52 protein-coding genes (1 of these 52 cut by a window edge) are annotated in these 57,079 nt (G+C 64.4%); 18 read left to right on the forward strand and 34 right to left on the reverse strand.

Features of this window, described 5'->3' with window-relative positions:
• On the forward strand, window positions 1–165 hold a 165-nt coding region (locus G455_RS23960; RefSeq protein ID WP_035366676.1), incomplete at its 5' end, for a transposase.
• Window positions 166–285: 120 nt separating this feature from the next.
• Here G455_RS23960 and G455_RS0112230 read toward each other — a convergent pair.
• The 13 genes from G455_RS0112230 to G455_RS0112290 all read right to left on the reverse strand — a co-directional run bounded on the left by G455_RS0112230 (window position 286) and on the right by G455_RS0112290 (window position 12,413).
• Window positions 286–1,593: a P-loop NTPase family protein gene (locus G455_RS0112230; RefSeq protein WP_028093974.1), complete on the reverse strand. Its 1,308-nt coding sequence runs from the start codon at window positions 1,591–1,593 to the stop codon at window positions 286–288.
• Window positions 1,594–1,698: 105 nt separating this feature from the next.
• Window positions 1,699–2,193: a prepilin peptidase gene (locus tag G455_RS0112235; RefSeq protein ID WP_028093975.1), complete on the reverse strand. Its 495-nt coding sequence runs from the start codon at window positions 2,191–2,193 to the stop codon at window positions 1,699–1,701.
• A gap of 4 nt (window positions 2,194–2,197) precedes the next feature.
• Window positions 2,198–3,049 carry a tetratricopeptide repeat protein gene (locus G455_RS0112240; protein WP_028093976.1) on the reverse strand — a complete coding sequence of 284 codons (852 nt, stop codon included), beginning with the start codon at window positions 3,047–3,049 and terminating at the stop codon, window positions 2,198–2,200.
• A gap of 31 nt (window positions 3,050–3,080) precedes the next feature.
• A complete protein-coding gene (locus tag G455_RS0112245; protein ID WP_051312433.1) occupies window positions 3,081–3,659 on the reverse strand; it encodes a tetratricopeptide repeat protein in 579 nt (192 codons plus the stop codon).
• Window positions 3,660–3,663: 4 nt separating this feature from the next.
• On the reverse strand, window positions 3,664–4,644 hold the full coding sequence (locus G455_RS0112250) for a type II secretion system F family protein (RefSeq protein WP_028093978.1): 981 nt from the start codon (window positions 4,642–4,644) through the stop codon (window positions 3,664–3,666).
• 5 nt (window positions 4,645–4,649) lie between these two features.
• Window positions 4,650–5,618, reverse strand: a complete 969-nt coding sequence (locus tag G455_RS0112255; protein ID WP_028093979.1) for a type II secretion system F family protein — start codon at window positions 5,616–5,618, stop codon at window positions 4,650–4,652.
• A complete protein-coding gene (locus tag G455_RS0112260) occupies window positions 5,618–7,096 on the reverse strand; it encodes a CpaF family protein (protein WP_028093980.1) in 1,479 nt (492 codons plus the stop codon). The genes G455_RS0112255 and G455_RS0112260 overlap by 1 nt, the downstream gene beginning before the upstream one ends.
• Before the next feature lie 20 nt (window positions 7,097–7,116).
• On the reverse strand, window positions 7,117–8,361 hold the full coding sequence (locus G455_RS0112265; protein WP_028093981.1) for an AAA family ATPase: 1,245 nt from the start codon (window positions 8,359–8,361) through the stop codon (window positions 7,117–7,119).
• A gap of 205 nt (window positions 8,362–8,566) precedes the next feature.
• Window positions 8,567–9,220 carry an OmpA family protein gene (locus tag G455_RS0112270; RefSeq protein ID WP_028093982.1) on the reverse strand — a complete coding sequence of 218 codons (654 nt, stop codon included), beginning with the start codon at window positions 9,218–9,220 and terminating at the stop codon, window positions 8,567–8,569.
• Window positions 9,221–9,236: 16 nt separating this feature from the next.
• On the reverse strand, window positions 9,237–10,673 hold the full coding sequence (locus tag G455_RS0112275; protein WP_051312435.1) for a type II and III secretion system protein family protein: 1,437 nt from the start codon (window positions 10,671–10,673) through the stop codon (window positions 9,237–9,239).
• Between the two features lie 163 nt (window positions 10,674–10,836).
• Window positions 10,837–11,700, reverse strand: a complete 864-nt coding sequence (gene cpaB, locus G455_RS0112280; RefSeq protein WP_028093984.1) for a Flp pilus assembly protein CpaB — start codon at window positions 11,698–11,700, stop codon at window positions 10,837–10,839.
• A 128-nt stretch (window positions 11,701–11,828) separates the two neighbouring features.
• Window positions 11,829–12,011, reverse strand: a complete 183-nt coding sequence (locus tag G455_RS0112285) for a hypothetical protein (RefSeq protein WP_028093985.1) — start codon at window positions 12,009–12,011, stop codon at window positions 11,829–11,831.
• Between the two features lie 198 nt (window positions 12,012–12,209).
• Window positions 12,210–12,413: a hypothetical protein gene (locus G455_RS0112290; RefSeq protein ID WP_028093986.1), complete on the reverse strand. Its 204-nt coding sequence runs from the start codon at window positions 12,411–12,413 to the stop codon at window positions 12,210–12,212.
• A 366-nt stretch (window positions 12,414–12,779) separates the two neighbouring features.
• Here G455_RS0112290 and G455_RS0112295 point away from each other — a divergent pair, with 366 nt between their 5' ends.
• Entirely contained in the window at window positions 12,780–13,631 is an 852-nt protein-coding gene (locus G455_RS0112295) for a lytic transglycosylase domain-containing protein (protein WP_035366677.1), read from the forward strand.
• 133 nt (window positions 13,632–13,764) lie between these two features.
• Here the strand turns inward: G455_RS0112295 and G455_RS0112300 are convergent, their stop codons facing one another.
• The 5 genes from G455_RS0112300 to tldD form a co-directional block, all read right to left on the reverse strand.
• Window positions 13,765–14,391 (reverse strand): 3-oxoacid CoA-transferase subunit B, encoded by a 627-nt coding sequence (locus G455_RS0112300; protein WP_028093988.1) that lies wholly within the window; start codon window positions 14,389–14,391, stop codon window positions 13,765–13,767.
• 2 nt (window positions 14,392–14,393) lie between these two features.
• Window positions 14,394–15,098 (reverse strand): CoA transferase subunit A, encoded by a 705-nt coding sequence (locus G455_RS0112305; RefSeq protein ID WP_028093989.1) that lies wholly within the window; start codon window positions 15,096–15,098, stop codon window positions 14,394–14,396.
• A 188-nt stretch (window positions 15,099–15,286) separates the two neighbouring features.
• Entirely contained in the window at window positions 15,287–17,911 is a 2,625-nt protein-coding gene (gene topA / locus G455_RS0112310; protein ID WP_028093990.1) for a type I DNA topoisomerase, read from the reverse strand.
• 340 nt (window positions 17,912–18,251) lie between these two features.
• Entirely contained in the window at window positions 18,252–19,385 is a 1,134-nt protein-coding gene (gene dprA / locus G455_RS0112315) for a DNA-processing protein DprA (protein WP_028093991.1), read from the reverse strand.
• Between the two features lie 242 nt (window positions 19,386–19,627).
• On the reverse strand, window positions 19,628–21,049 hold the full coding sequence (tldD, locus tag G455_RS0112320; RefSeq protein ID WP_028093992.1) for a metalloprotease TldD: 1,422 nt from the start codon (window positions 21,047–21,049) through the stop codon (window positions 19,628–19,630).
• 176 nt (window positions 21,050–21,225) lie between these two features.
• Here tldD and coxB point away from each other — a divergent pair, with 176 nt between their 5' ends.
• The 10 genes from coxB to G455_RS0112370 all read left to right on the forward strand — a co-directional run bounded on the left by coxB (window position 21,226) and on the right by G455_RS0112370 (window position 30,399).
• A complete protein-coding gene (gene coxB / locus G455_RS0112325) occupies window positions 21,226–22,116 on the forward strand; it encodes a cytochrome c oxidase subunit II (protein WP_028093993.1) in 891 nt (296 codons plus the stop codon).
• A gap of 55 nt (window positions 22,117–22,171) precedes the next feature.
• Window positions 22,172–23,116: a heme o synthase gene (cyoE, locus tag G455_RS0112330; RefSeq protein WP_028093994.1), complete on the forward strand. Its 945-nt coding sequence runs from the start codon at window positions 22,172–22,174 to the stop codon at window positions 23,114–23,116.
• The gene (locus G455_RS26695) at window positions 23,113–23,289 is read left to right on the forward strand and encodes a hypothetical protein (protein ID WP_035366678.1); all 177 of its coding nucleotides are present in this window, start codon (window positions 23,113–23,115) and stop codon (window positions 23,287–23,289) included. Before cyoE ends, G455_RS26695 begins: the two co-directional genes overlap by 4 nt.
• A 36-nt stretch (window positions 23,290–23,325) precedes the next feature.
• Window positions 23,326–23,907, forward strand: coding sequence for a cytochrome c oxidase assembly protein (locus G455_RS0112340; protein ID WP_028093995.1), 582 nt, complete (start codon window positions 23,326–23,328; stop codon window positions 23,905–23,907).
• A gap of 22 nt (window positions 23,908–23,929) precedes the next feature.
• The gene (locus G455_RS0112345; protein ID WP_028093996.1) at window positions 23,930–24,745 is read left to right on the forward strand and encodes a cytochrome c oxidase subunit 3; all 816 of its coding nucleotides are present in this window, start codon (window positions 23,930–23,932) and stop codon (window positions 24,743–24,745) included.
• A 97-nt stretch (window positions 24,746–24,842) separates the two neighbouring features.
• Window positions 24,843–25,523, forward strand: coding sequence for an SURF1 family protein (locus G455_RS0112350; protein ID WP_028093997.1), 681 nt, complete (start codon window positions 24,843–24,845; stop codon window positions 25,521–25,523).
• Window positions 25,520–26,908: a threonine synthase gene (thrC, locus tag G455_RS0112355; protein WP_028093998.1), complete on the forward strand. Its 1,389-nt coding sequence runs from the start codon at window positions 25,520–25,522 to the stop codon at window positions 26,906–26,908. Before G455_RS0112350 ends, thrC begins: the two co-directional genes overlap by 4 nt.
• Window positions 26,905–28,167, forward strand: coding sequence for a M16 family metallopeptidase (locus tag G455_RS0112360; protein ID WP_028093999.1), 1,263 nt, complete (start codon window positions 26,905–26,907; stop codon window positions 28,165–28,167). Before thrC ends, G455_RS0112360 begins: the two co-directional genes overlap by 4 nt.
• A 19-nt stretch (window positions 28,168–28,186) precedes the next feature.
• Window positions 28,187–28,783 (forward strand): GNAT family N-acetyltransferase, encoded by a 597-nt coding sequence (locus G455_RS0112365; protein WP_028094000.1) that lies wholly within the window; start codon window positions 28,187–28,189, stop codon window positions 28,781–28,783.
• 200 nt (window positions 28,784–28,983) lie between these two features.
• Complete coding sequence (locus G455_RS0112370; RefSeq protein WP_028094001.1) at window positions 28,984–30,399, forward strand: FAD-binding oxidoreductase; 1,416 nt, start codon at window positions 28,984–28,986, stop codon at window positions 30,397–30,399.
• 66 nt (window positions 30,400–30,465) lie between these two features.
• Here G455_RS0112370 and G455_RS0112375 read toward each other — a convergent pair whose 3' ends face one another.
• The gene (locus G455_RS0112375; RefSeq protein WP_028094002.1) at window positions 30,466–32,502 is read right to left on the reverse strand and encodes an NADH:flavin oxidoreductase; all 2,037 of its coding nucleotides are present in this window, start codon (window positions 32,500–32,502) and stop codon (window positions 30,466–30,468) included.
• Between the two features lie 297 nt (window positions 32,503–32,799).
• Between G455_RS0112375 and G455_RS23970 the strand changes: the two genes are divergently transcribed.
• Window positions 32,800–34,455, forward strand: coding sequence for an ArnT family glycosyltransferase (locus tag G455_RS23970; protein ID WP_161629391.1), 1,656 nt, complete (start codon window positions 32,800–32,802; stop codon window positions 34,453–34,455).
• Here the strand turns inward: G455_RS23970 and G455_RS25605 are convergent.
• The 6 genes from G455_RS25605 to lptF form a co-directional block, all read right to left on the reverse strand.
• Window positions 34,440–35,114 (reverse strand): phosphatase PAP2 family protein, encoded by a 675-nt coding sequence (locus tag G455_RS25605; RefSeq protein WP_051312439.1) that lies wholly within the window; start codon window positions 35,112–35,114, stop codon window positions 34,440–34,442. The genes G455_RS23970 and G455_RS25605 overlap by 16 nt on opposite strands.
• Before the next feature lies 1 nt (window position 35,115).
• The gene (locus G455_RS23980; protein WP_051312441.1) at window positions 35,116–35,964 is read right to left on the reverse strand and encodes a phosphatase PAP2 family protein; all 849 of its coding nucleotides are present in this window, start codon (window positions 35,962–35,964) and stop codon (window positions 35,116–35,118) included.
• On the reverse strand, window positions 35,964–37,424 hold the full coding sequence (locus tag G455_RS0112395) for an ArnT family glycosyltransferase (protein WP_028094003.1): 1,461 nt from the start codon (window positions 37,422–37,424) through the stop codon (window positions 35,964–35,966). Before G455_RS0112395 ends, G455_RS23980 begins: the two co-directional genes overlap by 1 nt.
• Entirely contained in the window at window positions 37,390–37,707 is a 318-nt protein-coding gene (locus G455_RS0112400) for a lipid-A-disaccharide synthase N-terminal domain-containing protein (RefSeq protein ID WP_028094004.1), read from the reverse strand. Before G455_RS0112400 ends, G455_RS0112395 begins: the two co-directional genes overlap by 35 nt.
• Window positions 37,704–38,447 carry a glycosyltransferase family 2 protein gene (locus tag G455_RS0112405; RefSeq protein WP_035366679.1) on the reverse strand — a complete coding sequence of 248 codons (744 nt, stop codon included), beginning with the start codon at window positions 38,445–38,447 and terminating at the stop codon, window positions 37,704–37,706. The genes G455_RS0112400 and G455_RS0112405 overlap by 4 nt, the downstream gene beginning before the upstream one ends.
• A gap of 215 nt (window positions 38,448–38,662) precedes the next feature.
• Entirely contained in the window at window positions 38,663–39,805 is a 1,143-nt protein-coding gene (lptF, locus tag G455_RS0112410; protein WP_028094006.1) for an LPS export ABC transporter permease LptF, read from the reverse strand.
• A gap of 164 nt (window positions 39,806–39,969) precedes the next feature.
• Here lptF and G455_RS0112415 point away from each other — a divergent pair, with 164 nt between their 5' ends.
• Window positions 39,970–41,565, forward strand: coding sequence for a GMC family oxidoreductase (locus tag G455_RS0112415; protein ID WP_028094007.1), 1,596 nt, complete (start codon window positions 39,970–39,972; stop codon window positions 41,563–41,565).
• Here G455_RS0112415 and G455_RS0112420 read toward each other — a convergent pair.
• From G455_RS0112420 to G455_RS0112450, 7 genes are all read right to left on the reverse strand, one after another.
• A complete protein-coding gene (locus tag G455_RS0112420) occupies window positions 41,562–42,437 on the reverse strand; it encodes an EamA family transporter (protein WP_028094008.1) in 876 nt (291 codons plus the stop codon). The two genes, G455_RS0112415 and G455_RS0112420, sit on opposite strands and share 4 nt — an antisense overlap.
• A 49-nt stretch (window positions 42,438–42,486) precedes the next feature.
• Entirely contained in the window at window positions 42,487–43,119 is a 633-nt protein-coding gene (wrbA, locus tag G455_RS0112425) for an NAD(P)H:quinone oxidoreductase (protein WP_028094009.1), read from the reverse strand.
• 95 nt (window positions 43,120–43,214) lie between these two features.
• On the reverse strand, window positions 43,215–44,117 hold the full coding sequence (locus G455_RS0112430; protein ID WP_028094010.1) for a LysR family transcriptional regulator: 903 nt from the start codon (window positions 44,115–44,117) through the stop codon (window positions 43,215–43,217).
• A gap of 66 nt (window positions 44,118–44,183) precedes the next feature.
• Complete coding sequence (locus G455_RS0112435; RefSeq protein WP_028094011.1) at window positions 44,184–45,038, reverse strand: FAS1-like dehydratase domain-containing protein; 855 nt, start codon at window positions 45,036–45,038, stop codon at window positions 44,184–44,186.
• A 60-nt stretch (window positions 45,039–45,098) separates the two neighbouring features.
• The gene (gene arsJ / locus G455_RS0112440) at window positions 45,099–46,358 is read right to left on the reverse strand and encodes an organoarsenical effux MFS transporter ArsJ (RefSeq protein WP_028094012.1); all 1,260 of its coding nucleotides are present in this window, start codon (window positions 46,356–46,358) and stop codon (window positions 45,099–45,101) included.
• A complete protein-coding gene (locus G455_RS0112445) occupies window positions 46,355–47,353 on the reverse strand; it encodes an ArsJ-associated glyceraldehyde-3-phosphate dehydrogenase (protein ID WP_028094013.1) in 999 nt (332 codons plus the stop codon). Before G455_RS0112445 ends, arsJ begins: the two co-directional genes overlap by 4 nt.
• Complete coding sequence (locus G455_RS0112450; protein ID WP_028094014.1) at window positions 47,350–48,192, reverse strand: arsenate reductase/protein-tyrosine-phosphatase family protein; 843 nt, start codon at window positions 48,190–48,192, stop codon at window positions 47,350–47,352. The genes G455_RS0112445 and G455_RS0112450 overlap by 4 nt, the downstream gene beginning before the upstream one ends.
• 102 nt (window positions 48,193–48,294) lie before the next feature.
• On the opposite strand from G455_RS0112450, the gene G455_RS0112455 reads away from it, so the two are divergent.
• Window positions 48,295–49,110: a fructosamine kinase family protein gene (locus G455_RS0112455; protein ID WP_035366681.1), complete on the forward strand. Its 816-nt coding sequence runs from the start codon at window positions 48,295–48,297 to the stop codon at window positions 49,108–49,110.
• A gap of 156 nt (window positions 49,111–49,266) precedes the next feature.
• On the opposite strand, the gene G455_RS0112460 is transcribed toward G455_RS0112455, so the two are convergent.
• Window positions 49,267–49,464, reverse strand: a complete 198-nt coding sequence (locus G455_RS0112460; protein WP_028094016.1) for a heavy-metal-associated domain-containing protein — start codon at window positions 49,462–49,464, stop codon at window positions 49,267–49,269.
• A gap of 161 nt (window positions 49,465–49,625) precedes the next feature.
• Here G455_RS0112460 and G455_RS23985 point away from each other — a divergent pair, with 161 nt between their 5' ends.
• Window positions 49,626–52,136, forward strand: coding sequence for a heavy metal translocating P-type ATPase (locus G455_RS23985; protein ID WP_035366683.1), 2,511 nt, complete (start codon window positions 49,626–49,628; stop codon window positions 52,134–52,136).
• A gap of 10 nt (window positions 52,137–52,146) precedes the next feature.
• A complete protein-coding gene (gene cueR / locus G455_RS0112470; protein ID WP_028094017.1) occupies window positions 52,147–52,554 on the forward strand; it encodes a Cu(I)-responsive transcriptional regulator in 408 nt (135 codons plus the stop codon).
• 69 nt (window positions 52,555–52,623) lie between these two features.
• Here cueR and G455_RS0112475 read toward each other — a convergent pair whose 3' ends face one another.
• Window positions 52,624–54,966 carry a Tex family protein gene (locus tag G455_RS0112475; protein WP_028094018.1) on the reverse strand — a complete coding sequence of 781 codons (2,343 nt, stop codon included), beginning with the start codon at window positions 54,964–54,966 and terminating at the stop codon, window positions 52,624–52,626.
• 342 nt (window positions 54,967–55,308) lie between these two features.
• Here G455_RS0112475 and G455_RS0112480 point away from each other — a divergent pair, with 342 nt between their 5' ends.
• On the forward strand, window positions 55,309–57,079 hold the 5' portion of the coding sequence (locus tag G455_RS0112480) for an NADP-dependent isocitrate dehydrogenase (RefSeq protein ID WP_028094019.1). The gene runs 443 nt beyond the window's last position; the window shows 1,771 of its 2,214 coding nt (coding positions 1–1,771); it begins with the start codon at window positions 55,309–55,311; the stop codon falls past the right edge of the window.

Raw genomic sequence — 57,079 nt, forward strand, 5'->3', positions numbered from 1 at the left:
TCCCAGCGGCGCCGCAAGAAGATAGAGGAACCGTTCGGCTGGGCCAAGACCGTCGGCGGCATGTCCCAGACCGTTCACCGCGGGCTCGATAGGGTCTGCGCCCAGTTCACGATGACGATGGCGGCCTGCAACCTCGCGAGGCTACCGAAACTCCTGACGGCCTGACGGAGAAGGCAACTCTGACCCGCGACCACCGCCGATGCCGATGCCGATGCCGAAGAAAACCGACTTCAAATCGTGGCGGCAGGAATAACGTCCTTCAAGGCCGACTTCTTCAGCAGCCTGTTAATGGGCGATTTCGGTCTCGCGCACGAAAAGGTTGTCCCATGCGCGGTCGATCAGGTCGGGGGTCATCTGATAGGGAAGGCCCTCGAAGTCGCAGATCGCGATCATCTGGTCGATCAGGAAGGCCGGCTGATAATTGGCATAGACGTTGTCGATCTGCGGATATTTCTCTTTCAGCAGATAGATCAGCGCCCGCTCGTCCAGGGGCATGCCTTTCTTGCGCGCGATCAGGGCGAAGATCTTGAGGAAATCCTGCTGGCTGGGGCCGTCGATCAGGATCTTGAAGAAAATCCGCCTGAGCGCCGCTTTGTCGAAGATCTCGTTCGGGTGGAAGTTGGTCGAGAAGATCACCAGCGTGTCGAAGGGCACCTCGAACTTCTCGCCCGATTGCAGGCCCAGGATGTCCTTGCTCTCCTCCAGCGGCACGATCCAGCGGTTGATCAGCGCCTGCGGCGGCTCTGCCTGGCGACCGAGATCGTCGACGATGAAGATGCCCCCGGTCGATTTCATCTGCAGGGGGGCCTGATAGGTGCGGGCGGTGGAATTATAGACCAGATCGAGCATCGACAATGACAGCTCGCCCCCCGTGACCACGGTGGGGCGTTCGCATTTGACATAGCGGGCATCGAACCGGCGGGGCCGGCGCAAGCGGCTTGCATCCTCCGGTTCGGATATGACTTCGGTGTGGATGATCGGGTCGAAAAGGGTGATCACCTGGCCGGAATATTCGATTGCCCGGGGGACGAAGATATGATCCCCCAACGCCTTCCGGATGCCATTCGAGATTGCGGATTTGCCGTTTCCGGGGGGGCCGTACATCAGGATCGACCGACCGGCGCTGACCGCTGGCCCCAGATGGTCAAGCAGGCTGTCGGGCAGGATCAGATCGCCCATCGCCTGGGTCAGCTGGGCCCGGGTCACCTGGATATTGCGGATCGACTGGCGCTTGACCTGCTGATCATAGATCTTCAGCGGCACCGGCATGGCGCCGAAATATTCTGACTGTGCCAGTGCGTCGAGCGCGCGGGCCTTGCCGGCATCGGTCAGTTGATAACCCATCTCGTTGCTCTGGGTGGGGCCGAGCGTACCGGTCGCCTCAAGCAGGCGCTGGTCGCGGGCGAGGTCGATCAGCTCCTGGGTGATTTGCACCGGCAGGCACAGTGCTTGGGCGGTTTCGGTGGCGGTTTCGGTCGTCTTGCGGAACATCGTTTTCAGCAGGATGTCCCGCATCATCACCATCGGCAATTGCATCTCAGCCAGAGATCGGGGAGAGGGCGGAGCAAGGTCGGGCGCGGACGACATGTTCATGGGGCAGGCCTAGGACTTACGGAATGGGCCTTGCAGCCCCGGATCGGGCCGAGACTGCCCGGGCAATGTGGCAGCAGCGGGGCAAAGCCGGGGCAGGGATATGCCTCAGGCGCCGAATGCTGCGCCCAGGATCAGGTAAAGGCCAAGGGTGGTGCCCAGTGACAGGCCCATGGGGAATTTCCTGCCCGAAGACCAGCTTTTCCAATCGGGGGCGATGCGGCGCAGTGGGGTGTATTTCACCAGCCGGTGGGTGGCGAAGGCAGCCAGAAGATTGGCGGAGAAGAGCACCAGCAACAGCCGCAGGTCATCCGGCGCGATGAAGGGGGCGGCGGCGGCGGCGAATTTGGCGTCGCCCGCGCCCATTCCCCCGGCCGAGGCCAGCACGAAGCCCACCACCAGAACCCCCAGCATCTGCAAAAGCCGCATGCCATAGACCGGCAGCGGCAGGGCGATCAACCCGACCAGCAGGAAGATGACGGCCAGTGCAACCACCGCCTGATTGGTGATCCGCATCTGGCTGAGATCCGTGAAACAGACATAAAAGCAGATCGGCAGGACGAAGGGCAGAAACCAGAGCGCCGCCATGCTGTCGATGGCCATGGGGTCAGGCTGCTTCCAGCGCGCGCAGCGATCGCACGGCTTCTTCGAAATACTGCGGGTGGGTGTCGATGGCCTCGCGCAGCAGGGTCTTGCCGGTGGTCACATCGCCCTGTTTCACCGCCGAGAGCGCCATGGTGTAAAGAAGTTGCGCCCGTTCGGTCTGGTCCATGGGGATCACCGGCAGCGAATAATTGTGTTGCGCGCCACGCGCCAGAACCAGGTTGTTCTTCGAGGTGAACAGCGTCGGATCCTGGCGGATCGCATCGGCGAACAGCCGCTCTGCCCCGGTGTAATCGCCGCGCGTCAGCTTGGAAAAGCCCCAGTTGTTCATCACCCCGGCGGGTGTCGTCGTCATGCCGACGGCAATTTCATAGAAACTATCTGCACGCTTCCAATCGCGGTTGGCGTCCGCCACCATCGCCTCGAGCCGGTAGCGTTTGAAGCTTTCATGGGTCGGCGGCACGTTGTCGAGCGTCTTTTTCGCCCGCGCCCAGTCACCCACACGGATCAGCGCATCGGCATAATCAACCTTGTCGTCGGCAGTGGCTCCGGGCATGGCGACGACCTTGCCCCATTCCGCCGCGCCTTCGGTACTGCGCTTGGCGCGGATTAGCGATTTCGCCAGCCCGCGTTGCAGGTCGATCCGGTCGGGGGTCTGCTTCAGGGCGCGGACGAAATAATCCACGGCCTCGTTCGGATCGGCGACGGTCAGCATCACCTCGTTCAGGTTGCTGGCGTCGACGACGTTGACCTCTTGAAAAGCCCGTTCGACAGTTTCCTTGCCACTGTCGGCGCAGCCGGCCAAAGTCAGGCCGGTTACCATCAGGCCCACCGGAAACAGGAAACGCTGGCGCATGATCTGCGTCCTTATACTGCTCTCGCCTCGGTCATGGTGTCGTGCGGATCAGGTATTCACTGCTGCCGCGCCGCACCAATTTATAATCTTGATTATGAACGTCGATACTAACAGAATTTTCCGATTTTGCGAGGGCCAAGCGCAGATTGTCCCGGATCGCGTCACTTTCGCCATTGTCGAGCGCATAGGCCCTGCGGAACACCTCGGTCGCTTCGGCGGTCTTGCCGCGCTCCATCAGCAGCACGCCCAGATTGTTCCAGGCCTCGGGCCAGTCGGGGGCCTCCTTGACGGCTCGGCGCAGCATCTGTTCGGCCTGGCCCAGCCGGCCGAGGCCCAGATTGGCGGTGCCGAGGCCGGTCAGAATTTCGGTGCTCATCCCGTCGTCGAGTGCGGCCCGGGTGAAGGCATTCATCGCCAGCTCGTATTGCCCGGCGGCCATCAGGCGATGGGCGGTCTCGATCTCGTTCGTGTCGGGTTGGCGGTAATCGACACCTGGGGCATAGGGGCCGGTCGCCGGATGCGGGCTGCATGCGGTTATCGCCGCAAGCGCGGCAATCGCCAAGATCGCTGTGCACGGCGCGATCAGCCGCACCACCCTGGCCGCCGGCATCGTGTCAGTTGCTCATATTGCCCAAATTCATGATGCCCTTGACCGAAGGGCCGACCAGGATGATCAGCAGCGGCGGCACCGTCAGCATCATTGTGGCAAGCGTCATCTTGGTTGGCAACTTGTTTGCCGCCTCTTCCGCCCGCATCACGCGCTTGTCCCGCATTTCACCGGCATAGACGCGCAGCGCCTCGGCGATCGAGGTCCCGAAGGTGGCCGACTGGATCATCACCGTTACGAAGGAGGAGACGTCAGGAACCCCGCAACGGGTGCCCATGTCGCGCAGTACCCTGTCCTTGTCCTTGCCTGCCTTGATCTCATAGGCGACGATTTCGAACTCTGCGGCCAGCGCGGGATAGGAGGCCATCAGCTCCCTGGCGACCCGCACGATGGACTGGTCCAGCGACTGGCCGGCCTCGACGCAGACCAGCATCATGTCGAGCGAATCCGGAAAGCCGGCGGCGATCTCTTCCTTGCGCTCGGCGACCCGGCGGGTGATCCAGTACTTCGGCAGCAGATAACCCACCGCGCCGGGGCCGATCACATACATCACCAGTTGCTGGCTGGTCAGTCCGGCGGCGCCGGTCTCCAAACTCAGCACATAGAGAAACCCCAGGAGCAGCCCCAGCATGCCCAGGGCGAACTGGGCGAAATGGAAGAAGCGCACTGCATCCTTGGATTGATAGCCGGCCTGCCGCATCTTGAGCTGCATTGCCGAGAGTTCCTCGGCGTCTTTCGGTTCGAGAAAGGTGGCGAAACGCTCCAGTTTCACGTTGCGGCCCCGCTGGCGCAGCTGTTCCTTCTTGGGCGCAGAGGGGGTCTTCATCTGGCTGCGCTGGAGCTTTTTCAGCGGGTCTTCGGGCTGGTTCATCAGCAGCGCCACAGTCAGCAGAATCAGAAAGATCCCGAGGCCGCCCATCGCGATCAGCGGCCCGAAGGGGCCAAGCTGGCTGGTCAGGATATCGTTGATCGTATCGAGAAAGCCCATGGCGTTCACACCTTGATATTGGTCAGCACCCGCATGACGATCAGGTTCAGCCCCAGCAGGATGCCGACGACGAAACAGGCCGGCACGAACAGCGGGTGGTCGATCACCCCATCATAGTAATCAGGGCTTCTGATCAGGATCAGCATCAGGCAGACCAGCGGAAAGGCCGACAGGAACTTGCCCGACCATTGCGCCTCGGCAGTGATGGCCTTGACGCGGCGGAACAGGCGAAAGCGGGCGCGGATCACCTTGGCAAGCCCGGCCAGAACCTCGGCCAGATTGCCGCCAGATTGCTGCTGGATCGTCACAGCCACGGCGAGAAAACGCAAATCCTGCATGTCGAGCCGTTCGGCCATATCCTTGAGCGCCTCGCCCAGGTCACGGCCATAGGCGGCCTCGTCGGCGATGATACCGAATTCGGTGGCCAGCGGATCGTCGACCTCTTTCGCGACGATCTGGATCGCCGAGGAGAACGGGTGCCCCACCTTGAGCGACCGCACCATCAGTTCGATCGCATCGGGAAGCTGTTCCTCGATCATCCCCATGCGTGTCTTGGCCTTGTGGGTGATCCAGAAATAGACGCCGCCGACGCCGATCGCCACCGAGGCGATCAGCCGGATCGCCGGGCTGGTGCCGGTGCCGATGGCCAGCCCGATATAGGCGAAAACCGCCAGCCCGGCCATCAGCAGGACAAGCTGGCGCGGGGTGAAGGCGATCGCGGCCTTCTGCGCCTGGTCGGCGAGAAGGGAATAGACCGGGATCGACTGCGATTTCATATGCTGGTGCATTTCCTTGCGGAGCTGCTCCAGCACCTGTTCGCGTCCGGCGCCTTTCTCCAGCATTTCCAGTCGCCGGTTCATCCGGTTGTTCAGGCTGATCGAGCGTCCGAAGGTGACCAGATACAGCCCCTCGACCAGCACCACCACGGCGATGAAGATCAGAACATAGATGAGCGCTTCGATACCGAATTGCATCACTGCATCTCCATCGTGACGGGATCGTAGATCGAGGCCGGCAGGTCATAGCCCCACATCCGGAAACGTTCTGAATAATGGCTGCGCACGCCGGTGCCGGTGAAATGGCCGACGATCTTGTGATCGGGGGACAGGCCCACCCGCTGATAGCGGAAGATCTCCTGCATCGAGATCACATCACCTTCCATCCCGGTGATCTCGGTGATCGAGACCATACGGCGCGATCCGTCCTGCAGGCGGCTGATCTGCACGATCAGATTGACGGCGCTGGCGATCTGGCTGCGCAGCGCCTTGATCGGCATTTCGATCCCCGCCATGGCGATCATGTTTTCCAGCCGGCTGACCGCGTCACGGGCACTGTTGGCGTGGATCGTGGTCATCGACCCGTCGTGGCCGGTGTTCATGGCCTGCAACATGTCGATGACCTCTTCGCCCCGGGTTTCGCCGACGATGATCCGGTCGGGCCGCATCCTGAGCGCGTTTTTCAGGCAATCGCGCGCGGTCACTTCGCCCTTGCCCTCGACATTGGGGGGACGGCTTTCCATCCGACCGACATGAACCTGCTGCAATTGCAGTTCCGCGGTGTCCTCGATGGTCAGGATGCGTTCGGAATTGTCGATGAAAGAGGACAGGGCGTTGAGCGTCGTGGTCTTGCCCGAACCTGTCCCGCCCGAGACGATGATGTTCAGCCGGGTGGCGACGGCGGCCTGAAGATAGGCGGCCATTTCCTCGGAAAAGGCGCCGAAGTCGACCAGCTCGTCGATACTGAGCTTGTCTTTCTTGAACTTGCGGATCGACACCAGGGACCCGTCGACCGCGATCGGGGGCACCATGGCGTTGAACCGGGAGCCGTCGCTGAGGCGGGCATCGACGTAGGGTGTCGATTCATCGACCCGCCGCCCGACGGCCGAGACGATCTTGTCGATGATCCTGAGCAGATGGCGTTCGTCTTTGAAGGTCACGTCGCTGAGCTGCAGCTTGCCATTGCGTTCGACAAAGACCTGGTGCGGGCCGTTGACCAGAATGTCGTTGACGGAATCGTCCTGCAGCAGGGTTTCCAGCGGCCCCAGGCCGGTGACCTCGTCATAAAGTTCCTTGTTGAGGGTCTGACGGTCCTCGCGGTTCAGGACGATGTTCCGTTCGGTCAGGAATTCGACCGAGATTGCGCTGATCTCATTGCGCAGCTCGGTTTCCGAGGCGTGTTCGAGCGCGGCGAGATTGAGATTGTCCAGAAGCGCGCGGTGCAGCTCCAGCTTGATCTCTCCCAGGCGTTCTTTGCGCTTGCGGTCACGGTCCGGCGGGGTGGCCTTGGCAGCGGCCGCGGGCATCGGCTTGCGCAGCCGGATATGGGACTGGGGCGACGGCTGTGGCGTGGTGGCATCCGCCGAAGGTTGGGGCAGGGGCTTTTTCACCCGGTGCCCTCCCGCGCCAGGCAGTTTTGCGGCGCCGTCAGCGGGCTTCTTGAATTTGGAAAACATTGCCATTGCCCCTCCGCGGTTCAGGCTGCTGCGGCTTCGTCGCGGCCGAGATTGTGCAGCGACTGGGCGAGTTTGGCGATTTCCTTGCGCAGGGGATTCTTGCTGCAAGAGGCTGACATCGGCAGGCCGTGATCACAGGCCTGAACGACCGCCTTGCCGCCATCGGGCAATTGCAGGTCGATGGAGATGCCCAGCGAATCGGCCAGCCGCTTGACCCGGCTCTTGCCGGTCAGATCGGCGAATTTCGGGGCCCGGTTCAGCACGAACCGCAGCTTGTTGAAGGGCAGATCCTCGGACTGATAGGCGCGTTTCAGGCGCAGGGTGTTCTGTGCAGACCGCATGTCGAGCTCGATCATCGCGAAATAGACATGCGCTGCCTGCAGCGTGGTTTCCGACCATTGCAGCAAGGTCTTGGGCAGGTCGATCACCACGAAATCGAAATGCTTGCGCGCCATGTCGATGATCCGCTGGACGTCCTCCGGGTCGATCAGATCCATCGGCACCATATCAGCCGGCGCGGTCAGCACATGCAGCTTTTCCTCGAAATGCAGCAAGGCCTGGCTGAACATGTCGTCGTCGAGCGCCTGGGTATCGGACAACAGGTCGAAGACGATCTCTCGCCGTGGCAGATCCAGATAGGTCGAAACCGACCCATATTGCAGATCGAGATCAATCAGGCACACACCGGGGGCCTCTTTGCCGCCGGTATTGGCCAGTTCCCAAGCGAGGTTAACGGCCAGAGTGGTGGCGCCGGCCCCTCCCGAGACCCCATGCACGACGATGACAGCGCCGTCCTTCGACTGGCCTCCGGTCTTTAACTTGCTGGCGGGTTGCTGCGGCGGGTGGTCCGGGGCCGGTTGCAGCATCTTGATCCGGTCGATGGCGGCCTGCAACTCGTTCTCGGGCAGTGGGTAGGGCACGAATTCGTCAGCGCCCTTGCGCAGCAGCTGATGCAACGAGGCGGGGGTGACGTCCTCGGCAATGAGGATGACATGAATGTCCCGTGTTCTGGCCTGTGTTATGATTTCGCTCAGCAGCACCAGATTTTCCTCATCCGTGCTGTCGATGGCAAGCGCCACGAATTCCAGGGTTTCGGCTTCGGGTTGATTGAAGAAGGTCAGAGCCTCGGCAAAGCCCAGATCGCCCCAGGCCTCGCCCAGAGCGTTTTCCATGTCCTCGATCAGAAGGTCGAAATTCTGTACGTCCCGACTGATCGTGCAGGCCACGATCGGAGCAAGTTCTGTCTGCGGCATGGCGCTGCTCATTGCCTACAATCCCCTGTTTTGAGGGTCGACGGGTGGTGCAGTCTCCCCATGCGTACGGGAACAGCATTGTCTGACCCTGCATGCGACTCGCTGGGTCACATGGCTGTTGATTGGGGTTAATATGTTTGACGATCTGGGCGAGATTGGGGCCAAAATTCCCCAATTGTAGGGAGGATGGCGACGATCGGGGCGAGTGCCGCCGCGCTCAGTCCTGCAGCGCGCTCTTCCCGTTGGCCAATTCCGAGATCGGTTCTCCGCTTCTGATATATTCCCGATAGACGATGGAGGCGTATTTTCCATCCAGTTCGGGGGGCACGCGTTTGAGGAACCCCGAGACCTCGGTCACGGTGCGGCGGTTGCGGCGCTCCCGGTCGGGGGTGGGGATCACCGGCTGGGTCTTGCCGTAGGAAACCACGCCCTCCAACTGGGCACGGTTTACACCGCGCGAGATCATATAGGCGACGACGGCATTGGCGCGGCGTTGGCCCAGGCGGCGGTTGTAAGCCTGCGAGCCGACGGCATCGGTATGGCCATAGACGCGAAAGCGGACCTCGGGGAATTGTCGGATCCAGTGGGCCTGACGGTTCAGAACGGCCCGGGCATTGGTATCGAGCTGGGCGCTGTCGAAGGCGAAGGTGATGGTGGTGGGAACCTCGTTGGCGAACCGGGTGCCCAGGCTGATCACATAGTCGCGTTCGCCGTTCATCACCTGGGTATTGTTCTGCGTCGCCAGGCCGAAGGTGCCGGCATCGGTTTGGGCACCGGCCTCGCGCAGGAAGCTGCCGGGCACCGGACCCCTGGTCTGGTCGCAAGCGGCAAGGGCCAAGGCGGCCCCGACCCCGATGATCAGCCTGTGCATCCGCGCCATTCCAACCTCAGTCCATCACATAGCCGTAAGAGCCGCTGAAATCCTGCTTGGCGACCTCGCCGGCGGGGCCGTGCGGCAATTTCCGGGTTGCCGCAGTCCGCCCGAACAGGAACAGATCGCTTTCGGTCGGCGGTTTGATCCGATCGGTGGGCAGCATCAGCGCCTCGCCCCGGGTGGGGGTGACCAGATGGGCGGTGACGATGATCACCAGTTCGGTCTGGCTGCGCTTGTATTCGGCGCTGCGAAACAGGCTGCCCAGTACCGGGACATCGCCCAGCCAGGGCAATTGCGATGCATTGTCCAGAAAATCATCCTGCATCAGCCCGGCGATGGCAAAACTGTCACCATCGCGCAGTTCGACCGTGGTCGAGGTCTCGCGGCGGGAAAAGGCGCTCACATCGAACCCGTTGATGCTGACGCTGTTCGATGTGTCGATCGCCGAGACCGCGGCCTTGAGCTCCAGATTGACGAGATCGCTGTCGACCACCCGGGGGGTGAAGGCCAGTTCGATCCCGAAGGGTTTGTATTCAATCGAATAGACGCCGTCGGCCTGCGCCACGGGGATCGGATATTCGCCGCCGGCAAGGAATTTCGCCTCTTGCCCGGACAGGGCAGAGAGGTTCGGTTCGGCCAGTGTGCGCACCACGCCTTTCTGTTCCAGCGCCTCGAGCAGCAGGTTGACCTGAAAGGCCCCGGCGTTGAAGCCGAAGACCACGGCGCCGACGTTTTCGTTCGAGGCGGGGATCTTGCCCGACAGAGAATTGGACAGTGCGGGTTGGTTGTTCAGCGTGCCGGTGCCCCCGGTCACGCCGAAGTTGCTGCCTCCCGACACCCCCAGAGAGGAGCTGAGCGATTTCGACACATTCCGCTGCATCTCGGCGAAGCGAACCTTCAGCATGACCTGCTGCACGCCGCTGACGCTCATCAAATTGGACACCCGGTCGGGGGCGTAGCGTTCCGCCAGATCGAGCGCGCGCTGCAGCTTCTGCGGGCTGGAGGCGGTGCCCGACAGCACGATGCCATCATTGGCGGTGCGGACCTCGATCTTCTCGCCGGGCAGGATCTGGCGCAGCCGTTCCTTGAATTCGGTCACATCGGCGGCGACCTTGACATCGACATTGGTGATCAGCCGCCCCGAAGCGTCCAGCAGTGTCAGCGTGGTCAGCCCGGGCGATTTTCCCAGCACATAGATGGTCCGGTCCGAGAGCGAGGAGATATCGGCGATACTGGGGTTGGCGATGCTGAGTTCGGCGAAGGGGACATCGCTTTCGACCACCACGGCACGGTTCATCGGCACATCGAGAGACGAGGCCGTGCCCCTTTTCACGATCCGCAGGATGTCATTGCCCTGCGCTGCGGACTGCGTGGGGATCGCCAGACATAGTGCAAGACCGATCAGGGCCGCTGCCCCCGAAAGCTTGCCTGCCCATCGGTTGTTCGCCATGTGACCTGCCTCTCCGATCACGCCTCAAGTCCAGGTCTTTTTGCCCGATTTTCAGGGCAGTCTGCTGCATGAGAGGATTTTTTTCAAGAATCAAAGAATTCCGGGCATTGCTTTACCCGGGTTCGGGGAGACCGGATCACACCGAAGCCGGCGCAGGTCGGGCTCAGTTCGTGCAGGGGATCGGGATTTCCACCACCTCGGAGCCTCGGCGGGTGCGGATGGTGCAGACTTCGGGCTGCTTCTGGGGGGCCGGGGCGGGCGCTTCTTCCTGTTGCAGTCCCAGCAGGGCGCGCTGGTCCACCTCGATCGCTGTGGTGACGGTGTCGTCACTGGCCCCCACCAGTGCCAGCGACAGCTTGCCGCTGCTTTGGGCCTGGGCGAGGGCAGCGACCTGTTCGGGCCGGACCGAGACTGTGACGGTGCGGGCGATGGTGGCGCCGCTGACATCGTCGCTGGCAGTCTGATCGACGGCGATCAACTGGATACTCGATTCGATCAGTCGGGTGATATCGCCCCGGGCACCTTCGGATGTCCTGCCGGGATTACCGGTCCAATAGACATCGACCCGGTCGCCTGGGCGCAGAAAGCCCGACACGCCCGAGGCGACATCGACGCGGATGGCGAAGGCGCGCATGCCGCGCGCCAGTTGCGAGGTGATGCCGGCGTCCTCTCCCGGGGCAGTGACCTTGGAGGCCAGGATGGCCTCGTCCTTTTCCATCGCCCGCAGCACGACGCGGGCGCGGTCGGGTTGATCTGGCACCAGGGTTTCAAGATCGGTGAAGGCGCCTTCGGGCACGGCGTTCTTGGGCCAGCGGACCCTGCGCAGATCCTTGCGGGTCAGCGGCTCACCATAGCGCAGCGAATGGCTGGCGACATAGACATCGGTCAGCGGCACGACCTCTTGCCGTGTCGACCGTTCCTGCGCGAGCGCCTGCTGGTAATCGGCGATGTAATTCCTGGCCATCATCACGGCACCACCGGCCAGCGCGAGGCCGACCACCAACACGAGACCGAAGATTGCACGCATGACAGATCCTTTCTCTGCTGGCTGGCGCCGGCGATGTCGGGCGGAATCCTCGCCCATATTCGGAGCCGGCAATTGTGCGAAGCCGGGAGCCGGGGCGGCCCGGGGCAAGGGCGCTGCGAAGCTGGGGCTCAGAACACGAAGTCCAGGGCGGCGATATAGTCGGCCACCTTGTCGCTCAGCTTTCCGACCGAGCTCAGCAGCGGCGGCACCACCAGGACGACCAGGACGGCGATGACCCCGGTCAATATCAGCCAATCGACAGAGATCGCGCCGTCTTCGTCGCGCAGGAACATCTTGAGCCGGTCGCGCATCGCGTTCTCCAGGTCTGATGATCACGCCGAGATATGGGCGCTTGGATAATCGCAGGAAACGCGACCGGGCCCAGAAGGACGGCCCCGCGCCTGTTGCTCAGGCAATGCCCGATCGGTGATCTGTGCGAAGGCGACTGTTCGAAGTGGAAAACGCCGCACCCCTGCGAGGGGCGCGGCATTGATTGGGCCGGGCTGGGATCAGCTGCCGCCGCCAGCGCCTGCGATGGTGGGCACGGTGGTCCCGATCTCGGTGGCGACGGCATCAGACAGCGTTTTGGTGTTGTTTCCGATTGCGGTATAGGCGGCACCGGCCAGGGCGACGACGGCGGCGGTGAGCACGACCCAGTCAACGGTCACGGCACCATATTCGCTTTCGCGGAATTTCTTGAAAAGCTTGATCATGGTTGGTCCCTCCATAGGATCACAAGATGGCTATCGGTTTACCCCGTCGTTCGTCGGAACCTGCTCTCTCGATGGTCCCGTCCGTCGCGGTATGAGAGGATATAGCCAGCGCGACATGGCAGGATTGGGGCCAAAAGGCGGATTTTTCGGTTCATTTCCTGTTAAAATGCAGGTTATCGCGTATGAGGTTGATTTTAATGGGAAATCCTCGCCGTCTCATCGGTTTCCAACAGCGTGAAGCGATGCGGTAAGGCCGCAATTCTGGCAAAAAGGCCCAAATTGGGGCGAAACTCGTGGTCGTGGGGGCGGTTTTCGTGGACATTGCCTGCCAACAATAAAACTGGAACCGGACAACGAGGCGGGCAGATGAGTCTTCGTGTCGTCATGCAACGACTGGCCGGGGGGCTGGCTGCGACCGCGTTGCTGGGCGCGGGTGGGATCATTCTGGCCGAAGCCCCGGCTCCCTATCCCGATTTCCAGGCCAAGCGGATCAAACCGCCGGAACCGGGGGCCACCCGGAGGATCACCGTGCAGATCCAGCCGGGGGATGGCTTGAAGCCCGTAGCCAAGCCCCCCGAGCCAGAGGCGCGCCTGGTCTCGCTGCCGGCGGATGTGCCGGGGCACAGCGGCGCCATGGGCCGCTATGGCTGGTTCTGGGAAGCGGTTTCACCCGATCTGGATCAATCCGGGCCCGGGCGGTTGCAGGGGGCGCTGCGCGCGCTGGGCGGGGCGCAGAGCGTGGCGGCGCCGCGACTGCAGGCGTTGCAGGAGATCGCCCGGACCCGCGGGCTGGACATATTGCGTTCGACCGTCGGGACCGAGGTCTCCCCGGCGCTGGTGCTGGCGATGATCGCGGTGGAATCCGGCGGGCAGGCGGATGCGGTCAGCCGCGCCGGGGCGCAGGGGCTGATGCAGTTGATGCCGGACACCGCCGCGCGCTTCGGGGTTACCGACAGCCTGGCGCCCGATCAGAATATCGCCGGCGGGGTGAAATATCTGAACTGGCTGATGAAGACCTTCGGCAACGATCCGATCCTGGTGCTGGCCGGATACAATGCCGGCGAGGGATCGGTGCGCGATTACGCCGGGGTGCCGCCCTTCGCCGAAACGCGCGAATATGTGCCCAAGGTGCTGGCCGCTTTCGATGTCGCGCGCGGGCTGTGCCAGACCCCGCCTGAGCTGATCTCGGACGGGTGCGTCTTCGTGGCAATGAACTGAAGGGGGCACGCCGGCGGCTGCGGGTGCGGTTTGAGCATTCGAAACAGAGAAGAAGGGGGCGGCGCGCGCGCTTCTTCTCTGTCCCAATACCTTCATGCCGAAGGTATCCCGGCCCGGGGGCCGGGAACTGTGGTCAGACGATGGTGGCTTCGGTCGAGGCGATCATTTCCTCGCGGGTGACGCCATCGGCCAGTTCGACGATATGCAGCCCCTTGTGGTCCACATCCAGCACGCCGAGGTTGGTGATGATGCGATCGACCACGCCCTTGCCGGTCAGCGGCAGGGTGCAGTCCTTCAGCACCTTCGATTCGCCGTGCTTGTTGGTGTGATCCATCACCACCACCACGCGGCCGACGCCGGCGACCAGATCCATGGCGCCGCCCATGCCCTTGACCAGCTTGCCGGGGATCATCCAGTTGGCCAGATCGCCCTTTTCGCTGACTTCCATGGCGCCGAGGATCGCCATGGCGATCTTGCCGCCGCGGATCATCCCAAAGGAGGTGGCGCTGTCGAAATAGGCCGAGTGCGGCAGTTCGGTGATGGTCTGCTTGCCGGCGTTGATCAGGTCTGCATCCTCTTCCCCCTCGATGGGGAAGGGGCCCATGCCGAGCATGCCGTTCTCCGACTGCAGCGTCACGGTCATGCCCTCGGGGATATAGTTCGACACCAAGGTCGGAATGCCGATCCCGAGGTTCACATACATCCCGTCTTCCAGCTCCTGCGCGGCGCGGGCCGCCATCTGATTACGATCCCAGGGCATGATCAGACCTCCTCTTTCTTGCGCACGGTGCGCTGTTCAATGCGTTTTTCGTGATCGCCCTGGATCAGGCGGTGGACATAGATGCCCGGCAGGTGGATGTGATCGGGATCAAGTTCGCCGGGCTCGACGATCTCTTCCACTTCCATCACGCAGATCTTGCCGCACATCGCTGCCGGCGGGTTGAAGTTGCGTGCGGTTTTGCGGAAGATCGCGTTACCGGTGGTGTCGGCCTTCCAGGCCTTGACGATGGCCAGATCGGCAAAGATGCCCTCTTCCAAGATATAGTCCTGGCCTTTGAACGTCTTCACTTCCTTGCCTTCGGCAATCACCGTGCCGACACCGGTCTTGGTGTAGAAACCGGGGATGCCGGCGCCGCCGGCGCGCATGCGTTCGGCCAGCGTGCCTTGCGGATTGAATTCCAGCTCCAGTTCCCCGCTGAGGTATTGGCGCATGAATTCGGCGTTTTCGCCGACGTAGGAGGCCATCATTTTCCGGACCTGCTTGGATTCCAGCAGGAGCCCCAGGCCGAAACCGTCCACACCGGCGTTATTGGAAGCGACGGTCAGCTCCTTGGTGCCCGCGTCGCGGATGGCGTTGATCAGCAGCTCGGGAATGCCGCAGAGACCGAAGCCCCCTGCCGCGATCAGCATGCCGTCGAACAGGACCCCCTCCAGGGCCTCGGCGGCTGTGGCGTAGACTTTGCTCATGGATGTCTCCCTAAAACCCAGATTGCGGGAATCACTGCAGGGAGGCAGGGCAGGAGTCAATGACCCTGTCCGGGCATCTCCTCCAGCGGCCCGCGCGCCTTGGGAGTAGCCCATGGGGCCCCTGTGCTCCAATATCGTAGAAATACGGTGCTGATGGGCGGCGGGGGCCAGCACCCCCGCCAATGGCATCAGCTTTCGGCCGGTTTCTTGGCTGCCGATTTCTTGGCCGGGGCCTTTTTGGCGGCCGGTTTGGCCGCGGTTTTCTTTGCTGCGGCCTTCTTGGGCGCTGCCTTTTTCTTGGCCGGGGCCTTCTTGGCGGCCTTTTCGTTGATCAGCTCCACTGCCTGCTCAAGCGTGACGTTGTCGACTTCCATCGTCTCGGGCAGCGTGGCGTTGATCTTGCCCCATTTGACGTAGGGCCCGTATTTGCCCTTCATCACGTTGACCGGGCCGCCATCGGGATGCTCGCCCAGTTCGCGCAGCGGGGCCGCCGTGGCGCCGGACCCACGCTTGGGTTTGGCTGCCAGTACCTCCACCGCGCGGTTCATGCCGATGGTGAAGACATCCTCGACATCCTCCAGCGTGGCGTTGGTGCCTCCGCGGTTCGAAATGCTGTCAGCATGCTTCAGATAGGGGCCATAACGCCCCAGGTTCGACCAGATCGGCACGCCGTCCTCAGGGTGGTTGCCGATCAGGCGGGGCAGGCTCAGCAGCTTGACCGCCTGGTCCAGCGTCACCTCCTCGGGAGGCCAGCCCTTGGGGATCGACTGGCGCGGAGGTTTCTTGTTCTCTTCGGTTGCCTCGCCGCGCTGGACATAAGGGCCGAAACGGCCCTTGAAGGCATAGATCTTGTCGCCCTCATCCTCGCCCAGCAGCTTGCCTTCGGGCGGAATGCCCGACCCTGAAGTATCTTCCATCCCCGGCGGGCCGAAGGGCCGGGTATAACGGCATTCGGGATAGTTCGAACAGCCGATGAAGGCGCCGCCCGACCGCGCGGTGCGCATCGACAGCCGGCCCTTGCCACAGTTCGGGCACAGGCGGGGATCGCTGCCATCTTCCTTCGGCGGGAACAGATGCGGCGCCAGAACCTCGTTGATCTTCTCCAGAACGTCGGTGATGCGCAGTTCCGAGGTTTCCTCGATCGCCGCCGAGAAATCGCGCCAGAAACGTGCCAGCACGTCCTTGTAATCGGCCTCCCCGGCCGAGACATGGTCAAGCTCATCCTCGAGCTGGGCGGTGAAATCATAGCCCACGTACTTGCGGAAATAATTCTGCAAGAAGGCGATCACCAGCCGGCCCTTGTCCTCGGGGATCAGCCGGTTCTTGTCCTTGCGAACATAGCCGCGGTCCTGAATCGTGGTGACGATCGAGGCATAGGTCGAGGGGCGGCCGATGCCCAGCTCTTCCATCTTCTTGACCAGGGTCGCCTCGGTATAGCGCGGCGGCGGCTGAGTGAAATGCTGCTCCGGGCTGATCTCGCGCTTTTGCGCCGGTTCGCCCTGCATGATCTGCGGCAGCCGCTTGTCGTCTTCGTCGGTGACGTCGTCGCGACCTTCCTCATAGACCTTGAGGAAACCGTCGAACAGCACCACCTGACCGGTGGCGCGCAGGCCGACCTGGCCGTCGGCGCTGGCGATCTCGACCGTGGTGCGCTCCATCCGCGCCGATTCCATCTGGCTCGCCAGGGTGCGCTTCCAGATCAGATCATAGAGCCGGCGCTGATCGTGATCGGTGACCTTCAGACCCTCGACATCCATCGTCATGTCGGTTGGGCGGATACATTCGTGTGCTTCCTGCGCGTTTTTCGCCTTGTTCTTGTAGATACGTGGGGAAGACGGCACATAGGCAGCGCCATAGCGGTCGCCGATGGCGGCGCGGGCGGCGGTCACCGCCTCGGGCGCCATGTCGATGCCGTCGGTCCGCATATAGGTGATATAGCCCGCCTCATAGAGCCGTTGCGCCGCGCTCATCGTCTGGCGCGCGCCCATGCCGAACTTGCGGCTGGCCTCTTGTTGCAGGGTCGATGTCATGAACGGCGGCGAGGGGTTGCGGCTGGCCGGTTTCGCCTCGACCTGGGCAATGGTCAGATCGCGGGTGGTGATCGCCTGAACCGCAAGCTCGGCCTGGGTGGCGTTCTCGATATCGTATTTGTCGAGCTTCTTGCCCGCCAGAACGGTCAGCCGGGCCTCGTATTCCTGGCCGCGCGGGGTGACCAGGATGGCTTTGACGGTCCAGTATTCACGGGGCTTGAAGGCCTCGATCTCCATCTCGCGCTCGACGATCAGCCGCAGGCAGACAGATTGCACCCGGCCGGCCGATTTGGCTCCGGGCAGCTTGCGCCACAGCACGGGGGAGAGGTTGAAGCCCACCAGATAGTCCAGTGCCCGGCGCGCCAGATAGGCCTCGACTAGATCCTCGTCGACCTGGCGGGGATGTTTCATCGCCTCGGTCACCGCGTCCTTGGTGATGGCGTTGAAGGTGACGCGCTTGACGTCCGTGTCCTTCTTGATCGACCGCCGCTTGGTCAGAGCCTGCTGCAGGTGCCATGAAATCGCCTCGCCCTCGCGATCGGGGTCGGTGGCGAGGATCAGGGAATTGTCATCGGCGAGCGCGTCGGCAATCGCCTTCATGTGCTTGCGGCTGTCCGGAGAAATCTCCCAGGTCATCGCGAAATCGTGGTCGGGATCGACCGATCCATCCTTCGGAGGCAGGTCGCGAACATGGCCGTAAGAGGCAAGAACGGTGTAATTTGGGCCTAGGTATTTGTTGATCGTTTTCGCTTTTGCGGGGGATTCGACAACAACTACAGGCATTTAATGGATAACCTCTTGCGGCGGAGACGGCGCTTTCTATGAGCGGGCAAGATGTGGTGTGCAAGGGTCAATTGTCAATCCGCGCGGTTTCGGCACAGTCGGGAGTGGCTTTTTCGCCCAATCACGAGGTGAAGGGGAGCGGTGAATGGACGCTGAATAAGCTTCTGCTGCGGCGGTGGCATGGACGTCCTTGCAGGGCCGGACGAGTCAGGTGAGCCTCGGCGAGCGGCGGAACTTGGCGCAAATTCCGGGTCGGACAAGGGATCATCTTCGGATCATCTTCCGGCGCGCGCGGGGGGGCGGGTAGGGGCCTCTACCCGGCGGCGACGTGGCGGGACGCTCAGCGCAGCAACGCCAACAGGCCGCCGGCCTGGCGCTGGATGCGGCCTTCGAGTTCCAGATCGACCAGGGCAGGGCCAATCCGCCCGGGAGAGGTTCCCAGATCGCGGATCAATTGATCCTCCGCCATCGGCGACGGGCCGAGCCGGTCGAGGATCTGGCGATGCAGGGCGGCGGTCTCGCGCAGGCTGCGTTGCTGCGGCGCAGGGGGCTGCGGCGGCTGGTCCGGTTCCGCAGGCGTCTGCGGCAGGGGCAGGGCGGTGATCACATCTTCGGCATTGCGTACCAGCGTTGCGCCGTCACGGATCAGCATGTTGCAGCCGGCGGCGCGGGCATCGAACGGATGGCCGGGCACCGCCAGCACATCGCGCCCCTGATCGAGCGCATCGCGCGCCGTGATCAGGCTGCCCGAGCGCGCGGCCGCCTCGATCACGACGACTGCCCGGGCCAGCCCCGAGATGAGCCGGTTGCGACGGGGGAAGTGGCGTGCCTGCGGCGTCATGCCCACAGGTTGTTCGGACAGCACCAGGCCCTGGCGGGCGATATCCGCCGCAAGCCCGGCGTTTTCCGCCGGGTAGATCACGTCGACCCCGCCCGCCAGCACGGCGATGGTCCCGCTTTGCAGTGAGGCCAGATGCGCCGCCGCATCGACCCCGCGCGCCAGTCCCGACACGATGACGAAACCGGCCTCTCCCAGTTCTTTGGCCAGCCCGCGGGCCATCCGGGTGCCGAGAGAGGAGGCATTGCGGGCCCCGACCAGCGCGATCGCCGGGCGCGCCAGCAGGGCGGGGTCACCGACCACCCAGATCAGCGGCGGTGCATCGGGAAGATCGTGCAGGGCGGCGGGGTAGTCCGGGGCGTCGTCGCCGATCAACCGGGCGCGGGCGGCGTGTCCGGCCCGCATCTCGGCCGCGACCAGCGCCTCTGGACAGGTTTCGTAATCCTCCAGTCCTGCCTCCCTGGCGATCCCGGGCAGCGCGCGTAAAGCTTCTGCTGCGCAACCATATTCGGCCATCAGCCTGCGATAGGTGGAAATTCCGACGCGTCGGGAGCGAAGCAGACGGAGGCGGTTGATCCGGTCATCTTCCGAGCTGGGTGATGCTGGGTGGGTGGAAGAGTGCTGCGTTCCGGGCATCCTGTCCTCCGCCTGCTTGCAAAACAACTTTAAGGAGAAATTCGTTAACAGGGGATTAATCATGGCGAGATTGTGGCGCGGCGCGCCCGGATTTCGCCGTATTTCGCGTGGTGCCTGAGTCGCGGACGAAAAATCGCCGCCCCGGGGAGGGGCGGCGATTCTGGCCGTAATGCTGCTGGCCGCAACCCGTCTGGCCGCAATCGTGATTCCTGTGGTCTCCTCCCGGAACCGGGCAGGGCGGATCAGGCGGCAGAGCCGCCGACGGTCAGTTGATCCATCAGAACGGTGGGCTGTCCGACGCCCACCGGCACCCATTGGCCGTCCTTGCCGCAATTGCCCAGCCCCGGATCCAGTGCCATGTCGTTGCCAAGCGCGCGGATATGTTGCAGCGAGGTGGGGCCGTTGCCGATCAGCGTGGCGCCCTTGACCGGGGCGCCGACCTTGCCATTCTGCACCCGATAGGCCTCGGTGCAGGAGAACACGAACTTGCCGTTGGTGATATCGACCTGGCCGCCGCCGAAGCCCACCGCCCAGATGCCGTCCTTGATCTCGGCGACGATATCGGCCGGATCGGCATCGCCGCCCAGCATATAGGTATTGGTCATCCGCGGCATCGGCGCATGGGCATAGCTTTCGCGCCGGCCGTTGCCGGTGGGCTCGACCCCCATCAGTCGGGCGTTCTGGCGGTCCTGCATGTAGCCCACCAGGATGCCGTCCTCGATCAGCACGTTGCGGCGCGACGGCGTGCCCTCGTCATCCACGGTGATCGAGCCGCGCCGGTCGGGAATGGTGCCGTCGTCCAGCACCGTCACGCCCTTGGCCGCCACCTGCTTGCCCATGAGGCCGGCGAAGGCCGAACTCCCCTTGCGGTTGAAGTCCCCCTCCAGCCCGTGGCCGATCGCCTCGTGCAGCAGGATACCGGGCCAGCCGGGGCCGAGCACCACCTCCATCACCCCGGCAGGGGCGGGGACGGCATTCAGGTTGACCAGCGCGATCCGCAACGCCTCGCGCGCCTTGGCCTGCCAGTCCTCTGGCGCGATCAGCCCGTCAAGCCCGACCCGACCGCCGCCCCCGGCAGTGCCGGTTTCACGCCGGCCGTTCTGTTCGACGATGACCGAGACATTGACCCGGGTCATCGGCCGCACATCCGTCACCATCACCCCGTCGGGCCGCAGGATCGCCACCTCTTGCAACGAGGCGGCGAGCGTGGCGGTAACCTGCACCACCCGCGAATCGAGATCGCGGGCGAAGGCGTCGATTTCGCGCAGCGTCTCGATCTTGACCGGGAAGGCGGTGCCGCCGATCGGGTCGTCATCGGTGTAGAGCCGGTGGTTGGTGGCCTGCGGCGGCGGCGCCATCACCCCGCCGCCCTGTCCCACCGCCAGCCGTGCGGTTTCCGCGGCGCGGCGCAGCGATGAAATCGAAACATCGGTAGAATGGGCATACCCCGCCACCTCACCCTTGACCGCGCGCAGCCCGAAGCCTTCGGAGGCGTCATAGCTGGCCGTTTTCAGGCGACCGTCGTCGAACACCAGCGCCTCGGATTTCCGCCGTTCGACAAAGAGCTCGCCATCGTCGGCGCCCTCAGTGGCCGATTTCACGATGGCGAGCGCCTCATCCTCCGGCAGGAGTGATTCGAACGGGCGGTAGGTCTCTGATCGCATTTGGCGGCCTCGTTATTTGATCCAAATCAACAAGCGTCGCTGTGACGCAAGCATTTCACTTTATTCGCAAGGCAGAATATGGTTTTTTGGACAGTCAAAGACAACGGGTGCCCGCCGATCCCGTCGGCATTCGTTCGTTCCGGGAGGAGGACGGGATCGACCGATCAGGACTGGATATGAAGAAGCTTTTGAGTCTTTCAGGGGTGTTTTGCACCCTGGGCGGCCTGCCCGCAATGGCGCAGGACCAGCTTGAGATCGTTGGCAAGCCGGTGAGCGGCAAGATGGGGTTCCAGCCGGCGGCCACCGAACTGGCCCGGGATCTGCAGGGCCTGGATCACATGATTCTGATCATTATCACCGCAATTACCCTGCTGGTGATCGGACTTATTCTCTGGGTGGTCGTCCGGTACAACCGGCGCGCCAACCCGACGCCAGCCCAGTTTACCCATCATTCGACGGTCGAAATCCTCTGGACCGTGGTTCCGATCGTGATCCTTGTCTTTATCGGTGCGGTTTCCCTGCCGGTGCTGTTCAAGCAGCAGGAGATCCCCGACGCCGATATCACCATCAAGGTGACCGGCTATCAGTGGTACTGGGGCTATGAATATGTCGACGCGGGTTTTTCCTTCGACAGCTATATGATTGGCCAGCCGGCGACCGGCGGGAATTACATGCTGACCCCCGAAGTCGAGGCCAAGCTGGTCGAGGCCGGCTACAGCCGCGACGAATTCCTGCTGGCCACCGATACCGCGGTGGTGGTGCCGGTCGACAAGATCGTGGTGATGAATGTGACCGGGGCGGACGTGATCCATTCCTGGGCGATGCCCGCCTTCGGGGTGAAACAGGACGCGGTGCCGGGCCGTTTGGCTCAGCTCTGGTTCAAGGCCGAACGGGAAGGGATCTATTTCGGCCAATGTTCCGAGCTTTGTGGCAAGGATCACGCCTTCATGCCGATCACCGTCAAGGTGGTCAGCCAGGAGGCTTACGAGAAATGGCTTGAAAAGGCGACTGAGGAATATGCCGGCACCCCTGCGGTTCCTGCAGGTTACCAGATCGCGGCCAAATGAACAGACAAGCGGTGGCGGACAGGGAGGACCGTCAGCCATGGAGACCTAGGAAGACATGACCGACGCCAGTATCAACGCCAGTTCCACCCCTGAACGCGAGGCCGGGTTCGGCGATTATTTCGCCCTGCTCAAGCCGCGGGTGATGTCACTTGTGGTTTTCACCGCCTTTGTCGGGCTGGTGGCGGCCCCGGTGCATGTCAATCCGATCGTCGGCTTTTGCGCGATCCTGTTCATCGCCATTGGCGGTGGCGCTTCCGGCGCGCTGAACATGTGGTGGGACGCCGATATCGACATGGTGATGAAACGCACCAAGAACCGGCCGATTCCGCTGGGCCGGGTCGATCGGGTCGAGGCACTTCAGATCGGCATGGCCCTGTCGGGCCTGTCGGTGATGATGCTGGCGCTGGCCACCAATATCTTTGCCGGCGCCTTTCTGGCCTTCACCATCTTCTTCTATGTGGTGATTTATACTATCTGGCTGAAACGGGCGACGCCGCAGAATATCGTCATCGGCGGTGCCGCAGGGGCGTTTCCCCCGGTGATCGGCTGGCTGGCCGCCACCGGGTCGATGTCGATCGAACCTTGGCTGATGTTCGCGCTGACCTTTCTGTGGACCCCGCCGCATTTCTGGGCACTGGCGCTGTTCATGCGGTCTGACTACGACGACGCTGGCGTGCCGATGCTGACGGTGACCCATGGCCGGCGCTCCACCCGGCGTCATATCCTGGCCTACACCGTGCTGCTTGTAGTTTTCGCCGTGGGCGCGGCCTTCTCGGGCATCGGCGGGCCGATCTATCTGGCGGTGTCGGTGGTGCTGAACGCCCTGTTCCTGCGCGGTGCCTGGCGCATCTTCCGGCGGGACGAGGTCGCTTCGGAGGCCGACAACTTCAAGGTTGAGCGCGGCTTCTTCAAGCTCTCGCTGCTCTATCTTTTCCTGCATTTCGGCGCCATCCTAATGGAAGCGGTTCTAAAACCCTATGGCTTCGGTGGCTGGGGATGAGCTGGCGCCCGATTCACGAATTGCATAGGCGCCGGCTGGGGCGAAACCTCGGGGTGGGGCTGGCGCTGGGGGCCTTTGTCGTGATCGTCTTCGGACTAAGCATCGCCAAGACCCAGCGCGGCGAAATCCAGCGCCCGGGTGTCGCGGTTTCCCAGGGAGGAATGGGGAACTGATGCACCGGGGAGGAGCTGAGAGGGAGGAGAAAGAACATGTCGGGCCAACAGCCTGCGGTTAGGCGCACCGTATCGCAACTGGTGGCGGTCGTCCTGGTGATGGGGGCGCTCGCCTGGGCCGCGATTCCGGCCTATAATTGGTTTTGCCGGGTCACCGGATATGGTGGCGAAACCGGGGTTGCCGAAACCGGATCGGATGTGATCCTGGACCAGACTGTCAAGATCCGGTTCGACGCGTCGAAGGAACGCGGCATGGCTTGGGAATTCAAGCCGCTCCAACGCGAGGTCGACCTCAGGATCGGCGAAACCGGGCTGGCCTTTTTCGAGGCCTACAACCCCACCGACCGACCGATCGCCGGGCAGGCCTCCTATAACGTCGCGCCCTATTCGGCGGGCAGCTATTTCGACAAGATCGCTTGTTTCTGTTTCACTGAACAGGTGCTGCAACCCGGTGAACGGGTCGAGATGCCGGTGACCTTTTTCGTCGATCCCGCGATTGTCGAGGATCCGGAGGCGAAATTCGTTCACACCATCACCTTGTCCTATACATTCTACGAAATTGATCTGCCCGAGGGCTATGCGGCCCTGTCCCAGAAGGCGGACACAAACCTGAACTGAGACCGAGAGGAGAGGTCGCTTCATGGCACACGCGAAAAATCACGACTACCATATCCTGCCCCCGTCCGCCTGGCCGCTGCTGGCCTCGATTGGCGGGTTCACCATGCTGTTCGGTGCGGTGCTCTGGATGCATGGGATCACCTCGGCCGCTTTCTGGGTCGGGCTGGTCCTGGTGCTCTACACTATGTACGGCTGGTGGTCCGAGGTGGTGGCCGAGGCGCGGGTGGGCGATCACACCCCGGTGGTGCGGATCGGGCTGCGCTATGGCTTCATCCTCTTCATCATGTCCGAGGCGATGTTCTTCTTCGCCTGGTTCTGGTCGTTCTTCAAACACGCGATCTATCCGATGCAGAATTACTTCGGCACGGAATACGTCGCGCCGCATATCCATGCGGTCGATCCGTTCCACCTGCCGCTGATCAATACGGTGATCCTGCTTCTTTCGGCCTGCGCGGTGACCTGGGCGCACCATTCACTGGTGCATGGCAACGATCGCAAGGGGCTGGTGCAGGGCCTGGCCATCGCCATCGTGCTGGGGCTCAGCTTTACCGGGCTGCAGGCCTATGAATATATCGTGCTGCTGACCGATGAGGGCTGGGAATTCGGCGGCGACCAGTTCTATTCCAACTTCTTCATGGCGACCGGCTTTCACGGTGCCCATGTGATCATCGGCACGATCTTCCTGGCGGTCTGCCTGGTGCGCGCGATGAAGGGGGATTTCACCCCTGAAGAGCATGTCGGTTTCGAGGCTGCGGCCTGGTACTGGCACTTCGTCGATGTGGTCTGGCTGTTCCTGTTCTTTGCGGTCTACATCTGGGGCAGTTCCGGTCTGTCGTAAGCGATCGCGGGGTTTGCGGTTGAAATCCCGCCCCTGCCCTAGGTAAAGCGAGGCGCGCGGTCCCCCGCGCGTCTTTTTTGTCCGACCGGAGCCTGGCATGCGCCGTTTCCTGTTCCTGCTGCTGATCGGCCTTGCCGGCGCCGCCGTGCTGGTGAGGCTGGGCAATTGGCAGATCCAGCGGCTGTCCTGGAAACAGGGCGTTCTGGCCGAGATCGAGACGCGGATAGACGATGCGCCCGTGTCGCTGCCTGCCGATCCTGATCCTGAGCGCGACCGCTATCTTGCCGTCGCAGTACGCGGCACGATGGAACCCGGAGAGATCGACGTTCTGGTCTCGACCAAGACGCTTGGCGCCGGCTATCGGGTGATCGCGCCCTTCGTGACCGACACCGGGCGGCGTATCCTGATCGATCGCGGGTTCATTCCGGCCTCTGACAAGGGGGCCGAACGTGGCACCGGTTTGATGTCGGTGACGGGAAATCTGCACTGGCCGGACGAGATCGACAGTTTCACCCCCGATCCCGACCGGGGCGCCAATATCTGGTTCGCCCGCGACGTGCCTGCCCTGGCGAAGGAGCTGCGGACCGAGCCGGTGCTGCTGATCGCGCGCAGCGAAACCGACCCTGCCATCACGCCTTTGCCGGTGTCGACCGAGGGAATCCCAAACGACCACTTGCAATATGCGGTGACCTGGTATGGTTTGGCGCTGATCTGGGCGCTGATGACCCTTTACTTTCTGTGGCGCACGCGCGCCCGATCGCGGAGTAGCAAAGAATGAAATATGTCTCGACCCGCGGGCAAGCGCCCGTGTTGTCCTTTGAAGAGGCGATGCTGACCGGGCTGGCCCGTGACGGTGGCCTCTATCTGCCCGAAACCATCCCGACGCTGACTGCCGAGGAAATCGCCGCCTTCGAGGGGTTGAGCTATGAGGAGGTCGCCTTCCGGGTGATGCGCCCGTTCATCGGTGACAGCTTCACCGACGATGAATTCCGCGACATCATCGCCAAGGCCTATGCCGGCTTCGGTCATATCGCCCGCGCGCCGCTGGTCGAGCTGGCACCGGGGCATTTCCTGCTTGAGCTGTTCCATGGCCCGACGCTGGCCTTCAAGGACTTCGCCATGCAGCTGATCGGCCAGCTCTTCGAAGTGGCGCTGAAGCGGCGCGGCGAGCGGGTGACCATCGTTGGTGCCACCTCCGGCGATACCGGGTCTGCCGCGATCGAGGCGTTCCGCGGGCTCGAGAATGTCGATGTCTTCATCCTCTTTCCGCATGGTCGGGTCAGCGAGGTGCAGCGCCGTCAGATGACGACGCCGGCGGATGCGAATGTGCATGCGTTGGCGCTCGATGGCGATTTCGACGATTGCCAGGCGCGGCTGAAGGACATGTTCAACGATTTCGACTTCCGCGACGGCGTGAAGCTGGCCGGCGTCAACTCGATCAACTGGGCACGGGTGCTGGCGCAGGTTGTCTATTACTTCACCTCCGCCGTGGCGCTGGGGGCGCCGCATCGCAAGGTCAGTTTCACCGTTCCGACCGGCAATTTCGGTGATATCTTCGCGGGCTATATCGCCCGGCGGATGGGGCTGCCGATCGACCGGCTGGTGGTTGCGACCAACCAGAACGATATCCTGCACCGCTGCCTGTCGGGGCAGGGCTATTTCAAGGGGGAGACGATTCCCTCGATCAGCCCGTCGATGGATATCCAGGTCAGTTCGAACTTCGAACGTGCGCTCTATTACGCCTATGATCAGGACGGTTCTGCTGTGGCGCAGCTGATGGACGAACTGAAGGCGGGGGGCTTCAACGTCAGCCAGGGCGCCATGCAGGCGCTGGCCGAGGCATTCTTGTCCGGTCGCGCCTCGGAAGAAGAAACGCTGACCACCATCGCCTCCACGCTGAAACAGAGCGGAGAGCTGATCTGCCCGCATACCGCCGTCGGCGTGAAGGTGGCGGAAGAGACCCGCGTGATCGGCACGCCGATGATCACATTGGCCACGGCGCATCCGGCGAAATTCCCCGATGCGGTCGAGAAGGCCAGCGGCATTCGCCCGCCTCTTCCCCAGCGGATGGCAGATCTGTATGACAGGCCGGAACGGGTGACGCGGATCGCCAACGATCTCGGCGCCATCGAAGAGCATATCAAGGGACATATCGCCAGGTGAGCGTTCAGCAGCATCAATTGCCCAACGGCTTCCGTATCGTGTCGGAGCGGATGCCGGGGCTGCAATCGGCGTCGATCGGGATCTGGGTAACGGCCGGTGGCCGGCACGAGCGGATCGAACAGAACGGCATCGCCCATTTTCTTGAACATATGGCCTTCAAGGGGACCAAGACCCGCAGTGCCCTGCAGATCGCCGAGGCGATCGAGGATGTGGGCGGTTATATCAACGCCTATACCTCGCGTGAGGTGACGGCCTATTACGCCCGCGTGCTCGAGGCCGATGTGCCGCTGGCGGTCGATGTGATCTCCGATATCCTGCTGAACCCGGTGTTCGACCCGAAGGAGATCGAGGTCGAGCGCGGGGTGATCCTGCAAGAGATCGGCCAGGCAAATGACACCCCCGATGATGTGATCTTCGACTGGTTGCAGGAGGAAAGCTATCGCGATCAGCCGTTGGGCCGCACCATCCTGGGGCCGAGCGAGCGGGTCAGCGCGTTTTCCCGCGACGATCTGGCGGGCTTCGTGTCCGAGCATTATCGCCCGGGGCAGATGATTCTCTCTGCTGCCGGGGCGGTCGATCATGATCAACTGGTTCGGCTGGCGACCGAGCTGTTCGGCGATCTGCCGGCGGGACCGGCCAGTGTGGTGGCTCCGGCACGGTTCACCGGGGGGGAAAGCCGCCGGATCAAATCGCTGGAGCAGGCCCATTTCGCCCTGGCGCTGGAAAGTCCGGGCTATTGCGATGACGAGATCTATACCGCGCAGATCTATGCCAATGCGCTTGGCGGCGGCATGTCCTCGCGTCTGTTCCAGCAGGTGCGTGAGCTGCGCGGGCTGTGCTATACGATCTTCGCCCAGACCGGGGCCTATGCCGATACTGGCGCCACAACAATCTATGCCGGCACCTCGGCCGAGCAGATTGGCGAGCTGGCCGGTATCACTATCGACGAGATGAAGCGCGCCGCCGAGGATATGACGGATGCTGAGGTCGCGCGCGCCCGTGCGCAGATGAAGGCCGGTATGCTGATGGGGCTGGAAAGTCCGTCGAACCGGGCCGAGCGGTTGGCGCGGCTGGTGCAGATCTGGGACAAGGTGCCCGCGCTGGAGGAAACCGTCGAGCGGATCGACGCGGTCACCGTCGAGGCAGTGCGCGCTTTTGCCGAGAAGATCGCCGCCGAGGCGCCGGCGGCGCTGGCGCTTTATGGTCCGGTCGAGGCGGCGCCGACCCTGGCCGAGCTGCAAGACCGGCGCGCCGCCTGACGCGCCCGGGGTTCGACCGATGCTTCTGGCGAAACGCAAGCTGAAGATCGAGACCGAGCGGTTGACCCTGCGGCCGCCCATGCACTCGGATTTCCGGGCCTGGACGGCGTTGCGGGTCGACAGTCGCGACTTCCTGACGCCGTGGGAACCGTCCTGGGCGGAGGATCATCTGAGCCGCAAGGCCTTTACCAACCGGGTCTATTGGGCACAGCGTTCGGTGGCGGGCGGTACTGCACTGCCGCTGTTTCTGTTCCGGCGTGACGATCAGGTGCTGTTGGGGGCGATCACCCTCGACAATATCCGGCGCGGTCCGGCACAGATGGGCACGCTGGGGTATTGGACCGGCGCGGTCCATGCCCGCCGCGGGTTCATGCGCGAAGCGATCACGGCGGTGGTGCATCATGCCTTCACCCGGATGGAGTTGAGCCGGATCGAGGCTGCCTGCCTACCGGAAAACGCCGCTTCCCGTGGGGTGTTGGAAAGCACCGGTTTCAAATACGAGGGCGTGGCGCAGAGTTATCTGCAGATCAACGGGCGGTGGCGGACCCATGTGCTTTATGCCTGTTTGCGCAGCGACCGTCGTGGCAGGACGGATGCCGGCATGAGTGGGCTTTGAACGCCTGTCCTCGCAGGGAAATGTGACCTCTCGGTCCGGGCGGGTTCCGGAAAACATGAGGTTTCCCCGTCCGGAATTTTCCTGAAAGTCCGGTTCCGCGTCAAAGCCCACGCCCCTTTGATCCGCGTATTCCTCCGATTCAGGCCAGCGGCTGACTTTGTGCTCTTGTCGGGCAGCCCGGCTTGCGTCAGGAATGCAGCATGACATTGAATCCCGCCGATGAAGCCTTCGCCCTCCGGCTGCGCGAGACGCTGCCGGAACAGGTGTTTCGCAGCCCCGAACCCCGTTATATGGAAGAACCGCGCGGTCGCTGGGCCGGGCAATGCGGCGTGCTCGCCCTGCCGCGCAGCGTCGAGGAGGTCTCGGCCCTGGTCGCCGCTGCGGCGGCGGCACGGGTGCCGGTGGTGCCCTATGGCGGTGGCACCGGACTGGTCGGCGGTCAGGTGATGCCGGAAGGCCCGGCGCCGATGATCGTCTCGCTCGAGCGGATGAACGCGATCCGCGGCATTTACCCCACCGAGAATGTCATGATCGCCGAAGCCGGCGCCATTCTGGCTGATGTGCAGCTTGCCGCGGCAGAGGCAGGGCGGCTGTTTCCCCTGTCGCTTGCGGCCGAGGGCACGGCGCGGATCGGCGGCAACCTGTCGACCAACGCCGGCGGCACCGCGGTCTTGCGCTATGGCAATGCGCGCGATCTCTGCCTCGGGCTCGAGGCGGTGTTGCCCGACGGGCGGATCTGGCATGGGCTGTCGCGGCTGAGGAAGGACAATACCGGCTATGATCTGCGCAACCTGCTGGTCGGGGCCGAGGGGACGCTGGGGATCATCACCGCCGCGACGCTGAAGCTTTATCCGCAGCCGGCTGCCCGGGGCACAGCCATCTTCGTCGTGCGCGATCCGCAGGCGGCGATCGAGCTTTTGGCGATGGCCCGGGATCAACTGGGTGAGGGCGTCAGCGCCTTTGAACTGATCGCCGGGCAGGGGCTGAGGTTCCTGGCCGAGACCCTGCCGGATGTGCGCCAACCCTTCGACACGCCGCCCGATTGGTGCGTTCTGATCGAACTGGGGCTGGCGCGCGGGCTTGATCCGGAGGCGGCGCTGGCCGATCTGTTCGAGGCCGCGCTCGAGGCTGGGCTCGCCAATGACGGGCTGATCGCCCAGTCTCAGGCGCAACGGGATGATTTCTGGTCCGTGCGCGAACATATCCCCGAAGGCAACCGCCGCATCGGTGCGGTCTCCAGTCACGATATCTCGGTGCCGATCAGCCTGATCCCCGAGTTCATCGCCCGCGGCAATCAGATCGTTGCCGGGCTGGGCGGGTTCCGGGTGAATTGCTTCGGCCATCTGGGCGACGGCAATCTGCATTACAACGTCTTCCCAGAACCCGGTCGCAGCAAGGCCGATCACGCCAATCAGGTCGGCGCGGTCAAGCGTGCTGTGCACGATCTGGTGCATGAGATGGGCGGATCGGTCAGCGCCGAACATGGCATCGGTCGGCTCAAGGTCGAGGATCTGGAACGCTATAGTGATCCGGTGCGGCTGGATGCACTCAGGGCGATCAAGGCGGCGCTCGATCCGCTTGGCATCATGAACCCGGGCGCGGTGCTGCGTACTTAGGGGATTTCCCCGAGGGCCAGTTGCCGGGCCCCGGTAACTTTGCCCGGGGCCGAGGAGCCTGTGATCTCAGACCCTGCGCATCAGGCGCAGCGCGTCATAGATCGCTGCATGGGTGTTGCGCGCCGCCACCGCGTCGCCGATTCGGTAGAGCAGGAAGTTCCCCTCCGCCCCGGCATGATCGGGCTGCGGCTGACCCGCGATCAATGCGGTGTAATCCACCGCACCCTTGTTGCGCGATCTGGGTTTCAGGTCGAAATAGATCTCGTCCATCGGTCGGGTGCCGTGGTTGATCACCACCTGATCGAAGTCGCGCACTTCGCGCCAGCTGGAATAATCCGTGCCGATGGTGGCTTTCAGCCCGTTGCCGGCCCGTTCTACCGCCTTCAGCCGGTAGGTGACGGTCAGCCGCACATCCTTGTCCTGCAGGGCCCGCATGTAGGGGGTCAGGTTCATGCCCATCACATCGGGGGAAAAGCTGCGATCGGGCGTCATGATCTCGACATGCGCGCCGGTCTCGGCGATCACCTCGGCTGCCTGTAATGCTGCCGGATCGCCGGCATCGTCAAAGATCAGCACGCGGGAGCCGGGGGCCACATCGCCCGACAGGATGTCCCAGGCCGAGACTACCAGATCGTTGCCGGTCTCCAGCACCTCGGTATCCGGCAGGCCACCGGTGGCGATGATGACCACATCCGGATCCAGCGCGGTGACATCCTCCGCCTCGGCGAAACTGTTGAAACGGAAGGCGACGTCGTGGGCGGCGCATTGTGACATGCGCCAGTCGATGATGCCGGTTATTTCGCGCCGGCGCGGGCTGCGTGCGGTCAGCCGCACCTGTCCGCCGGGGTCCGAGGCGGCCTCGAAAACCGTCACCTCATGGCCGCGTTCTGCGGCGACGCGAGCGGCCTCCAGCCCGGCGGGGCCGGCGCCGACGATCACCACGCGCTTCTTCTCGGTCGCGGGGGCGATGGTATGCGGTTCGGTCAGCTCCCGCCCGGTCGAGGCGTTGTGGATGCAGAGCGCCTCTCCACCTTGATAGATGCGGTCGAGGCAATAGGTGGCGCCGACGCAGGGGCGGATATCGTCCTCTCGTCCGGTCATGATCTTTCGCACGATATGCGGATCGGCGATATGGGCGCGGGTCATCCCCACCATGTCGAGCAGCCCGTTGCTCACCGCGTGGCGCGCAGTGGCGACATCGGGAATGCGGGCGGCGTGGAAGGTGGGCAGGCCGATCTCGGCCCGCACCCGGCCGGCGAAATCCAGATGCGGCGCGCTACGCATGCCCTGCACCGGGATCACATCGGTCAGATCGGCATCGGTGTCGATATGGCCGCGAATGACATTCAGGAAATCGACCTGGCCGGTGGCCTTCAGGCGCCGGCCGATCTCCAGCCCTTCCGCGGTGGAGATGCCGTTCGGTGCCAGATCGTCGGCGGTATAGCGCAGCCCGACGATGAACTCGGGGCCGACCCGATCACGAATGGCCGTGAGCACGTCGCGCGAGAATTTCATCCGCGCCGCCAGATCGCCGTTCCAGGGCCCATCGAGCGTATTCTGGCGCGGCGACCAGAAGGCATCCATCAGATGGCCATAGGCCTCGAGCTCGATCCCGTCGAGGCCGGCGGCCTTCATCCGTTCGGCAGCATCAGCGTAATCCTCGATGATGCGGGCGATGTCCCAGTCCTCCATCACCTTGGGAAAGGAGCGATGCGCCGGTTCCCGCAGGCCGGAGGGGGCGACGACCGGCAGCCAGTCGCCCTTGTTCCATCCCGTGCGCCAGCCCAGGTGGGTGAGCTGGATCATCACCGCGCAGCCGTGGTCGTGGCATTCGTCGGCGAGCTTGGCCATCCAGGGCACGATTTCGTCCTTGTAGGCCTGCAGATTGCCGAAGGCCGCCGGGCTGTCGCGCGACACCAGCGCGGAGCCGGCGGTCATCACCATCGCCACGCCGCCCCTGGCGCGTTCGACGTGATAGGCGCGATAGCGGTCCTTGGGCATGCCGTCCTCGCCATAGGCGGGTTCATGCGCGGTGGTCATGATCCGGTTCTTCAGGGTGAGATGTCTGAGTTGATAGGGCTGGAGCAGCGGATCGGTGGTCATGGATATCCCTGTTGATCTGGCGTTTTGGGAAGAGCCTAGCAGGGGCAGGAGGGCGGTCGATCCTGAAAGCGACATATGCCGGTGTTTCTGGACGGTGCCGCGGCAAGCTGTGCGGGGGGTGCGCATTTGGCGGGCGCTGGCGAAGGCGCCTTGTGGCGCCTGCCTTTGGCGAGGATATTTGAAAGCCAGAAAAAGGTGGGAGCCTGGCCGGGGCGCATGGATTGCATTGCCGCGTCGTTTCGGCCAGACAGGGGAACGCGTGCCCATTCCCCGGGCGCGGTGGTCTGGGAGTGGCGGATGCTTTTGCGGGAACGGGCGGAGCTCGCCCTGGCGGATCTGGCGGCGGGGCCGTCTTGGCGGCCGACAGCCTTTGTCGCGCTTTTCGCGCTGGTGATGTTTCTGCCGGGGTTTTTCAGCTTGCCGCCGATCGACCGGGACGAGACCCGTTTCGCCCAGGCCTCGCGCCAGATGGTGGAGAGCGGGGATTATATCGACATCCGGTTGGGCGAGGGGACGCGGTATAAGAAACCGGTGGGGATCTATTGGTTGCAGGCCGCCGCGGTGCAGCTTGTCGGCGTCAACCACGATCAGGAGATTTGGGTCTATCGGCTGCCGTCGCTGGTGATGGCGGTGGCGGCGGTGATGCTGACCTATCTGATTGCCCTGTCGCTGGTCGGTGCCCAGTCGGCGCTGCTGGCGGCGCTGTTGATGGCCGTTTGTTTCGTGCTGGGAGGGGAGGCGCGGCTGGCCAAGACCGACGCGACGCTGCTGGTGACGATCCTGGCGGCGCAGCTGGTCCTGGCGCGGCTGCACATGCGCGGGGCAGAGGCCCTGCGCGGCGGCTGGCCCTGGCTGTTCTGGGGGGCGATGGGCGTCTCCATGCTGATCAAGGGGCCGATCGGGCCGATGGTGGTGGGGTTGACCCTGCTGGCCTTGATCGCGATCCGGCGCGGGGTATCCTGGCTGGCGCCGTTGCGGTGGGGCTGGGGTATCCTGCTGTTCCTGCTGATCGTGTTGCCCTGGTATGTGGCGATTACCGTCAAATCCGGCGATGCCTTCTGGGCCGAGGCGCTGGGGCGCGATCTGATCGGCAAGATCGGTGAGGGGCAGGAGAGCCATGGCGCCCCCTTCGGCTCTTACGCGCTGGCGGTCTGGTTCACCTTCTGGCCGGCCTCGATCCTTTTGCCCTTCGGTCTGTGGTACGGCTGGCTGGCGCGGCGCGAGGCGGCGGTCTTGTTCTGTCTGGCCTGGATCATTCCTTCCTGGCTGGTGTTCGAGATCGCCGCGACCAAGCTGATCCACTATGTGCTGCCGCTGTTCCCGGCCCTGGCGATCCTCAGCGCCAGGGGATGGCTGGCGCGGGAGCAGGAGCGGTTCGGACGGGTTTACAGTGTTTTCCTGGCTGTCTTTCTGCTGTTGGCGCTGCTGCTGGCCGCGGCGCCGCTGGTCTTCGCGCTGCAATACGGGCGCGGTCCGGGGCTGATCTGGGCCTCGGGGCTGGCGATCAGCCTTTTGGGCATTGGCTGGGTCTGGGGCGCGATGCGTGGCGGCGACCGGCTGGCGCCGGTGCTGGGCATGGGGGCGTTGTCGCTGGGCCTGTCGGTCAGCCTGTTCGGCCATCTGGCCCGGCTTGACGCGATCTGGCCATCGAATGCCATGGCGGCGCTTGAGCAGAAGGCCGATGCGATGTGCGAGGCGCCGCAAATCTTGTCAGTGGGCTATGGGGAGGCGTCGCTTCTGCTTCTGAGCCCGCGGATGCCGCTGTTCCGGGGGGCGGAGGCGGCGGCCGAGGCGGCGGGGGTAGCGCCCTGTGCGCTGGTCTTCGTCCGGGCCGATCAGCGTGCAACCTTCGAGGCGGCGAGCGTGCGGCCCTATGAGGTGATCGGCGAGGTCAAGGGGTTTGCCCTTGGTGGGGCCGATGATGTGGATATGGCGGCCTATCTGTTCCGCTGAGCCATCCGGGCGCGCAGATCGCTGAGCCTGCGGCGGGCGTCGAGCCGCGCCCAGCCCAGTCGGCCGAGCCGCCAGGTCTGGCAGAGGCCTTTCCGGATCAGCGCGCCGGCGCCGCGCCAGACATTGCCGAACATCCGATCGAACCAGGTCAGTGCCAGGAATTGTGCCATCCAGCCGACGAAGGCGCCGGCCAGCACCTGCCAGACGCTGTGGGCTCCGACTTCAATGCGGGTGCCACCGACGAAAGCCGCGGATAACAGCGCCAGCCCCTGGGCGAGCCGGCTGTTTGACAGGCAGCTCTGCGCCAGCCAGGTGGCGCCGAAAGTGGTGGCCGCAGTGTGCCCGGATGGGAAACCGCGGTCGCCGCCATTGGGGCGTTGGTTGATCGCCGCCGATCCCAAGCCGCGTTTCGACAGCGTATAGGTCGACAGCAGTAGCGTGAAACGTCCGAGATAGCGGATGCCCTCGCCGCTGGCGACGGCGCAGGCCAGCCCGGTCAGCGGTACTGCGATCTGTACGTTGTCCCCTATGTGTTCGAGCTGTCGGTCAGACAGCCCATAGGAGGCGATCACGATCACCAGGATGAGCGCGGTGCCGAAGCGGCGCATCAGGCGGAGCAGTCCGGCGCGCGGGCCGAGATCGGTTGGCTGGGAGGGCATGTTACCGGTTCCTTGCGAAAATCTGGCGCATGCGTTGCAGACCGCTCGCGGCTGCAGGCGCCAGGCCGAAAGCTCTGGTTCGTAATCGGCGACCGAGGGCGAGGAGATCACCCAGCATCGTGCGCGCATCGGCTGCGAGGGCGCTTGCCGTCACCCGGGCATGGATGCGCTCAAGCCGGAACAACCGGGCCAGGGTCCAGGCCAGCGTGCTGGTGAAGATCATCGCCCAGATTACGTCGGATAGAAAATGTCGGCCCTTGAAGAACCGCATCGAGGCCAGCGCCAGCACCAGCACCGCCAGCGTCGCGACAAGCCAGCGGCGGCGCTGTGGCGGGACCACATGCCACAGGATCGCTCCGATGATGAGCCCGCCGGCGGTGACGAGAGAGGCTTCTCCTGACACAAAGGAACAGTTGTGCTGGCATTGGTCGGTGATCTGAAACGGTGGGGTGAACCGGGCCTGCCCGCCAAATTGCTCGATCTGCGCCGGGCGGGCGCGGCCCCAGTGCGATTTGAGGATCAGGTTTACCAGGATGCCTGGTCCCAGCAGCACCAAGCTGACGCACCAGCCCCAGAACCGGGGCGGGATGCGCAGCGTGTGGCGGGTGAACAGCCCGTAGATCGTCAGCCCCAGCAGGCCCAGCGTGCTGAAGTTGAGAAATTTCCAGACGATGGAGCGCAGGGCTTGCAGGCTTTGGCTTTGTTCCGCCGGGAAGGTGCCGGTCACCGGGTCATAGACCAGCCGGGCGGCCGCCAGGTCGATCCCGGGGAAGGTGGCGAACAGCAAGGCGACCGCCAGCCAGACGATGAGGAGGGCCCGGGTGATCTGGCTGGAGCGGCTAGGCGTCATCACTTTGCGGTGTCCCAGCAGTTTCTGGGCTGCAGATAAAGCTGCAGGGTGTCACGGGAATAGGCGCCGGGCCCGGGGATCCAGGTGGCGGTAGGCAGTGCCTCGCCGCAGGCAGGGGCGCCGTCCAGAGTGGCGAAGAGGAAAGGCCCGCTCCGCTCGGCGGGGTAGGGGTGCCGCTGGGCATAGTAATTATCGGGACGCCCCCGGGCGGGCACCGCATAGATCGCGATATCACCGCCCTTGGCGCGCAGGAAGAGATCGGCCAGCAGCAGGCGGCTATCGCTGACGACGGCGGTCACACCTTGCTGGCGCGCGGTCTCGAGAATGCGGGAGCTCATCTCCTGCTCACCGACATAGCGGCGCATCAGCAATTCGCCCTTGGGGGTGGTCCAGCGCGTGGCCTGGGTGAAGGCGATCGGTAGCATCGCAGCCAGCACCATATCGAGCACCAGTGCGATCCAGAGCCAGGTCCGCCCCCGATGCCACAGCACCGGCACCACCAGCAGCAGCAGCGCCAGGCAGGCGGTGATCGCCCAGTTGGCATAGGCCTTGGACAAGATGGCCTGCACTGTCACCAGGATCAGCGTCGGTGCTGCCATCAGGGCCAGCCAGCGCTGTTTCCAGTCATCGCGCAGGAACGCCCGCGGGGCGAGCCACAGGAAGGCGCCGAAGAACACCGGTCCCATCACGCCGAATTGCGAAACGAGGAATTCGAGCGCCTTGTTGAAATGCAGATTCAGCCCGGAGTGACGCACCCAGTCGACATTGTCAGCGGTATGCGAGAAGGTCATCAGATCGTTCTGCAGGTTCCACACCACGTTGGGCGCGATCACCACCAGGAAGACCAGGGCCGCGATGCCGGCGTCACGCCAGGCGATCCGCGCCTGCGGCACGACAAGCGCGCCGATGCCAGCGCTGAGGATGAAATAGACGGCGGCGTATTTCGCCAGCATGCCAAGCCCGAGGCAGAGCCCCAGCCCGATGGCGGCCTTGGCCGAGGATGTCGCCGTCAGTCGAAGATAGAGCCAGAGCGCCCCGGCGAAGAAGGGCAGCAGGATGGTGTCTGTCGAGACCAGGAATGCCCCGGCTGTCACTGCCGGCAGGGTGACGAAGGCGATTGCCACCATCGCCGCCGCGCGCCGGTCGGTCACCTGCCGTGCCGCGCCCATCAGGATCAGAGCGGTGGCGGCCTGAAACAGCGGCCCGGGCAACCGGATCCAGAAGGTGGTGTCTCCACCCAGTTCGGTAAAGGCGCGCAGGACCCAGCCGATCAGCGGCGGCTTGGAATAATAGCCCCAGGCGAGCTCTTGTCCCCACTGCCAATATTGCGATTCATCGACAAAGAGCTCTGCCTGCGAGAAGGCCAGCAGGATCACCCGGTAAACCGTGATCGCGGCAATGATCGCGATGGCGATCCACTTGGGATCAGATACTCTGTCGAGCGGCGCGCTTTTCTGCATAAATCAGCCAAATATTGCGAAGGTAAATGACGACGCCCAGAGACTGGCCGAGGATGAAAACAGGATCTTGCCGGTGCACAGCATAGGCCAGCAGGGTCAGGCCGCCGGTGATCGAGAACCACCAGAACAGCTCAGGCACCACTGAGCGACGCTGTTTTTCGGAAGCGATCCATTGAATGATGAAACGCATGGAAAACAGAAGTTGCGCCCCCAACCCGATAATAACCCAGATCAGCTCAGCCCGGGTTTCGACCTTGAAAAAGCTCAGCAGAGTCTCGATCATTCGTGGCCCTCTCCGGGGGCGGGGACTTCCTGCGGGTGGGCGGTCTTGGCGCGGCGGATCAGCCAGGCGACGCCGAACAGATCGTAGATCCCCACCAACGCACGCTGCAGGTTGTTGTAATTCGAACTGCCGCCGCCGCGTTCACGGTGGGCGACATCGACATGGGCCACCTGCCAGCCGTCACGGGCGAAAAGCGCGGGCAGGTAGCGGTGCATGTGATTGAAGAAAGGCAGCCGCAGAAAGGCATCGCGGCGGAAGGCCTTGAGTCCGCATCCGGTGTCGCGGGTGTGGTCGTTCAGCATCCAGGCACGCAGCCGGTTGGCAAGCTTCGAGGCGATCTTCTTGGACCAGGTGTCCTGCCGCTTGACCCGCTGCCCGGCGACCAGACCAAGATCGGCCGGCGCGTCGGGCGCCATCAGCGGGGCCACCATCTTGGGGATTTCGGCAGGCGGGTTCTGCATGTCGCCGTCGAGGGTGCAGATAATCGCGCCGGTCGCAGCCAGGACGCCGCTGTGCACCGCTGCCGACTGGCCGCCGGCCTTCGGGTGGCGGATCAGCCGCAGCCAGGGGTATTCGGTTCGAAGCTCCTGAATCAGTCGCGCGGTGTCGTCGTTCGATCCGTCATCGACCAGGATCAGTTCCTTGTCGGGCAGGTCGGCGCAAGCGCTATCGATTTCGCGAACCAGAGGCACGACATTTTCGGCCTCGTTATGCATTGGGATGACGATCGAGAGCTTCATGGCCTCAGTATACAGTCTTTTCGCTGGCGGTCGTTTGGTCGGTGCAGCCTAGCCTCGGCAGATGACAATTCCGCTGCACAGGCCAGGCCACATCCGTTCGATCCGGTTGGCTATACATGTGATCAGACAGGTTACTGTCGGGCAACGCATGTAAAGCTTGGTGAATACAGGTTTGTGGCTGCAGGGCAACATATTATTTCGTTTGCAAGACGTTCCTAGGCGTTTCTTCGCGTGTGCCGCGTGCTGTGCAGATACAATCGCAAGGGTCTGCCGGAGCCTCTCAGCATCAATGCAGAGAAGGTCAACCCGATCCCGGCGGGCAGATACAGCAACCACCAGAGCTGCGGATGATTGAGCACGACCGAGGTCGCCAGGCCGCGCAGGCCTTCGAGTAGCAGCAGGATCGCGAAGGCCGTCAGAGCCTGCGGCCATAGTCCGAAGCGAGAAAAACCGCCCATCATCATCGCGGCATAGCCGACCAGGGGCACGGTGATCACGATCACGATCCAGGCCAGGCGTTCGTGCAATTCTTCGGTGATCTCGCCGGTATCGTAATTCCCTGTGGCCAGCAACGCGGCGCGGCCGGAGCGACTGAAGAGTTCGGTCGTGGGAACGCCACGCAGGTTGCGCTTGCCGCCGCTGCGGGCACTGGCCAGGGAGGTGATGTCGTAAGAAAAATCTGCGAACAGCGTGGTGGACAGCGACTTGAGCTTGGAATTGTAACGCATCGCCATGCCCTGAACCATCACAAGGCTGAGCTGGTCGTCGGTCGAAACCAGAAAGGCGCGGGCGGCGGTATAGGTGATCGGGCGCAGTTGGTCGCGGCGGTCTGACAGGAAGACATCATGCAGCGTGCCGTCGGGGTCGATCTTGCCGATGTAGAATGTCACGCCGCTGGTCGGGTGCATGAAGCTGCCTTCATTCAGAAGCTGGGCGGTCAAGTCGCGGGTGACCTCAGCCTCGCGCAGGCCGAGCTGCTGGATCGAGGCCGGGCGCAGATAGGTGGTCAGCACTGCCATCATCAGCGCCGTGACAACACCGAAATAGAGCATCGGCCGTGCCAGCCTGAGCGGGCTGGACCCGGTGGCCAACATGACGGTCAGTTCGCTGTCGCGGCTCAGCCGGTTGGTGGCATAGACGGCGGCGCCGAAGGCGGCCATGGGCATGACTGTGCGGATCAGCGTCGGCAGCGACAGCGCGGTGAATTCCAGAAACACCATGGCCGACTGGCCGCCGCTGATCAGCCGGTCGAACAGGCTGACGGATCGTGAAATCCACAAGACTCCCACCAGAACCAGCAAGAAAAAACCGAACAGTACCAACAATTGGCGCAGGACATATCCGTCAAATCTGGACATTGGCGGCGGGGGCTTTCGGCAGTTCCGGAACGATGATTGCGCGGACCATATGGCAGTTAAAGAACAGTGGGAACCTTTAAACGCGCGAACTGGTTCGCGGAGGGGTGGACCCCGGCGCTTTTGTGGTGAAGGATCGCGCGGCAATTTGGGGGAGGAGGATCCTGATGGCTTCAGAAGCATTCGATTATATCGTCGTGGGTGGTGGCAGCGCCGGCTGCGTCCTGGCCAATCGTCTGAGCGAGGATCCGATGGCGCGCGTGCTGCTGCTGGAGGCCGGAGGGCGCGACAATTACCACTGGATCCATATCCCGGTGGGCTATCTTTATTGCATTGGCAATCCGCGCACCGACTGGTGTTTCAAGACGCGCGAGGAACCCGGCCTGAACGGCCGTGCGCTGGGCTATCCGCGTGGCAAGGTGCTGGGCGGCTGTTCCTCGATCAACGGGATGCTTTATCTGCGTGGTCAGGCGCGGGATTATGATGGCTGGCGGCAATTGGGCTGCGACGGTTGGGGATGGGACGATGTCCTGCCTTATTTCGTGAAGTCCGAGGATCATTTCGCGGGCCGCTCTGCCAGCCATGGAACCGGCGGCGAATGGCGGGTTGAAAAGCAGCGCCTGCGCTGGGAGGTGCTGGACGATGTCGCCCGCGCCTTCGAGGCTGAGGGCATTCCGCATCGCGACGATTTCAACACCGGCGACAATTTCGGGGTGAATTACTTCGAGGTGAACCAGCGCAGCGGATGGCGCTGGAATACGGTCAAGGGGTTCCTCAGCCCGGTGAAGGACCGTGCCAATCTGATCGTGCGCACCCATGCTCAATGTGCCCGGATCACCTTTGATGGAACGCGCGCCACCGGGGTCGAGCTGATCGGCGGCGAGACCCTGCGTGCCCGGCGCGAGGTGATCCTGTCGGCCGGCGCCATCGGCTCGCCGCAGCTTTTGCAACTGTCGGGCATCGGCCCGGGGGCGCTGTTGCAGAAGCATGGGATCGAGGTGCTGTATGATTCCCCCGATGTGGGGCGCAATCTGCAGGATCACCTGCAATTGCGCTGCGCCTATAAGGTGACGGGGGCCAAGACGCTGAACACCCTGGCCTCGACGCTTTGGGGCAAGGCGAAGATCGGGATGGAATATGCGCTGTTCCGCTCTGGTCCGATGTCGATGGCGCCAAGCCAGTTGGGCGGCTTTGCCTATTCCGCACCAGAGGTCGAAACGCCTGATCTGGAATATCATGTGCAACCGCTGTCGTTGCCCGCCTTCGGGCAGGACCTGGACGATTTCCCCGCCGTCACCGCCTCGGTCTGCCATCTGCGGCCCGACAGCCGCGGGCATGTGGAGATCACCTCTCCCGATCCTGCCGCTGCGCCGGAGATCGCGCCGAATTATCTTTCGGCCGAGACTGACAGGATCACCGCCGCCCGCGCCATCCGACTGACCCGCCGGATCATGGCGGCTGAGCCGATGGCGAAATACCGCCCCGAGGAATTCCGCCCCGGTCCTGATTATGACAGCGATGACGATCTGATCCGCGCGGCGGGAGAGATCGGCACCACCATCTTCCATCCCGTCGGCACCGCCCGCATGGGCAGTGATCTGCGTGCGGTGGTGGCTCCCGATTGCCGGGTGAACGGCGTGCAGGGGCTCAGGGTGGTCGATGCCTCGGTGATGCCGCGGATCGTCTCGGGCAACACCAACTCGCCCACCATCATGATCGCCGAGAAGGTCGCCGACATGATCCACGCCCATCGGGCCAGCTAGGCAGCCGCTCTGTGCGGGGCGGCGGCGGGGCGTGCCGCCCGCTGTCCCAGCCAGACCGATCCCAGCACCGCGAGCACACCCAGGGTCTGCAACCCGCTAAGCTCCTGCCCCAGCGCCAGCCAGCCCAGCAGAACGGCGGTGACCGGGCTCATCATCCCGAGCATCGAAATCGCGGCGGGTTCGATCCGGGCGATGCCGCGGAACCACAGAAGATAGGTCAGCGCCGCGCCGATCAGCCCGAGATAGAGCAACCCGCCCAGGGCGCGGGCGTCGGGTAGCGGCATCATCGGCTCGGCGATCAGCGCCACCGGGACCAGCAGCAGCCCTCCGGCGGTCAATTGCCAGGCGGTGAAGGTCAGGGGCGGCACCGGGGGTTGCCACTTGCGGCTGAATACGGTGCCTGCGGCCATCGAGACGGCGCCGCCAAGCCCTGCCGCCACCCCGAGGGGATCAAGCGCCGCATTCGGCCCCAGCACCAGAAGTGCCACGCCGCCCAGCCCGGCGAGCGCGACCAGAACCGACAGCGGGCGGATTTGGTTTCCCAGCACCAGCCGCGCCAGCAGCAGCACGATCAGCGGCTGCGTTGCCCCCAGTGTCGCCGCCACCCCGCCCGGCAGCCGGTAGGCGGAGATGAACAGAAGCACCCAGAAGATCGCGAAGTTGAAGGCGCCGAGCAGCAGCACCCGCCCGAGCCAGGCGCGGGGCGGCAATTGCCGCACCAACAGCAGAAGCAGCAGCCCCGCCGGCAACGCCCGCAGGACCGAAAGCGTGATCGGAAAGCCCTGCGGCAGGAATTCGGTGGTGACGAAATAGGTGGAGCCCCAGATCGCGGGGGCAAGCGCGGTCAGGATCAGATCGGTGGGACGGGACATGTCGGTTTCTCCGTTAGGCCGGGGCGCGCAAGCGCGCACCCCGGGTCATTCAGGCGGCCTTGGTCTCGGCGCGCAGGGCGGCGCCGGCCACAAGCTGGGCGGCAAGCTCGGCCACATGGCGGCCCTGGAACCGGGCGCCGGCCAGATCAGTTTCGGTGGGCTTAAATGACCCGTCGCCTCCGGCCACGGTGCCGGCGCCATAGGGGGAGCCGCCCACCACCTCGTCCATCCGGGTCTGACCGGCGAAGGTGTAGGGCAGGCCGGCCACCAGCATGCCGAAGTGCATCAACGGCACATGGCTGGTCAGCACTGCAGCCTCGTGCCCGCCGTGCTGAGAGCCGGTCGAGGTGAAGACCGCGCCCAGCTTGCCCACCAAGGCGTTCTGCGCCCAGAGCTCGCCGGCCATGTCGAGGAATTGCTTCATCTGCGCCGCCATGGTGCCGAAGCGGGTGGGGGTGCCGAAGAGGATGGCGTCATAATCGGGCAGCATCGCCACCGTCGCCTCGGGCGTGTCGTCCGGGATATAGCCGGCGGCCTCGCGCACCGGCTGCGGCACGGTTTCGGGGATGCGCCGGAGATCGACCTGAACGCCGGCGACCGATCGGGCGCCCTCCGCCTCGGCCTCGGCCATCCGGCGGATATGGCCGTAGCTGGAATAATAAAGGATCAGAACGCGGGTCATCGGGAACTCCTGCACATGGGGTCTTTGGCGCGGACCATGCCTTGAGCGGCTGCCGGGAATAACCGGTCCGGGCGCAAATCAGTCTTTACGCTGGTTCAGGAATGGTCGGGCCCGGGCCGCAGGGCCACCTGCAGGAAATCGAGGAAGGCCGCGGTCTTGGCATCGGCGCTGAGCCGCGAGGCGGTCACGGCATAGATATACCGTGGCGGGCGTTCATACTCCGGCAGCACCGGCACTAGATCGCCGCGCTGCAAAGGCGCCGCCGCGATAAAATCGGGCAGCGACCCGATCCCCAGACCAGCGACCAACATGTCGCGCAAGATCAGGCTCGATCCGATCAGGTGGCGCGAATTGAGCGTGACCGTGGTAGTGCCCTCGGGCCCGGTCAGCGCCCATTGGCCGGTATGGGTGGAATGCAGGAATTCCAGCGTGTCATGGCCGGCCAGATCGGCCGGGCTGTGGGGGGCTCCCCGGGCGGCAAGATAGGCGGGCGCGGCGAACAGCCCCTGCCGCACCCGCGCCAGACGCCGGGCCAGCAGGCCGGAATCGGGCAGGTCGGGGCGGATACGGATCGACAGGTCAAAGCCGCCTTCGATCATGTCGATTACCCGATCCTCAAGCGTCAGGGTCAGATCGACATCGGGATAACGCTCCAGAAACCGAGGCAGCAGCGGCGCCAGCAGGGTGGTGCCGAAGGAATGCGGCGCATTGACCCTGAGCCGTCCCGCCACCGTACCGGCGCCGGCGCGCACCCGGTCCTCCATCGCCGTGACGCGGTCGAGGATGCCGCGCGCCTCGTCGTAATAGAGCCGTCCGTGATCGGTCAGCGCCATGCTGCGGGTGGTGCGGGTCAGCAGGACGCAGCCAAGGCTTTCCTCCAGCAGTTTCACGTCGCGGCTGATCAGGGCGGCCGAGACGCCCAGATCCTCTGCCGCGCGGGCAAAGCTGCCGCGTTCGACGATCCGGCAGAAGGCCTTCATGACCGAGAGCCTGTCCATGGCTGCCCTCCCGCATTGGTGGTCCCTGCGGCCCGCTATCAGCTTTCGCGGCGGCGGGCGAGGGGGTTAGCGATAGACCGCCTCGGCTCGCATCGCCAGCGCGCCGTCGGGATTGGCCGCCCAGACCTCGGCCCCCCTTGTCCCCACCCGGGCGCGAAGCGTGAAGGGGGCGGTGTCGAACAAGGGGCTGACGGCACGAAAGGCGTAGCGCGCCAGATCGCGGTGACCCGTCCGGCGTGCCAGATCGGCCAGCAGGGTGGCGGTGAGCGGCCCATGGAAGACAAGGCCGGGATAGCCTTCGACATCGCGGCAATAGTCGATGTCATAATGGATGCGGTGGCCGTTGAAGGTGGCGGCGGAATAGCGAAACAGCATGACCGCGCTGGGGGTGACCTGCTCCTCGATCTGCGCCACATCGGCCTGTGGCGGGGCCGGGGCTGGGGCGCCCGATGCAGGATCCTCGCGATAGACGATATCGTGTTCCTCGATCAGCCGAACCTCTCCGGCGACGGCAAAGCGGTGTTCCACCGTCACGAAGCAGAGCGCGCCGCTTTGTCCCGATTTCTCCACCACGTCGAGGATACGGGAGGTCTTGGTCACCCGCTCCCCCAGCCTAAGATCGCCGGGAAACTGAAACCGTCCGCCGGCCCACATGCGGCGTGGCAGGGGCACCGGCGGCAGGAAGCCACCACGCGCCGGGTGACCGTCGCGTCCCAGGCTGGAAAGTGGTGCAAATTGCGGGAAATAGGCCCAATGCCACAGCGGCGGCAGCGCCGCGCCATCGGTCAGCGGGTCGGTGCCCGGCAGGATCGAGCGCAGCTCGAGCGCCGGGCGCGGGCTGAGGGTATCCTCCTGCACCTCTTTCCGCCCGATCCAGTCAGAGAGGGGGCGCGTGGTTCGGTCGGGGGCGGGTTGGGGCATCTGCGGTCTGGGTCCTGATCTGCGGGCGGCAGGGGGCTGCCCTTTCCCGGTGCTCCGATCCTAGCCCCGCAGTCGCCCGGCGCCAAGCGCACTGAGCCCCACCAGTAGGGCGGCGGTGCCCAGACAGGCGGGCAGCCCGCCAAGCTGATAGCTGAGGCCCGACAGCAGCGTGCCCAGCAGCCGGCCCGCCGCGTTGGCCATATAGTAGAACCCCACATCCATGGTGACGCGGCTGTCCTCGGTAAAGGCAAGGATCAGATAGGAATGCAGTGCCGAATTCACCGCGAAGACGGCGCCGAAGGCCAGCAGCCCCAGCACCAGCAGCGCCGTCAGCCAGGGCGCCGGTGCCCCGGCTAGCCCGGCGGCCAGGGCCAGCACCAGCGGGATCGGTAGCAGGATCAGCGCCCAGTGCCGCGCGGCGGCGACCAGCGCGGCCTCCCCCCGCGCACGGGCGCGCAGGAGCTTCGGTGCACTGGCCTGCACCGCGCCGTAAAGGATGATCCAGCCGGCCATGAAGCTGCCGATCAGGAAGAAGGCGGCGCGATTGCCGGCCTCCGACCCATCCGACAACACGGCATAGAAATAGATCGGGATGCCGACCACGAACCACACGTCCCGCGCCCCGAAAAGGAAGAGGCGCGAAAAGCTCAGCCAGTTGATGTTGCGGTTCTTCGAGAAGACTTCGTGGAACTTGGCGTCTTTGCGGCCGGCGGGCAGGCCCGCGGGCATGCCGATCAAGACCGCGATCAGGATCAGCGCCAGCACCAGCGCCATGCCCCAGAGCGCGGCATTGAACCCGGCCAGTGCCAGCAGCGCCGCCCCCAGCAGAAAGCCCAGGCCCTTGACCGCGTTCTTCGATCCGGTCAGCAGCGCCACCCAGCGGAACAGCGCGCCGTCGCCCTTGGGCGCCAGCAGCTTGACCGCCGACTTGGCGCTCATCTTCGCCAGATCCTTGGCCACGCCCGAGGCGCCCTGAACCGCCATCACGAAGACCACTGACAGGCCCACCGACCAGCCGGGATCAAGCCGCGTCAGCGCCACCAGCGCCGTCACCTGCAGGGCGAGCCCGGCGTAAAGCGTGGTGGTCAACCCGAAGCGCGCCGCGATCCATCCCGCCGACAGGTTGGTGATCACGCCCGCGACCTCGTAGAGGACGAAGAGATAGGCGAGCTGCACCGGGGAAAACCCCAGCCCATGGAAATGCAGCAGCACCAGCATTCTGAGCGCGCCATCGCTGAGCATGAAGGCCCAATAGGCCGCCGTCACCGCGATATAGGCCGCAAGCCCGCGATCGGTGCGCTCGGACCGGGTCGCGGTCAAAGCCCGCCCCCGACCATCAGCGCCACATCGACCAGCCGGTTGGCATAGCCCCATTCGTTGTCATACCAAGCATAGATCTTCACCTGGGTGCCGCCCACCACCATGGTCGAGGGCGCATCAATGATCGAGGATCGCGGATCGTTGGTGTAATCGGCGCTGACCAGCGGCCTGGTCTCATAGCCCAGAATACCCGAGAGCGGCCCTTCGGCGGCGGTCTTGAGCAGGGCGTTGACCTCTTCCGCCGTGGTCTCGCGCTCGACCTCGAAGACGCAATCGGTGAGCGAGGCGTTCAGCAAGGGCACCCGCACCGCATGGCCGTTCAGCTTGCCGGTGAGCTCCGGGAAAATCTGGGTGATTGCCTTGGCGCTGCCGGTCGTCGTCGGGATCAGCGAATTCAGCGCCGAGCGTGCCCGGCGCAGATCCTTGGCAGGGCGGTCCACCATGGTCTGGGTGTTGGTCACGTCGTGGATCGTGGTGATCGAGCCGTGCTTGATACCCAGATTTTCGTGGATCACCTTGACCACCGGGGCGAGGCAATTGGTGGTGCAGCTCGCTGCGGTGACGATGTGCTGTGTCGCGGGATCATAGCTGTCCTGGTTGACGCCATAGACGATATTGGCGGCTCCCCCATCCTTGACCGGGGCCGAAATCACCACCTTTTTCACCCCGGCGGTGAAATAGGGGGCGAGCTTTTCCGCCGTCTTGAATACGCCGGTGCAGTCGATCACCACATCGACACCGTCGAGCGGCAGATCCTCGATCCGCGCGGCGTTCAGCAGCGGCAGCCGGGTGCCGTCGATGCTCACGCTTGCGTCGTCATGGGCGAAACTGGCGGGCCAGCGGCCGTGCACGCTGTCGAATTCCAGCAGATGCGCGATCATCTCGGCATCGCCGGTCTTGTCGTTGATCCAGGCGATCTCGGCCCCGCGCTCCAGCAGCGGGCGCAGCGCCAGTTTCCCCATCCGGCCGAGGCCGTTCAGCGCATAGGTGGTCATGCCGGGGTATTCTCCAGATCCGAGGCGCCGATGCCGTCGACTGCCGCCTGCAGCGAGATGCGATCAAGCGTGTCGAAGGGCAGCGCGGTGAAAGAGGTGATGCGGTTCTTCAGCCCACCATAGGCCTGCTGGAAGGCAAGCTTCTTTTCGGCCTCGGTCCCCTCAGCGGTGACCGGATCGGGCATGCCCCAATGGGCCGAAACCGGCTGGCCCTCCCAGGTCGGGCATTCCTCGTTGGCGGCCTGGTTGCAGACGGTAAAGACGAAATCCATACGCGGTGCGTTCGGGCCTTGGAATTCCGACACGTTCTTGGCCCGCAGTTGTGAAATGTCATGCCCCTTGGCGGCCAGCAGGGCCACCGCATAGGGGTTCAGTTCGGAATGTGGGCGGGTGCCGGCGGAATAGACGTTGAACCGCTCGCCCCCCATGCCACGCAGCAGCGCCTCGGCGAAGATCGAACGGGCGGAATTGCCGGTGCAGATGAAGAGCACATTATATTTCCGGTGGTCCATGATGTCGGGTCCATCTTTGACAGGAAGGGGCGGGCAGAGGTCGGGGCGCCCACGGCAGCAGTCGTTCAGCAGATATCCCATCAGCCGTTGCAGCGCCGCGGTCTCGGCCCGGTAGTGTAAAGAGGTTCCATGACGGATCTGCGTCACCAGCCCGGCCTCGCGCAGCGCGGCGAGATAGACCGAATTGGTGCTGGCCTTCAGCCCCAGCGCTTCGGCGATCTCTCCGGCGGGAACCGCATCGGGAAAGCGTCGCATCAGCAGGCGGAAGATCTGCATCCGTTGCGGGTGGCTGAGGGTGGCGAGCTGGGTGAGAGATTCTTTTTCCATATTTCATGAAATAATGAAATATAAATCGCGAGGCAAGCCCGATCTTGTGCTCGCCCTGCGCGTGTCCTTTGTGCCAGACTGGGGCACAGGAGAGCCGTCGCCATGACGCAGGACATGATCGCACAAGCCGCCGCGCAGCTTCTGGGCGCCGATCTGGCCGGTTGGCATCCGGTGTCCGGCGGTGATCTGAACCGGGTGCTGCGGTTACGGCTGATCTCGGGCGAGGAGGTGATCGCCAAGACCGGCCCCGATCCGCGCGGCGAGGCGGCGATGCTGATTGCCATCCGTGATGCCGGGGTGCCGGCGCCGAGGGTTCTGGGGGCCTCCGCCGAGGTGCTGGTGATGGAGGCGCTGGAAAAGGCGGGCGGCCTGTCCTCGATCGGCTGGCAGGAGCTTGGCGCGGCGTTGCGCCGGCTGCATCAGGTGCCGGGGATCGCTTATGGTTGGGAGCGGGATTTCGCCTTCGGCAAGGTGGCGATCCGCAATGCGCCGCTGCCGAGCTGGCCCGAGTTCTGGGCCGAGCGTCGCCTGTTGGCAGAGCTGTCGGCGCTGCCCTCGGCCTTCGCGCGGCGGTTGGAGCGGCTGGCCCGCGATCTGCCGCAGCGCTTGCCGGCGGCGCTGACGCCGGTGTTGCTGCATGGGGATCTCTGGTCCGGCAACGTGCTGGCCGCGGATGGCCGCCTGAGCGGCATCATCGACCCGGCCTGCTATTGCGGCCATGGTGAGGTCGATCTGGCGATGCTGTCGTTGTTCGGTTCTCCCGGTGCGGCCTTTTTCAGTGGCTATGGCCGGCTGGAACCGGAAGCGGAGGATCGCCGGCCGATCTATCAGCTTTGGCCAGCCATCGTGCATCTGCGGCTGTTCGGCGGGGGCTATGCCGGGCTGCTGGACGGGCTGTTGCGGCAGGCGGGCGTCTGAGCTGATCCGGGACGGGAGAACGCGCCTGTCGGCGCGTGCCTCCGGCGGGGATATTTGCGGCCAGAAAAAGGGGGGGCGCAGGATTGCATGCAAGGAGGCGCCCCCATCGTGTTATCGGTATCGGTATCGGTATCGGTATCGGTATCGGTATCGGTATCAGGCGGCCGGCTTGGCTTCGAAGCCGATCTCGTCGAGCGTGGTCGCGATGGTCGCGGCACTGAGGCTGCTCGATACCTCGACACTGCGGCTGGGCAGATCGCAGGTCACTTCGGCTGCCGGGTCGGCCTCTTTGATGGCTTTTTCGATGCTGGCGGTGCAGTGACCGCAGCTCATCTCGGGAACGCTGAATTTCATTGTGCGGACTCCTGATTGTGATCTGGTCCCGATCTGGGGCCTTCCATCGCTGGAAGGTCAAGGGGGGAGGTTGGAAAAAGAAAATTCGGTTTCCACCCTTGACCCTCCAGCGACTGGAACCTCTATCTGAGGGGCGGACCTGACGCTGCGGGAGACGACCGATGACCGGACCAAACCATGTGATGCTTTCGATCGAGGGGATGTCCTGTGCTTCTTGTGTGGCGCGGGTGACGCGCGGGTTGTCGCGGCTTGACGGGGTGTCGGACGTCTCTGTCACCCTCGCGGATGAGCGGGCGCAGATGGATCTGCAGGCGCCCGAACGGTTGGAGGATGTGGTACGGTCGCTCGACAAGCTGGGCTTTCCGGCGCGGCGTGCCTCCGTGGTGCTGAATGTCGCGTCAATGTCCTGCGCCTCTTGTGTCGGGCGGGTGGACCGGGTGCTTTCGGCCTTGCCGGGGGTGATCGAGGTCTCGGTCAACCTGGCGGCGGAGACTGCCACGGTCACCTATCTGGAGGGGGCGGTGCGCCCGGAGGAGATGATCGCGGCAGCGGGCAAGATCGGCTACCCTGCGACATTGGCCGAACCGGAGGCGGCGGAGAATCGCGGCCAGCGCAAGGAGGCCGAAGCGCGAGAGATCGCGCGCAAGGCGCTGATCGCGGCGGTGTTGGCGCTGCCGGTCTTCGTGGTCGAGATGGGCGGGCATCTGGTGCCGGCCCTGCATCATTGGATCGCCGCCACCATCGGGCAGCAGACCAGTTGGATGTTGCAATTCGCGTTGACCACGCTGGTGCTGATCGGGCCGGGGCGGCTGTTCTATGTCAAGGGCATCCCGGCGCTGCTGCGCGGCGCGCCTGACATGAACAGCCTGGTCGCGGTGGGCACGGCGGCGGCCTATCTCTATTCGGTGGTGGCGACCTTCCTGCCGGGGCTTTTGCCGGCAAGCCAGCGCGCGGTCTATTTCGAGGCGGCCTCGGTCATCGTGGTCCTGATCCTGATCGGCCGCTTTCTCGAGGCGCGGGCCAAGGGGCGCACCGGGGCGGCGATCCGCAAACTGCTGGGGCTCAGGCCCCGGTCGGCCCGGGTATTGCGGGACGGCGAGGCGGTGGAGGTGGCGATCGATGCCATCCGGGTGGGCGACGTGCTGCTGGTGCGTCCGGGAGAGCGGATCGCGGTCGATGGCGAGGTGACCGAGGGCGAGAGCCATGTGGATGAAAGCATGATCTCGGGTGAACCCTTGCCGGTGGCCAAGGCGGCGGGTGACGCGGTGACCGGCGGCACGGTGAACGGGCAGGGCAGTTTCCAGTTTCGCGCCACCCATGTGGGGGCGGAGACGGTGCTGGCCCAGATCATCCGCATGGTCGAGCAGGCGCAGGGCGCCAAGCTGCCGATCCAGGGGCTGGTCGACAAGATCACCCTGTGGTTCGTACCGGCGGTGATGGGGGCTGCGTTGGCGACGGTATTGATCTGGCTGGCCTTCGGCGCCGATCTGACGCTGGCGCTGGTCGCCGGTGTGTCGGTGCTGATCATTGCCTGCCCCTGTGCCATGGGGTTGGCGACACCGACCTCGATCATGGTGGGCACTGGGCGCGCGGCCGAGCTGGGGGTGTTGTTCCGCAAGGGCGATGCCTTGCAGCAGCTTTCGGGCGTTTCGGTCGTGGCGCTGGACAAGACCGGCACGGTGACGGCGGGGCGGCCGGAATTGACCGATCTTGTGCTGGCCGACGGCTTTGAACGGGCCGAAGTGCTGGCACTGGTCGCGGCGGTCGAGGCGCGATCCGAGCATCCGATCGCTGAGGCGGTGGTGCGTGCGGCCGAGGCCGAGGGCGTGGCACTGGCGGAGGTCAGCCAGTTCACCTCCTTCACCGGCTATGGCGTACGGGCGCTGATTGCGGGGCGCGAGATTCTGGTGGGCGCCGATCGGCTGATGGCGCGCGAGGGGGTGGAGATCGCGCCTCTTGCGGGGGGGGAGGCGCGGCTGGCCGCGGCCGGGCGCACGGCGCTTTATGCGGCGGTTGACGGGCGGATCGCGGCAGTGATCGCGGTGTCCGACCCGGTCAAGCCCAGCAGTGCGGAGGCGATTGCCGCGCTGCACAAGATGGGGCTGCAAGTGGCGATGATCACCGGCGACAAGCGCGAAACGGCCGAGGCCATCGCCCGCGAGGTCGGCATCGACCGGGTGATCGCCGGCGTGCTGCCCGAGGGCAAGGTCGCCGCGTTGGACGATCTGCGCGGGGAAGGTGGGCAGCAGGGCGGGCTGGCTTTTGTCGGCGACGGCATCAATGATGCGCCGGCGCTGGCCCATGCCGATGTCGGCATCGCCATCGGCACTGGCACCGATGTGGCCATCGAATCGGCGGATGTGGTGCTGATGTCGGGCGATCTGCGCGGCGTGGTGAACGCGGTCGAAGTGTCGCGCGCAGTGATGCGGAACATCCGGCAGAACCTGTTCTGGGCCTTCGGTTATAACACCGCGCTGATCCCAGTGGCGGCGGGGGTGCTTTACCCGGCCTTCGGGCTGTTGCTGTCGCCGATGCTGGCGGCGGGGGCGATGGGGCTGTCGTCGGTCTTCGTGCTGTCGAACGCGTTGCGTCTGCGCCGGGTGCACCCGGCGCTGGACGAACGGCGGACGTCGGTGGCAGGCGGGCACCTGCAGATGGCTGTGGCTGAATAAGGATCAGGACATGAATATCGGAGATGTATCGCGCCTGTCTGGGCTGCCGGCCAAGACGATCCGCTATTACGAAGATATCGGGCTGGTGCAGCCGCAGCGCAGCGCCAACGGCTATCGCGCCTTTCGCGACAGCGATCTGCACAAGCTGGCCTTTCTGGGCCGTGCCCGTGCCCTGGGCTTTTCGATCGAGGATTGCCGCGGTCTGCTGGCGCTTTACGAGGATGAGAGCCGCGAGAGCGCCAGCGTCAAGCGGATCGCCGAGGATCATCTGCACCGGATCGACGAGAAGATCGCGCAGTTGCAGTCCATGCGGGCGACGCTGGCGCATCTGGTGTCCTGTTGCGCCGGGGACGACCGGCCCGATTGCCCGATCCTGGAGGATCTGGGGGCGGGCGAGGATCATTGCTGCAAGGGGTGAAACGCCCCTTGTCGGGTGACATTGTGCGTGCGGCCCGGGGTGTCGTCCCGGGCCGCACATCGTGTCAGGTCACTTCTTTCTGAACGCGTCCTGCAGCGCTGCGCCCAAGGCGCCGGTCTGATTGCCGCCCTTGGGGGCGGCGGACATCGGGCCGCGCGGTTTGCCCTTGGGGCCGCCGGGCCGGGGGCGGTCCTTGCCGGGGCCGCGGGCGTTGCGATCGTCGCGCGCGCTGGCGCCACCGTCCTTACGCATGGTCAGGCCGATGCGCTTGCGCGGTACGTCGACCTCGACCACCGTGACCTTGACGACCTGGCCGGCCTTGACCACCTCATGCGGGTCCTTGACGAAACGGTCGGCCAATTGGCTGACATGCACCAGCCCGTCCTGATGCACACCGATATCGACGAAGGCACCGAAGGCGGCCACATTGGTCACCGTGCCTTCCAGCACCATGCCGGGGCGCAGGTCGGTGATTTCCTCGACCCCGTCGGTGAAGGTTGCGGTCTTGAAACTGGGGCGCGGGTCGCGGCCCGGTTTCTCCAGTTCGGCGAAGATGTCGCGCACGGTGGGCAGGCCGAAATGATCGTCGACGAATTGGTCTGCCCGGAGCCCTTTGAGCGCGCCGTCACTGCCCATGATCTGGCGGATGTCGCGACCGCAGGCCTGCACGATGCGGCGGGCGACGTCATAGGCCTCAGGGTGCACGGCGGAGGCGTCGAGCGGTTCCGCGCCGTCGCGGATACGCAGGAAGCCCGCGCATTGTTCAAAGGCGCGCGGTCCCAGGCGGGCGACTTTCAGAAGTTCCTTGCGCGACTTGAAGGCGCCGTTGATGTCGCGATGGGTCACCACCGCTTCGGCCAACCCGGGCCCGAGGCCGGAGACATGCGCCAGAAGCGGCGCCGAGGCGGTGTTGAGATCGACGCCCACGGCGTTCACCACGTCCTCGATCACCGCCTCAAGCGATTTGCCCAGTTTGTGCTGGTCGACATCGTGCTGGTACTGGCCAACGCCGATGGATTTCGGTTCGATCTTGACCAGCTCGGCCAGCGGGTCCTGCAACCGGCGGGCAATCGACACCGCGCCGCGCAGGCTGACGTCCAGGTCAGGGAATTCCCGCGCTGCCAGTTCCGAGGCCGAATAGACCGAGGCGCCGGCCTCGCTCACCACCACCTTGGTGGGTTTCTGCACGCCCGAGGGGAGCATCGCCAAAGTGTCGGCCACCAGCTTTTCGGTCTCGCGGCTGGCGGTGCCGTTGCCGATGGCGATCAGCTCGACCCCATGTTTGGCGATCAGCGCCATGATCGCCGCCTGAGCTCCCCGCACATCGTTCTTCGGCTGGAAGGGATAGATCGTGTCGGTCGCCACCAGCTTGCCGGTGGCATCGACCACCGCCGCCTTGACGCCGGTGCGGATCCCGGGATCGAGCCCCAGGGTGGGCCGGGCACCGGCCGGCGCCGCGAACAGCAGGTCCTTGAGGTTGCGGGCGAAGACGGCGATCGCCTCTTCCTGCGCGCGGGCCCGCAGATCGCCCATCAGATCGACCATCATGGTCAGGCTCAGCTTGACCCGCCAGGTCCAGCCGGCGATCTTGCGCAGCCATTGATCGCCGGCCCCGTCGGTCTTGGTTCCGAGGTAGGAGGCAACGATGGTTTCGGCCCGGGCGGCACCGGTTTCGGGATCAGGCGCGATGTCGAGCGTGACGACGCCTTCCTTCTGCGCCCGCAGCATCGCCAGCGCCCGGTGCGACGGCACCTTGGACCAGAGTTCTGCGTGATCGAAGTAATCGGAGAATTTGGCGCCGGCCTGCTCCTGGCCTTCGATCACCTTGGCGGTCAGCCGGGCCTCGGTCTGCATGAAGGAACGCAGATCGCCCAGAAGCTGGGCGTTCTCGGTCAGCCCCTCGGCGATGATGTCGCGGGCACCATTCAGCGCGTCCTTGGGCGTCGGCACCGCCTCGGTCACAAAACCCTGTGCCAGCGCCTCGGGATCGGCGGTGCGATCGGCCAGGATGGCATCGGCCAGCGGCTCCAGCCCGTTCTCGCGCGCGATCATTGCCTTGGTGCGGCGCTTGGGTTTGTAGGGCAGATAGATGTCCTCAAGCTGCGCCTTGGTCTCGGCGCCTGCGATGGATTTCGCCAGAACCTCGGTCAGCTTGCCCTGATCCTTGATCGAATTCAGGATCGTCTCGCGCCGCGCCTCCATCTCGCGCAGATAGGACAGGCGATCGGACAGGCTGCGTAGCTGGGTATCGTCCAGGCCGCCAGTCACCTCCTTGCGATAGCGGGCGACGAAGGGGACGGTGGCGCCTTCGTCCAGCAGCTTGACGGCCGCACCCACCTGCTCGGGCCGGGCGCCGATCTCGGTTGCGATGGTGCGGGCGATGCGGGCAGCGGTCTGGGGCGCGGTGTCCAAGGACGTCTCCTTTCAACATGTTCAGGAGGTCTTCTTAGCCACGGTTTGGCCGGGGTGCCAAGAGGGCACGGGGACGGTCGGCGGAAGCCTGATCAGCCCGGTCGACAGGCAGCGCTCCGCCGCTGGCCCCATGTTTGCGCGAACGGTGGCGAAATGCAGCGCCTGTGTCGATTGATTACCGGCGCGGGGTGATTTACACGGGTCGCCGAGCTGCAACCGTCACGGGTGCGCGCTGGGCGCGCGGCATTGCGACGGCCCGCATCATTTCGCCACCGCGCGATCCCGCGCGGGTCCAACGTTCAGATCTCAGGCCCTCAGCAAGGCAGGAAAGGTACGAGAACCATGGCAGACACGTCCAACCCCGATATTGTGTATACCGTCGTAGACGAAGCGCCGGAACTGGCCAGCGCTTCGCTGCTGCCGATCATCCGCAGCTTCGCCGGTGCTGCCGGCGTCACCATCGGCACCAAGGATATTTCGCTGGCTGGCCGCATCATCGCCACCTTTCCCGAGAAGCTGACCGACGCGCAGCGCCAGTCCGATGATCTGGCCGAGCTGGGTGAGCTGGTGAAGACGCCGGACGCCAATGTCATCAAGCTGCCGAACATCTCGGCCTCGGTGCCGCAGCTGACCGCCGCGGTGAAGGAACTGCAGGCGCAGGGCTATGACATCCCGGATTATCCGGAAGAGCCGAAGACCGACGAGGAAAAGGCGATCCGCGCGCGTTTCGACGCCATCAAGGGCTCGGCCGTGAACCCGGTCCTGCGCGAGGGCAATTCCGACCGTCGCGCCGCCAAGGCGGTGAAGAACTATGCCCAGAAGAACCCGCACCGGATGGGCAAATGGGCATCCGACAGCAAGACTCATGTGTCGTCGATGCCGGGCAACGATTTCTATGCCAATGAGGTCGCCGCGACCCTGACCGCCGATCAGGCCGGTCCGGCCAAGATCGAATTCCTGGGCAAGGATGGCAGCACCACCGTTCTGAAAGACGGCTGGAAGCTGATCGAGGGCGAGGTGGTCGATGCCACCTTCCTGTCCGCCAAGGCGCTGGATGACTTCCTGGCCAAGGAAATCGAGGCGACGAAGGCCGATGGCATCCTGTTCTCGATCCACATGAAGGCGACGATGATGAAGGTCTCCGACCCGATCATCTTCGGCCATGCGGTCAAGGCCTGGCTGGCGCCGGTGTTCGAGAAATTCGGCGACGAGATGAAGGCGCTGGGCGTCAACCCGAACTCGGGGCTTGGCGACGTGCTGGAGCGGGTGAAGGGCAATGCCGATATCATGGCCGCGGTCGAGGCCTGCGTGGCCGGGCGCCCGGGCATGTATATGGTGAACTCCGACAAGGGTATCACCAACCTGCACGTGCCCTCGGACGTGATCATCGACGCCTCGATGCCGGCGCTGATCCGTGCCGGTGGCAAGGGCTGGGGTGCGGACGGCAAGGAAGCCGATACCAACTGCATCATTCCGGACAACTGCTATGCGCCCGTCTATGACGAGGCGATCGAGTTCTTCAAACAGAACGGCGCGCTGAACCCGGCCACCGCCGGCACCGTGCAGAACGTCGGCCTGATGGCCCAGAAGGCCGAGGAATACGGCTCGCACCCGACCACCTTCGAGGCGCCGGCGGACGGCACCATCCGTATCGTGCTGGCCAATGGCGAGGTCCTGCATTCGCTTGACGTCGAGGCCGGCGACATCTGGCGCGCCTGCACCGCCAAGAAGGCGCCGATCGAAAACTGGATCCAGCTTGCGATCGACCGTCAGCGGCTGACTGGCTATCAGGCGATCTTCTGGCTGGACGAAAACCGCGGCCATGATGCCGAGATCATTAAATATGTGAAACCGGCACTGGAAGCCGCTGGCGTTGCCGACAAGTTCACCATCATGGCGCCGCGTGAAGCCACCCGCGCCTCGCTGGAAACGATTACCGCCGGCAACGACAGCATCGCCATCACCGGCAACGTGCTGCGCGATTATCTGACCGACCTGTTCCCGATCCTGGAACTGGGGACCTCGGCCAAGATGTTGTCGATCGTCAAGCTGATGAATGGCGGCGGCATGTTCGAAACCGGTGCCGGCGGGTCCGCCCCGAAACATGTGCAGC

This window comes from Pseudodonghicola xiamenensis DSM 18339, assembly GCF_000429365.1.
Taxonomy (GTDB): Bacteria; Pseudomonadota; Alphaproteobacteria; order Rhodobacterales; family Rhodobacteraceae; genus Pseudodonghicola; species Pseudodonghicola xiamenensis.

Bases quoted from the DNA above. Each gene is read 5' to 3' on its own strand.
- G455_RS0112255 (WP_028093979.1), bottom strand. From the start codon at position 5,618: ATGCAATTCGGTATCGAAGCGCTCATCTATGTTCTGATCTTCATCGCC.
- G455_RS0112455 (WP_035366681.1), top strand. From the start codon at position 48,295: ATGACGCAGGACATGATCGCACAAGCCGCCGCGCAGCTTCTGGGCGCC.
- G455_RS0112305 (WP_028093989.1), bottom strand. From the start codon at position 15,098: ATGAGCAAAGTCTACGCCACAGCCGCCGAGGCCCTGGAGGGGGTCCTG.
- dprA (WP_028093991.1), bottom strand. From the start codon at position 19,385: ATGCCCGGAACGCAGCACTCTTCCACCCACCCAGCATCACCCAGCTCG.
- G455_RS0112340 (WP_028093995.1), top strand. From the start codon at position 23,326: ATGTCGGGCCAACAGCCTGCGGTTAGGCGCACCGTATCGCAACTGGTG.
- G455_RS0112275 (WP_051312435.1), bottom strand. From the start codon at position 10,673: ATGGCGAACAACCGATGGGCAGGCAAGCTTTCGGGGGCAGCGGCCCTG.
- cyoE (WP_028093994.1), top strand. From the start codon at position 22,172: ATGACCGACGCCAGTATCAACGCCAGTTCCACCCCTGAACGCGAGGCC.
- tldD (WP_028093992.1), bottom strand. From the start codon at position 21,049: ATGCGATCAGAGACCTACCGCCCGTTCGAATCACTCCTGCCGGAGGAT.
- lptF (WP_028094006.1), bottom strand. From the start codon at position 39,805: ATGTCCAGATTTGACGGATATGTCCTGCGCCAATTGTTGGTACTGTTC.
- G455_RS0112450 (WP_028094014.1), bottom strand. From the start codon at position 48,192: ATGGAAAAAGAATCTCTCACCCAGCTCGCCACCCTCAGCCACCCGCAA.
- G455_RS23985 (WP_035366683.1), top strand. From the start codon at position 49,626: ATGACCGGACCAAACCATGTGATGCTTTCGATCGAGGGGATGTCCTGT.
- G455_RS25605 (WP_051312439.1), bottom strand. From the start codon at position 35,114: ATGCCCTCCCAGCCAACCGATCTCGGCCCGCGCGCCGGACTGCTCCGC.
- G455_RS0112375 (WP_028094002.1), bottom strand. From the start codon at position 32,502: ATGACCACCGATCCGCTGCTCCAGCCCTATCAACTCAGACATCTCACC.
- G455_RS0112370 (WP_028094001.1), top strand. From the start codon at position 28,984: ATGACATTGAATCCCGCCGATGAAGCCTTCGCCCTCCGGCTGCGCGAG.
- thrC (WP_028093998.1), top strand. From the start codon at position 25,520: ATGAAATATGTCTCGACCCGCGGGCAAGCGCCCGTGTTGTCCTTTGAA.
- G455_RS0112245 (WP_051312433.1), bottom strand. From the start codon at position 3,659: ATGCCGGCGGCCAGGGTGGTGCGGCTGATCGCGCCGTGCACAGCGATC.
- G455_RS0112365 (WP_028094000.1), top strand. From the start codon at position 28,187: ATGCTTCTGGCGAAACGCAAGCTGAAGATCGAGACCGAGCGGTTGACC.
- G455_RS0112260 (WP_028093980.1), bottom strand. From the start codon at position 7,096: ATGTTTTCCAAATTCAAGAAGCCCGCTGACGGCGCCGCAAAACTGCCT.
- coxB (WP_028093993.1), top strand. From the start codon at position 21,226: ATGAAGAAGCTTTTGAGTCTTTCAGGGGTGTTTTGCACCCTGGGCGGC.
- G455_RS0112265 (WP_028093981.1), bottom strand. From the start codon at position 8,361: ATGAGCAGCGCCATGCCGCAGACAGAACTTGCTCCGATCGTGGCCTGC.
- G455_RS0112235 (WP_028093975.1), bottom strand. From the start codon at position 2,193: ATGGCCATCGACAGCATGGCGGCGCTCTGGTTTCTGCCCTTCGTCCTG.
- G455_RS0112435 (WP_028094011.1), bottom strand. From the start codon at position 45,038: ATGCCCCAACCCGCCCCCGACCGAACCACGCGCCCCCTCTCTGACTGG.
- G455_RS0112290 (WP_028093986.1), bottom strand. From the start codon at position 12,413: ATGATCAAGCTTTTCAAGAAATTCCGCGAAAGCGAATATGGTGCCGTG.
- G455_RS0112350 (WP_028093997.1), top strand. From the start codon at position 24,843: ATGCGCCGTTTCCTGTTCCTGCTGCTGATCGGCCTTGCCGGCGCCGCC.
- G455_RS0112300 (WP_028093988.1), bottom strand. From the start codon at position 14,391: ATGCCCTGGGATCGTAATCAGATGGCGGCCCGCGCCGCGCAGGAGCTG.
- G455_RS0112430 (WP_028094010.1), bottom strand. From the start codon at position 44,117: ATGGACAGGCTCTCGGTCATGAAGGCCTTCTGCCGGATCGTCGAACGC.
- G455_RS23980 (WP_051312441.1), bottom strand. From the start codon at position 35,964: ATGACGCCTAGCCGCTCCAGCCAGATCACCCGGGCCCTCCTCATCGTC.
- G455_RS0112250 (WP_028093978.1), bottom strand. From the start codon at position 4,644: ATGGGCTTTCTCGATACGATCAACGATATCCTGACCAGCCAGCTTGGC.
- G455_RS0112270 (WP_028093982.1), bottom strand. From the start codon at position 9,220: ATGCACAGGCTGATCATCGGGGTCGGGGCCGCCTTGGCCCTTGCCGCT.
- G455_RS0112285 (WP_028093985.1), bottom strand. From the start codon at position 12,011: ATGCGCGACCGGCTCAAGATGTTCCTGCGCGACGAAGACGGCGCGATC.
- G455_RS0112415 (WP_028094007.1), top strand. From the start codon at position 39,970: ATGGCTTCAGAAGCATTCGATTATATCGTCGTGGGTGGTGGCAGCGCC.
- cueR (WP_028094017.1), top strand. From the start codon at position 52,147: ATGAATATCGGAGATGTATCGCGCCTGTCTGGGCTGCCGGCCAAGACG.
- G455_RS0112405 (WP_035366679.1), bottom strand. From the start codon at position 38,447: ATGAAGCTCTCGATCGTCATCCCAATGCATAACGAGGCCGAAAATGTC.
- G455_RS0112240 (WP_028093976.1), bottom strand. From the start codon at position 3,049: ATGCGCCAGCGTTTCCTGTTTCCGGTGGGCCTGATGGTAACCGGCCTG.
- G455_RS0112445 (WP_028094013.1), bottom strand. From the start codon at position 47,353: ATGACCACCTATGCGCTGAACGGCCTCGGCCGGATGGGGAAACTGGCG.
- G455_RS0112295 (WP_035366677.1), top strand. From the start codon at position 12,780: ATGAGTCTTCGTGTCGTCATGCAACGACTGGCCGGGGGGCTGGCTGCG.
- G455_RS23970 (WP_161629391.1), top strand. From the start codon at position 32,800: ATGCTTTTGCGGGAACGGGCGGAGCTCGCCCTGGCGGATCTGGCGGCG.
- G455_RS0112460 (WP_028094016.1), bottom strand. From the start codon at position 49,464: ATGAAATTCAGCGTTCCCGAGATGAGCTGCGGTCACTGCACCGCCAGC.
- wrbA (WP_028094009.1), bottom strand. From the start codon at position 43,119: ATGACCCGCGTTCTGATCCTTTATTATTCCAGCTACGGCCATATCCGC.
- G455_RS0112345 (WP_028093996.1), top strand. From the start codon at position 23,930: ATGGCACACGCGAAAAATCACGACTACCATATCCTGCCCCCGTCCGCC.
- G455_RS0112230 (WP_028093974.1), bottom strand. From the start codon at position 1,593: ATGAACATGTCGTCCGCGCCCGACCTTGCTCCGCCCTCTCCCCGATCT.
- G455_RS0112395 (WP_028094003.1), bottom strand. From the start codon at position 37,424: ATGCAGAAAAGCGCGCCGCTCGACAGAGTATCTGATCCCAAGTGGATC.
- G455_RS0112400 (WP_028094004.1), bottom strand. From the start codon at position 37,707: ATGATCGAGACTCTGCTGAGCTTTTTCAAGGTCGAAACCCGGGCTGAG.
- cpaB (WP_028093984.1), bottom strand. From the start codon at position 11,700: ATGCGTGCAATCTTCGGTCTCGTGTTGGTGGTCGGCCTCGCGCTGGCC.
- G455_RS0112420 (WP_028094008.1), bottom strand. From the start codon at position 42,437: ATGTCCCGTCCCACCGATCTGATCCTGACCGCGCTTGCCCCCGCGATC.
- G455_RS26695 (WP_035366678.1), top strand. From the start codon at position 23,113: ATGAGCTGGCGCCCGATTCACGAATTGCATAGGCGCCGGCTGGGGCGA.
- topA (WP_028093990.1), bottom strand. From the start codon at position 17,911: ATGCCTGTAGTTGTTGTCGAATCCCCCGCAAAAGCGAAAACGATCAAC.